Below are 56658 nucleotides of genomic sequence, written 5' to 3' on the forward strand. Positions count from 1 at the left end.
GGAGGGGTAAGGGGGGAGCATGGCCCTCAAAGACCAACCCCACCCCCCCCCCCCCCCCCCCCGGGACCCCCCCCACCGCACCCAACAGCCCCGCGCAGCGGACCCAGCCCGCCGCAGGCGAAACGGCGAGAAACCCCCACGGCGGGAAAGCCAAAAACGTGGACCGGCCGCCCAGCGCAGCGCACTGGCAAACTGGGACCATGCCCATTCACGAAAACCTCCTCGGGGGCCCGCCCCCGACCCATCTGCCCGACGATCCCGAGCCCCGCGAGATGCTCGCCGCGGGCACGGCACCGTCCGATGTCGCCGCGAAGTACCCGACCTCGTCCCTGGCCTGGGCGCAGCTCGCGGACGACGCGTTCGAGGGAGGCCGAGTCGTCGAGTCGTACGCCTACGCCCGCACCGGCTACCACCGCGGCCTGGACTCGCTGCGCCGGGCCGGCTGGAAGGGCCACGGCCCGGTGCCCTTCGAGCACGAGCCCAACCGGGGCTTCCTCCGGGCGCTGCACGCCCTCGCCCGTGCCGCCCAGTCGATCGGCGAGCAGGACGAGTACGAGCGCTGCACGACCTTCCTGCGGGACTCCTCGCCGACCGCGGCCGACACCCTCTCCTGACGGGCGGCCGACGGGCCCCGCGCCGGGGCCGTCCGCGCTCCCGCCGGGGAGCGCCCAGGTCAACGGGCCGGCCGTGATCGCGGCCGGCCCTTGCGCGGTCGCTGCCCAGCACCGATGATTTCAGTGGGCCGGGCCATCCCGCGCCCGAGGGGACCGGGGCTCCCGAGCCGACAAGGAAGGGGCGGACCGCTACCCGGTAGTTCGCACCTGAGGAGTCCCTCATGTCGCAGCCGTCTCCCATCGAACCCCCGGACCGCGGACCGACCGCACCCGCCGGATGTCCCGTATCGGCCGGCACCGCCGAGTCGGACCCGCCATTCGCCCCGGATCTGGGCATCGGCAGCAGCAGCACGACCCCGTACGAGGACTATGTCCAGGCGGGCGTGCTCACCCATCTACAGCACCCGCTCTCCGAAGACCCCGGCGAGATGGTCTTCCTGGTCACCACCCAGGTCATGGAGCTGTGGTTCACGGTCATCGTCCATGAGTGGCGCACCGCCGCCGAGGCGCTGCGCCGCGATGATCTGCCGGTGGCGATGGCGGCGCTGCGCCGCTCCGCGTACGAGCTGGAGGCGCTGAACGCTGCCTGGAAGCCGCTGGCCCGGCTGACCCCGGCGCAGTTCAACGCCTACCGCAGCGCGCTCGGCGAGGGCTCCGGCTTCCAGTCGGCGATGTACCGGCGGATGGAGTTCCTGCTGGGCGAGAAGTCCGCGTCCATGCTGGTGCCGCACCGGGGCGCGCCGCGGGAGCACGCCGAGCTGGCGAAGGCCCTCCAGGAGCCGAGCCTGTGGGACGAGGTGCTGCGGATGCTCGCCCGGCGCGGCTGGGCGGTCCCCGAGGCCGTGCTGGAGCGGGACCCGGCGCTGCGGTACGAACCGGATCCGGCCGTCGAGGCCGTCTGGGCCGAGATCTACGCCGGTTCGCAGGAGTCCGAGCTGGTCCGGCTCGGTGAGGTGTTGACCGATGTCGGCGAGCTGGTCCTGCGCTGGCGCAACGACCACCTGATCGCGACGTGGCGGGCGATGGGAGCGAAGATGGGTACCGGCGGTTCCGCGGGGGTGGCCTGGCTGGAGAAGCGGGCCCGCAAGAACGTCTTCCCCGAGCTGTGGACGGCGCGAAGCCATGTCTGAGATCCCCGAATTCCCCGAGACGACCGACCGCACCGAGCCCTCCGGGGGCCGGGAACAGGCCGTGCGCGCCGCGGAGTTGGACGCCGCCGATCCGCTCGCCGCGGTCCGCGAGCGCTTCGTCCTGGACCCCGCGCCCGATCACGCGTCCGGCGACGCGGACGTCTACCTGGACGGCAACTCCCTCGGGGTGCTGCCCCGCGGGGTCTTTGACCGCATAGCCGATGTCATCACCCGGGAATGGGGGCAGCTGCGCATCCGGTCCTGGAACGAGTCCGGCTGGTGGACCGCGCCCGAGCGGATCGGCGACAAGATCGCCCCGCTGATCGGGGCGGGTCCGGGCCGGGTGGTGGTCGGCGACTCGACCAGCGTCAACATCTTCAAGGCCGTGATCGGCGGCGTCCGGATGGCCGGCAAGGGCTGCACGGAGATCCTCGTCGATGCCACCACGTTCCCGACCGACGGCTATATCGCCCGCTCCGCGGCCCGGATGACCGGTCTCGCGGTGCGCCCGGTCGAGCCCGCGCGGATCGCCGACGAGGTCACCGAGCGGACCGCGCTGGCGCTGGTCAACCACGTCGACTACCGCACCGGCCGGCTCAACGACCTGCCCGGCATCACGCATGCGCTGCACTCCGCGGGCGCGCTCGCCGTCTGGGACCTGTGCCACAGCGCGGGTGCGCTGCCGGTCGGCCTTGATGCGCACCATGTCGATCTCGCCGTCGGCTGTACGTACAAGTACCTCAACGGCGGCCCGGGTGCGCCCGCGTACCTCTACATCCGCGAGAGCCTCCAGGAGCGGTTCGAATCGCCGCTGCCGGGCTGGAACTCGCATGCCGAGCCGTTCGCCATGGACCCCTCCTACGAACCGGCCGACGGCATTCTGCGCGGCCGGGTCGGCACCCCCGACATCCTCTCGCTGCTCGCCCTGGAGGCGGCGCTGGAGGTCTGGGACGGGGTGGCCATCGAGGAGGTGCGCACCAAGAGCCTCGCGCTGACCGACTTCTTCCTGGAGTGTGTGGCGGCCTATGTGCCGCCGGGCCGGGTGCGTTCCCTCACCCCTTCCGACCCTCAGTGGCGCGGCAGCCAGGTGTCGCTGGCGTGCTCTCCCAAGCTCGCCGCGGACCGGCAGGGCGGCGCCCCGCTCGCCGGTGAGGTGATGGACGAGCTGATCCGGCGCGGGGTGGTCGGCGACTTCCGCCACCCCGATGTGCTGCGCTTCGGCTTCACCCCGCTCTACACCTCCTTCGCGGACGCGGAGCGGGCGGCCCGGGTGCTCGGTGAGGTGCTGGGGGCGCTGCCGGATGTGGAGTCCGGGGCCGCCGGGTGAGGGTGGCGGACGAGGAAGCGGCGCTGCTGGGGCTCGCCCCGGTGGCGCCGGACCGGACGGTGGCCTACGGGCCGCATCCGGACCAGATCGTCGACCTCTACGAGCCGCGGGCGGGCGACGGCGGGCGGGCGGCCCGCGGCCCGCTGGTCGTCCTGCTGCACGGCGGTTTCTGGCGCGCGGCCTACGACCGCCGGCATCTCTCGCCGCTCGCCGCCGAGCTGGCCGGCCAGGGGCTGCCGGTCGCGCTGGCCGAGTACCGCAGGGTCGGCGCGGGCGGCGGGGCGCCGCAGACGTTCGAGGACGTCACGGCGGCCGTCGGGGCCGCCCACACGGCCCTGGCGAAGACCGCGGCGGGCCCCGGCGTGGTCCTGGCCGGGCACTCCGCGGGCGGCCATCTCGCGCTGCTCGCGGCCGCCCGGCCCGGCACCCCGGTGACCCGGGTCCTGGCGGTCGCACCGGTCGCCGATCTGGCCCGCGCCCATGAGCTGGGGCTGAGCGACGGCGCGGTCGCCGAGCTGCTGGGCGACGCCCCCGGCCTTGCGGAACGCCTCGCCGCGGCCGACCCGCTGTGCCATCCGCCGTCGGGCATCCCGGTGACGCTCCTGCACGGCACCGACGACCCGGAGGTCCCGGTGGAGCTCTCCCGCCGCTACGCCGCGCGGCATCCCGGCAGCACGGACCTGCACGAGCTGCCCGGCGTCGGCCACTACGCCCCCGTCACCCCCGGCAGTCCCAGCTGTCACACACTCATCCGTCGCGTGCACCGTCTGCACCGGCCACGTAGTACTTGAGGCGGACGCCGGCAGATCCCCACTGGTGAGGACGCCGCGGAGGTCCGCCGTTGCTTACCGTTGTCAGCGTGAACGAGAAGACCCAGAAGCAGGACTCCTTGCATACGGAGGCACGGATAGCCCATGGCGTGCTGCACCGGCTGCGCCAGGACCTGTTCGTCGACGCCTTCGCCTTCCGCCCGCTGCCGCCGCTGGAAGATGCCAAGATCTCCCGGTGGGTGCCGTGGCTGCCCGAGCGGCTGCGGCACTGGGCGCGCTGGCTGCCGCACGTCACCGTCGGCTTCTTCTCGGCTTTCGTCTTCCTGGCGGACCTGGCCAGCTCCGGCCCCGGAGCGCTGCACGGCATGGTGGCCGCCGGCTTCTCCCTGCTGCTCGCCGCGCCGCCGATGCTCACGCTCTTCCGCCCGGTCGGCGCCTACTGGCTGTCGTTGGCCGCGTTCGCCGTCGGGGCGTTCGCCGAGACGGACAACCTGTACGCGCCCAACATCTTCTCGAACGGCGCGTTCGCCACCCACGTCATGGTGATGGTCCTCGTGGTGCTGCGCACCCGGCCCCGGCTGGCCATGGAGATGTGGCTGGTCACCTTTGCCGTGGCGGCGGTCCTGACGGCGCTCGTCGGCGCGGACCCGGGCGATCTGCCGCCGGCGGCGGTCTTCTGCGGAGTGATTCTGATCTCCGCCGCCGCGGTCCGTGCCTGGCGCGAGGAGCGCCAACAGGTCGTCAGGACGCGGACCGTCACCGAGGAGGAGCGCACCCGGCGCACGCTGCTGGAGGAGCGGGCCCTGATCGCCCGCGAGCTGCACGACGTGGTCGCCCACCACATGTCCGTCATCGCCATCCAGGCCGAGGCGGCGCCCTACCGCGTCAAGGACACCCCGCCCGAGCTCGCCACGTCCTTCGCCACGATCCGGGAGAACGCCGTCGCCGCGCTGGCCGAACTGCGCCGCATCCTCGGCGTGGTGCGCTCCGCCGACCCGGACGCCTTCGCCGAGAGCGACCCGGAGGCCCCGCAGCCGACGCTCGCCAGCCTCGACTCGCTGCTGGACAGCGTCCGCGGCGCCGGGCTGGTCGTCGAGGCCGTGGTCACCGGTTCGCCCCGGGCGCTGCCCCAGGGCGTCGAGCTGTCCGCGTACCGGATCGTGCAGGAGGGGCTGAGCAACGCGCTGCGGCACTCACCGGGCGCCGAGGCCCGGGTGGAGGTCTCGTATGTGCTCGGCGGGCTGGGCGTACGGATCGTCAACGGTGCGCCGAGCCGGCTGGCCAAGCCGTCCCCGGGGGCGGGGCACGGCGTGCTGGGAATGCGCGAGCGGGTACAAATGCTGGGCGGCGAGATCACGGCCGACCACACCGAGGACGGCGGCTTCGAGGTCGCGGCGTTCATCCCGGTGGCGAACACAACGGGCGAGAACAAGGCTGGGGGAGCGCGGGCATGATCCGGGTATTGATCGTCGACGACCAGGTGATGGTCCGGGAGGGCTTCTCGGTCCTGCTGAACGCCATGCCGGACATCGAGGTCATCGGGGAGGCGGTCGACGGCCGGGAGGCGGTGCGCAAGGTCGCCGTCCTCAAGCCCGATGTCGTCCTGATGGACATCCGGATGCCGGAGATGAACGGCCTGGAGGCGACCCGCGAGATCGTGGCCGCCGACGAGGGCGCCAAGGTGCTCGTGCTGACCACCTTCGACCTGGACGAATACGTCTACCAGGCGCTGCGTTCCGGGGCCAGCGGCTTCCTCCTCAAGGACGCCTCGGCCGGCCAGCTCGCCGAGGGCGTCCGTATCGTCGCCTCCGGCGAGGCGCTGCTCGCCCCGACCGTCACCAAGCGACTGATCTCCGAGTTCTCCCGCCTCGGCACTCCCCGCGCCCCGGCCCAGGAGCGGATCGCCGACCTCACCGAGCGGGAGACCGAGGTCCTGGTGCTGGTGGCCCAGGGCCTGTCGAACGGGGAGATCGCCGAGCATCTGGTGGTCGCCGAGTCGACGGTGAAGACGCATGTCAGCCGCATCCTGGTGAAGCTGGGGCTGCGCGACCGCACCCAGGCCGCGGTGTTCGCGTACGAGGCGCGGCTGGTGACGCCGGGGGGCTGAGCCCCGGGCAGGACGCGCGCGGGCCGCCGGCGGGGGAGCCCCGGCCGGCGGCCCGCGTACGCCGCCTTACGGCTGGGGGATCTCTCGCACCAGCTTCGAGCTCCAGGGGCACCAGACCAGTCCGGGCAGGAACGGGCCGCCGGCCTCGTCCAGATGCTCCTCGACATAGGGCGTGGTGGCGTCACAGACCTCGATGGCGAAGTCGAAGAAGTCGATGGTCTCCGGGCGGAGATGGAAGCTCCAGCGCCAGTTGTACGGGGCGGTGCGCTTGTCGATCCGGCCGATGACATGGGGCTCGGAGCTGGTCGCACCGCTCAGCAGATCCCGGGCGTGCTGGATCTTGCGCGGGTCGGTGATCTTGATGACGAATTCCGCGCGGGTGACATCGGTCATCACGAAGTAGGCCGCCGCTTCGGCGCCGGTGCGCCCGGCGTCGCTGGTCTGCTTCCCCTGGGCCGGTCCGGCCACCGTGACGGCGAGCAGTGCCGCTGCCGCGAGAATGCCGAGCTTGGTGGTGATACGTCGCATGAACCCCTCCGGTGCCGCGGGTCGTGGTCACGACCGTGCGCACGGAAAGTAACGGGTCGGTCACCAAGTGCTCTAGGGTTACTGCGAGTTAACACACCGCCAGGTGAAATGGCGAACAGTGACTGGCGGTGGGTCGCGGCATGTGCTGCATCCACAGGCTGTGGACAGTGTGGGCCCGCTCACCACCGCACCCGGCAGTGCGCCGCCGGAGTCCGCTACAGCTCCGACGGCGCACGTCTTGTGGGGCGGCCGGCCCTCGCGCGCCCGGCCGCCGGGGATCAGCCGATGTCCCGCCGCCGCACGCCCACCAGGCCCACGGCGGCGAAGAGGACGGCCAGCGCCGGCAGCCAGAGGAACGGGGCGGCGGTGACATCCGCGCCGGGCAGCTTGGGGAGATGGCTGTACGGCGAGAGATTCATCGCCCACGCGGGGAACTTGAGCGAGGGGCCGAGCCAGCCGAGGGCCAGGCAGCCGCCGACGAGTGCCCAGACGGCGGGGGCGGCCTTCGGGAACAGGCCGAAGACGAGGACCGCCAGACCGGTGAGCGTCCAGACCGCCGGGACCTGGGCGAGCGCCGCGGCCAGCACCGGGCCCAGCCGGCCGACGGGGTCGTCGACCGAGAGGCCGTAGGTCAGGCCCAGGGCCAGTCCGCCGGAGGCCAGGATGACGACGCTGCCCCCGTACGCGAGCGCCAGATGGCTGCCGGCCCAGCGGAGCCGGCTCACCGCGCCCGCCAGCACCGGCTCCGCGCGCTCCCCGGTCTCCTCACCGCGCAGCCGGAGCACCGCACCGGCCGCGTAGAGCGCCGCGACCATGCCGAGCAGCCCGGTCATGGTGGCCAGGAATGCCTCGGCCAGGCCCTGTTGGCCGCCCATCCGCTCGACGATCTCGCGGGTCTGCTGATTGTCGCCGACCAGGTCGGCGGCGCCCTTGGCGATCCCGCCGAACAGCGCGCCGACGCCCAGGAAACCGGCCGTCCAGCCCAGCAGGGTGGTCCGCTGGAGGCGCCAGGCCAGGCCGAAGGGGCCGCTCAGGGACCGCGGTGCGACGGCCGGCCCGGGGCGGGCGGGCAGGAAGCTCATACCGAGGTCGCGGCGGGCGGTCAGGGCGTAGGCGGCGGAGGCGGTCAGGGCGGTCGCCGCGAGGAAGAGCAGGAGGACCCACCAGCGTTCGCCGGCGTACGGGCGGAGGTTCTCCGCCCAGCCGACCGGGGAGGCCCAGGTGAGCGGGGAGCCGGCCCCGGTCGTCGCGGCGTCGCCCGCGGCGCGCACCGCGAAGGCGAGGCCCAGGACCGCGCCGGTCAGCCCCTTGGCCAGCCGTGCGCTCTCGGTGAGTTGGGCGGCGACGGCGGCCAGGGCGGCGAAGAGCGTGCCGGTGCCGCCGAGGGCCAGGCCGAGCGCGAGCGAACCGGCGGCCGGCCGGCCGGACAGCGCCGAGCCGCCCGCGATCAGCGCCGCCAGCAGGGCGTTGGCGAGCAGGGCGGTCAGCAGGGCCGCGGTCAGCGGGGCCCGGCGGCCCACCATGGCGGCGGAGAGCAGTTCCTGACGTCCCGTCTCCTCCTCTTCGCGGGTGTGCCGGACCACGATCAGCAGGCTCATCACCGCGGCGAGGACGGCACCGAAGCCGGCCATCCGCCAGGCGACCAGGCCGCCGACGGAGTCGCTGAAGACCGGCCCGTACAGCGCGCGCATCGAGCCGTTGTGGTTCATCGAGGCGGCCAGTCCGGCGCGCTGGGCGGCGGAGTCGTACACCGCCTCGAAGGACGCGCCCATGCCGGCGACGGACAGGCCCAGGGCCAGTACCCAGGCCGGGATCATCATCCGGTCGCGGCGCAGCGCGAGGCGCAACAGGGCTCCGGTGCCCGCCAGATGGCGGGGGCGGACGGCGCGGGCGGGCGGGGCCGCGGTCACGGCGGTCATCGCGCGACCGCCCCGGCGGTGCGGGCGTCGTCCTGGTAGTGCCGCAGAAAGAGCTCTTCCAGGGTGGGCGGGGTGCTGGTGAGGCTGCGGACGCCGGAGCTGCCGAGCGAGCGGAGTACGGCGTCGAGCTTGTCGGTGTCGACCTGGAGGCGGACGCGGTGGCCCTGATTCCCCGGGAGCGGCCTGCTGGACAGGCCGTGCACGCCCGGGAGCGCGGCCAGCCCGTTGGGCGGGCCGGTGAGTTCGGCGGTGACCGAGGTGCGGGTCAGATGCCGCAGCTCCCCCAGAGAGCCGGATTCGACGGTCCGTCCCTTGCGGATGATGCTCACGCGGTCGCAGAGCGCCTCGACCTCGGACAGCACATGGCTGGAGAGCAGGACCGTACGGCCGCGGTCGCGCTCCTCGGCGACACAGCTCTGGAAGACCTCCTCCATCAGCGGGTCGAGCCCGGAGGTCGGCTCGTCGAGGATGAGCAGGTCGACGTCGGAGGCGAAGGCGGCGACCAGCGCGACCTTCTGACGGTTGCCCTTGGAGTACGTCCGCCCCTTCTTGGTGGGGTCGAGTTCGAACCGCTCCAGGAGCTCGGCCCGGCGCCGCACGTCCAGCCCGCCCGCCCGTCGCCCGCCACCGCCCCAACCGAGGCGCTTCGCGCCGCTGCCCTGATGCAGCCGGCCGTAGAGGTCGATGACCTCACCGCCGGACAGATTGCGCCACAGCGTCACATCGCCCGGCACATACGCGATCCGGCGGTGCAGCTCGACGGCGTCCTGCCAGGGGTCCTTGCCCAGCAGCCGGGCCGTGCCGCCGTCGGCGCGCAGCAGGCCGAGCAGTACGCGGATGGTCGTGGACTTGCCGGCGCCGTTGGGGCCGAGGAAGCCGTGCACCTCACCGGCCGACACCTGGAGATCGAGGCCGTCCAGCGCATGGGTGCGGCCGAAGGACTTGTGGAGACCGTCGACCCGGATCGCGGCGGCGGGAGTCATTGCCTTGGTCATGCTTTGGAAGCTACGCTAGATTCACAAATTTGTGAAGTTAAGAAACCGTATAAAGTTGGGGTGGGTGGCTCTGAACAGGGGAGATGATGCGGATATGAGTGAGCAGCCACAGCAGAGTGCGGACCGGACCGACGACGCCCGCCAGGATGGCGGCGAGGACACCCGCGACGACGGAGCGGTCTCGCAGTTCGTCGAGCGGTTCGCCTCCCAGCTCGTCGACGCCGGGATGCAGCGGATGTCCGCCCGGGTCTTCGCCTGTCTGCTGGCCTCCGACTCCGGTGTGCTGACCTCGGCCGAACTCGGCGAGCGCCTCCAGGTCAGCCCGGCCGCCGTCTCCGGCGCGATCCGCTACCTCTCCCAGGTCGACATGGTCAGCCGGGAACGCGAGCCCGGCTCCCGCCGCGACCGCTACCGCGTGCACAGTGATCAGTGGTACGAGGCGCTGGCCCGCCGGGACAACGCCCTCACCCGCTGGGAGGGCACCCTGCGCGAGGGCGTCGACAGCCTCGGTGAGGACTCCCCGGCCGGCCGCCGGATCGCCGAGACGCTGATCTTCTTCGAGTTCCTCCAGAAGGAGCTCGCCGGGCTGCTCCAGCGCTGGCGCGAGCACCGCGACCAGCTGCGGAGCGACCTGGAAAGCGCCGGCCGCTGAGCCGCGGGCCGGAGCTCAGCCCCGCGGCAGCTGAAGCCGCCAGGCGGCCGGCTGCACGGTCCACGTACGGGTCCTGACCGGCCCGGCGACCAGCGCGTCCGCCCGGTAGTGGAAGTCCGCGCCGGACACCGTCACCGCCCGCGCCCGGGCCCGCACCGGCCGGCCGCCGCCCGGCCAGTGCACCACGACCTCGGCCAGCTCACGGCCGTCCGCGGTCCCCGTCCGCGGTGCCTCCGCCCCGGTCCGTCCGCCGGGCACCACCGACACCCCGCGCACCGGCCGGTCCAGATCCGCCAGCAGCACCCCGTCCGCCTCGATCCGCAGCCGCTGCCCCGGCACCCGGGCCCGCCGGGCGCCCAGCCCCGCCGCCGGCGCGGCCAGCATCGCCAGCGCCGTACGGGCCGTCTTGGCGGCCGGCTTCCACCACGGCCGGGGCCCGTCCGGACCGTCCGCCGGACCGCCCCGGCCGCCCAGGGCCCCGGCCGGGTCCACCGGGGCCGGCGGCGGCGCCGGGGCCGGCACATACGCCCCGTGCCCCAGCCGGGTCGCCGCGCTGCCGCAGGGGATGCGCAGGCCGCCCAGCACGATGCCGTCGCTGTCGTCCGTGAGCAGATCCATCGGCCGCTCCCCGCCGTCCAGGACAGCCCGCGCGGCGGCCACCGTGTCCGTGGGGACGCCCAGCGCGCGGCTCAGCGCGACCGCGGCCGGCGCCCCCACCGGGACCATCGACAGCGGCACCGCTGCCAGCTCGCGTTCCTTGTGCAGCAGGCCCACCACCCGCAGCAGCGTCCGGTCGTCACCGATCACCACCGGCCGCCGGTGGCCGCGCCGGGCGAGCATCCGCCCGAATTCCTCCGGCCCCTCCGGCAGGCAGATTTTCGCGCCCGCGCCCGCACACAGGACATCCTTCGCGATCCGCACGGACTCGCCGTCCGTACTGCGGGCGACCGGGTCGATGACCACGAGCAGGGGGTACCCCCGAACGGAGTCCACGGGAGAGTGCCCAGAAGGCTGCGCCGACACCTCGGTCCTTCCTCAGGTAGCATCTCGGTGCAAGAGCCCCTTGCGCTATTGCGCCAGGGGCTTCGTCTATTCCGGGGCACCGGTCCGACGGCTTCAGTGATGACGTACGCGTGAACAGGCACGCCGACGCCATCCACGCACGTTGGACATGCCCCGCCCGGAAGGGGTGTACGCCTGTGCCCGCACTTGTGCTGCTCGGTGCTCAGTGGGGTGATGAGGGCAAGGGAAAGGCCACCGACCTGCTCGGTGGATCCGTGGACTATGTGGTGCGCTACCAGGGCGGCAACAACGCCGGCCACACGGTCGTCGTCGGCGACCAGAAGTACGCACTGCACCTTCTCCCTTCCGGAATCCTCTCGCCGGGGTGCACCCCGGTCATCGGCAACGGCGTCGTCGTGGACCCGGCGGTCCTGCTCTCCGAGCTGAGCGGACTCAACGAGCGCGGCGTCGACACGTCCAAGCTGCTGCTCAGCGGTAACGCGCATCTGATCACGCCGTACAACATCACCGTCGACAAGGTGACGGAACGGTTCCTCGGCAAGCGGAAGATCGGCACCACCGGCCGCGGTATCGGCCCGACCTACGCCGACAAGATCAACCGCGTCGGCATCCGCGTCCAGGACCTCTACGACGAGTCGATCCTGGAGCAGAAGGTCGAGGCGGCGCTCGACGTCAAGAACCAGCTGCTCACCAAGCTCTACAACCGCCGCGCCATCGAGGCCGGCCAGGTCGTCGAGGAGCTGCTGGGCTACGCCGACCAGATCAAGGGGTATGTCGCCGACACCACCCTGATCCTCAACAAGGCGCTCGACGACGACAAGGTCGTGCTCTTCGAGGGCGGCCAGGGCACGCTGCTGGACATCGACCACGGCACGTACCCCTTCGTCACGTCCTCGAACCCGACCGCGGGCGGCGCCTGCACGGGTGCGGGTGTCGGTCCCACGAAGATCAGCCGCGTCATCGGCATCCTCAAGGCCTATACGACGCGCGTCGGCGCCGGCCCGTTCCCGACCGAGCTCTTCGACGAGGACGGCGAGGCGCTGCGCCGCATCGGCGGCGAGCGCGGCGTCACCACCGGCCGGGACCGCCGCTGCGGCTGGTTCGACGCGGTCATCGCCCGCTACGCCACCCGCGTCAACGGTCTGACGGACTTCTTCCTCACCAAGCTCGACGTGCTCACCGGCTGGGAGCAGATCCCGGTCTGTGTCGCGTACGAGATCGACGGCAAGCGCGTCGAGGAGCTGCCGTACTCGCAGAGCGACTTCCACCACGCGAAGCCGGTCTACGAGATGCTGCCGGGCTGGTCCGAGGACATCACCAAGGCCAAGACCTTCTCCGACCTGCCGAAGAACGCCCAGGCGTACGTCAAGGCGCTGGAGGAGATGTCCGGCGCCCCGATCTCCGCCATCGGCGTCGGCCCCGGCCGCGACGAGACGATCGAGATCAACTCGTTCCTGTCGTAGGACACCGGCCGGGGGCCCGCAGCGGCCCCCGGCACCTCGCAGCCGCGCGGCTACTTCACCCTGGAGTAGCCGCGCGGCTGTTTGTCGTCGCCCAGGAACTCGCGGTGCAGGGTGCCGTCGCCGCCCAGGCTGAGCACGGAGGTGCTGCTCGGTGAGCAGCCGGGGGCTGCCCGGTCGACGACCGACGGGCCGACGGTCAGCTTGCCGCCCTCGGACGCGTAGAGGTCGGCGTGTGCGGTGCAGCGCCCGCCGCGGCCCGTGACGACGCTGGTGAGGACCCTGCTGCCGGCCGGGGCCGGCTGGACGGTCAGCTGCTGGCTGCCGTAGCCGTCGTCGTTCGGCCGCCGCCAGGTGCCGAGGAAGCCCTCCGGGACGGTGCCGTCGGACGGGGCGACGCGGTGCAGGGTCGCGGTGCGCCCGGCCGCGGCCCAGGTCAGGGTGCCGGCGGCGCCCTCCTCCAGGGTGTGTTCGCCCAGCGCGGCGCAGCGGCCGGCCGGCACGGACCGGACGACCGTGGTGTCCAGCCGCAGCGCCGGGTGCCCGTCCTGCCGGGTCACGGACACCAGCTTGCCGTCGCTGCGGCATTCGTAGGTCGCGCCGAGGCTGGTGCTGTTCGCGACCACCTCGCCGACCTTGCCACGGGTGATCACGAACCGCCGCTGCTGCCCGGTGGGTTCCCCGTCCCGCAGCACCGGCCCCGACCAGGTGCCGATATAGCCGGCCGGGATGTCGGACGCGCTGTCCTCGGCGCCCGCGCCCTCGCTCAGCAGCGGCACCGCGGCGGCGGCCGTGGCGGCCGCGAACACGGCGGTGGCGATGACGGGCAGCCACCGACGGCGGCGGCGCCGCTCGGTCGCGGTGGGCGGCAGGAGCACTGCCGGACCGGGCGCGGCCCTGGTGGTCACCACCGTCGGCGACTGGCCTCCGGGCGGGGTGTCGGTGTCCAGGAGGAGGACGGCGTGCTGCCCCAGGCGCGCGATCAGCTCGGCCGGCAGCCAGGGCGCGGCCGACCGGCCGCCGGGCACCGGCCCGAGGCGCTCGGCGAGCTCCCCGGGGGTGGGCCGCGCCGCCGGGTCCTTGGCCAGGCAGTCCAGGATCAGCCCGCGGATCCCGTCCGGCACCGCGGCCAGGTCGGGCTCCTCCTGCGCGATCTTGAACATCACCGCGTGCACGCCCGAAGCGGGATTGCCGAACGGCTGCCGCCCGGTGGCCGCGTACGCCAGCACCGAGCCCACACAGAACACATCGCTGGCCGGGGCGACACGCTGCCCCGTGACCTGCTCGGGCGACATGAAGCTGGGTGAGCCGAGCACCGTGCCGGCCCGCGTCTGGGTCTGCTCCCCGACCGCGTCCAGCGCCCGCGCGATCCCGAAGTCGATGACCCGCGGCCCGTCGATGGTGAGCAGGACGTTGGACGGCTTGAGGTCGCGGTGCACCAGCCCGGCGCTGTGGATGTCGCGCAGTGCGCAGGCCAGCCCGTACGCCAGCCGCCGCAGCGAATCCTCCGGGAGCGGGCCGTAGTCGCCCTGGCGGACGTACGACCCGACGACCTGGCTCAGGGTGGGGCCCGCGATATAGCCGGTGGCGACCCACGGGACCGCGGCCTCGGTGTCGGCGTCCAGCACCGGCGCGGTCCAGCGCCCGCCGACCCGCCGCGCGGCCGCGACCTCGGCGCGGAAGCGGTCCCGGAACTCCTCCTCCGCGGCGAGTTCGGCCTTCACCAGCTTCACGGCGACGGTCCTGCCGCCCTCGGAACGGGCGAGGTAGACCCGCCCCATCCCGCCACTGCCGAGTCGGCTGAGCAGCCGGTAGTCCCCGATCCATGACGGATCGTCGGCGGTCAGCCCGCGCAGGCCGTCCATCCGGGCACCCTCCCCCTTTTCGTTCCGTGCCGGAGACACGTTCCGGCGACAGGCGTCCTCTGAGCCTAGGCGGAGCGGGATCGCGCCACGGCCGATGGGGCGTTACGACGGGAGAACGATCGGGGGGTGACGGGGGAGCGACGGGCGGGTGACCAGGGGGGATGGCGGAGCTCCCGGCGCCGGGGAGCCGCCGGACCCCGCGTCATCTCGTCCCGGCGGTCGCCGCCCTGCCCAACACCGCCTGCAAGAGCGGCCGTTGACCGGCCGGGCGGCCGTCGCCCCGCCCGGGCGGCCTCACCCCGTCTTGGCGGCCGGTACCCCGGTCCTGCGGTACGTCAGCGCCTTCCCGTCGTCGGAGGTGCGGCGCAGGGTGCCGCCCACCATCTCCAGGGTGCTCGGCTCGCCGGGAACGCAGCTGTCGGTCGGTCCGGACACCACCGTGGACGGGCCGAGGCGGACCGGGGGACCCGCACTGGTCAGGGTGGCCGCGAAGGTGCAGCGGTAGTTCGCCCCGGTCGCCGTCATGGTCAGCACGGTGTCACCGGTCGTGCCCTGGGTGAGCGTGAGGCGCCGGCCATTGAGGGCGGAGTCGCCGACCGTCGTCTCCCAGGTGCCCAAGTAGTCCGCGGGAAGGCTCCCGTGCGCGGCGGACTGCGAGGCCCCGCCGGCTTCGCCCTCCGTCCGTACGCCGTCACCGCCGTTGTTGAGCACGGCATACGCGGTGACCGCACCGGCCCCGGCCAGCGCCAGCGCGACCCCGGTGACCAGGGCGGCCCGGGCACCCCGGCGGCGGCGCGACGGCGCGGCGGGGGCCGCGGCCGCATGGCCGTGCTGCCCGGGGGAGCCCGGCGGCGCGTACGAAGCCGGGCCCGGCGCCACGGGACTTGGCGGCGGCGGGGTGCGGTCCGCCGCGTCGGTACGCGAGACGGCGGTGGGCAGCGCATGCGTCCCGGGGGCTTCGGAGACGGGCGACGTGGCCGCGGCGCCGGCCCGGTCACCGCCCTCCGCCGTGAACTCCTGCGGGTCCTCCGCCTCCAGCAGCTCCACGGCATGCCGTCCCAGCCGGGCGATCAGCGCTCCCGGCAGCCAGGGCTCGCCGTCCGTGCCCGGCCCGTCCCCGGCCTCCGCCAGCGCCACCAACTCCGCGGGCGTGGGCCGCTGTTCCGGGTCCTTGGCCAGGCATCCGGAGACCAGCTCGCGCAGCTCGTCGGGCAGCGCGGAGAGATCGGGCTCCTCCTGGGCGATGCGGTACATCACCGCGGGCGCGATGCTGTCGGCCGTGCCGAACGGCTGCCGCCCGGTCGCCGCGAAGGCCAGGACGGACCCGAGGCAGAAGACATCGCAGGCCGGGGTCAGCGGCGCACCGCGCACCTGCTCCGGCGACATGAAGCCCGGCGAGCCGACCGAGGCGCCGGTACGCGTCACCCCGCTGCCGGTGACCGCCTCCAGCGCCCGCGCGATACCGAAGTCGATGACCCGCGGCCCGTCGATGGTCAGCAGCACATTGGACGGTTTGAGGTCGCGGTGGATGATCCCGGCCTCATGGATCGCGCCCAGCGCGCGGGCCAGCCCGGCGGCCAGGATCCGCACACTCCGCTCGGGCAGCGGACTGCCGCTGCCGCCGACGACCTGTTGGAGCGAGGGGCCCGCGATGTACCCCGTGGCGACCCAGGGGGTCTCGGCCTCGGTGTCCGCGTCCAGGACGGGCGCCGTCCACTCACCGCCGACCTGCTGCGCGGCCCGTACCTCCTGCCGGAAGCGGGCCCGGAACTCCTCCTGACCGGCCAGTTCCGCACGCACCAGCTTGACCGCGACCGTACGCCCACGGTCCGAACGGGCCAGGAACACCCGGCCCATACCGCCCTCGCCGAGCCGCCCCAGCAGCCGGTAGTCCCCGATCCGCTGCGGATCCTGCGCCCTCAGCGGCCGCAGCCCCCCGGGCCGCCCGGCCCACCCCTGCTGCTTCCCCGTCCGTATCAGCCGTTCCATGATCCCGTCGCCCTTTCCCCCGAAGCCGCCCCGCGAGCCATGGACGCCGGCGCCTCCGCACCCGGTGCTGCCCGCGGCCCGCTCCCCCGCGGTGGAGGATACCCAGCGCCCGCCGCGCCCCCATAGGCCGTCGGCCCTTATACCCCGGCGTCCGGCGGGGACTGGGGCGCGGCGGACAACGCGTCCAGCGCCGCCGACAGCTCCTCCAGCGCCGCCGTGACCCGCCCGAACCCGTCCGCCCCGCCGAGCTGTTCGTCCAGCCGGGCGGCGAACTCCCCGTGGCCGGGGGTGATCCGGGCGACGGCGGCCCGCCCCTCCTCGGTCGGGGTGAGGAGTTTGGCGCGGCGGTGCGCCGGGTTCGGCCGGTACGCGGCCAGGCCACGGGCTACCAGGAGGTCGGCGATGCGCTGCACGCTCTGGCGGGTGATGCCCATGACGCGGGCGATACCGGCGACGGGCAGCGGCTCGGGCAGCACGGCGCCCAGGACCTGCCACCAGGCCGCGGTCAGCCCGGCCGGCCGGGCCAGGCCGTCCGCGACGGAGAGGAACTGGCCGTTGAGCCGGAAGACGGCAAGGGCGGTACGGCTGAGGAGTTCCGCGGCCTCGGGCGCCGGGGACGCATCGGCCGCCCGGGACGCATCGGGCCGGGCCCCGCTCATACGGAGCCGTCCTCGGAGCCGTCCGTTCCCGCCGTCATCAAAACGGGGAAGGCAGCGGCGTCGGAGCGGGCGAACAGCCGGTACCAGGCGTCGAGGATCCGCGGCTCCATCACGTCGAGTTCGGCGAAGATCTCCCGGGCGAAGGCCACCGGCTCGGTCGGCCCCGCGGTGATCAGACCGCCGGCGCGCACCGCGTCGGCCTCGCGGTAGTGGTCGCCGCCCCGGTAGCCGGGCTGGGCGGCGAGGTACGGGGCGGCGCCGCTGGTGTGCGGACGGTCGTCCAGCAGTCCTTCCCGGGCCAGCCCCGCGGTCGCGCCGCAGATCGCCGCGACCGGCACCCCGGCGGCCAGGAACTCCCGGGCCTTGGCGGCGAACGGCAGCAACTCCTCGCCGGAATCCCACAGGTGGGCGCCCGGAAGGATCAGCAGCGCACTGTCCTCGGGGCGCAGGGCGTCGAGCGCGAGACCGGGCACGATCCGCTGCCCGCCCATGGTCGTCACCGGCCCGTCGGTGGTGGCCGCGACGGTGACCACCTCGTACGGGCCCCGCGCCGGACGGAAGTAACTGCCGCTGCGGAGATGGCCGATGGCGTGGCCGCACTCCCAGTCCGCGAGCGTGTCGTAGGCGGCGAGATGCACGGTGCGCGGATTCATGAGAGCTCCCTCGGCCGACGGCGGACCCCGGCCCACCGTTCCCTGTTGCCTCTACGACAGCATCCTGTCCTTACGACAGCATGCTGTCAACAAGCATCTGCCGCACACCGCCCCGACTTTGGCCGGGATGCATCGCCAACGGATGTCTCTTTCCACGGACCGGAACTTCCCGGCGGCGCAGCACGTAGAACGCCTACCGAGCCACCCCCGCACGCTCCCCCTCCCCTCCCCTCCCCTCCCCCTCCCTCCCGCCGTCCCCAAGGAGCCCGTGTGATCCCCGCCGTACGCGCCCTCGCCCGCGCCGCCATGGCCGCGCGCCCCGTGCCGCTCGCCGAGGTCCAGGCCCGCGCCGAACTCCGCACCCGCTTCGACCGCAGCTATCTCGTCCCGGTCGAGGTCTTCGCCGCCTTCGCGGCCGAACTCACCGGCCGCCGCGGGCCGGGCGGCCCGTTCGCGGCGCTGTGCGTCAACGGGCGCCGCTGGTTCCGCTACCACTCCGTCCACTACGACACCCCCGATCTGCGGTCCTTCCACGACGCCCGGCAGGGCCGCGGCCGCCGCTACCGGATCCGTGAGCGGCGCTACGCGGACACCGGGGAGCGGCAGTTCGAGGTCAAGCTGACGGGGCGGCGCGGCGAGACGGTCACCCACCGGCAGCCGCTGCTGCCGGACGCCGCGGCCCTCGGCACGGCCCCGCGCGGCTTCCTCGCCGCCGTACTGGACCGCTCCTACGGCCTCCCGGCCCCCGCCCACCTGCTCCGCACCGTCGAGACCGAATACCTCCGGACCACCTTCGTCGCGGACGGCCAGCGCATCACCTGCGATGCGGCGCTGCTCTGCCGGGACCCGGCGACCGGCCGGACGTTACGGGCCGACGGCGGGCTGCTCCTCGTCGGGACCCGGAGCGCCGGCCGGCCGACCGAGGCGGACCGGCTGCTGGCCGGCTTCGGCATCCGGGCCGCCGGATTCACCAAGTACTGCGGGGGACTGTCGGCGCTGCGCCCGCACCTGGTCGACGGTCACTGGCCGGACGCGGTACGGACGGCGTTCCCCGCCGCGGCCCGGCGGCTGCCGCCCGGAGCGCCCCCTGGAGTTTCCTCCAGGCCGTAGACACTCTGTCCGTGCGCGTGGTGAGCGCCATACACACTGTCGGTACCGGGCGCCGGGGCCTGATCCCTAGGCTGAGGAACGTTCGCCGCGACCGTCCCGCGGCGGCCCCGAGCGACCCGATCCGAGGTACTGACCGTGACCACGACGCCCTCCGCTTCCGCCGCCGACCCCGCTGCCGGGGCCGCTGTGAAGGCCGCCGACCGCGCGCACGTCTTCCACTCCTGGTCCGCGCAGGGCCTGATCGACCCGCTGCCGATCGCCGGCGCCGAGGGGTCGTACTTCTGGGACTACGACGGCAACCGCTACCTCGACTTCTCCTCGCAGCTGGTCAACACCAACATCGGCCACCAGCACCCCAAGGTCGTCGCGGCGATCCAGGAGCAGGCCGCGAAGCTGTGCACCATCGCGCCCGGATTCGCGGTGGACGTGCGCTCCGAGGCCGCCCGGCTGGTCGCCGAGCGCACCCCCGGCGACCTCGACAAGATCTTCTTCACCAACGGCGGCGCGGAGGCCGTCGAGAACGCCGTCCGGATGGCCCGCCTGCACACCGGCCGCGCCAAGGTCCTGTCGACCTACCGCTCGTACCACGGCGCCACCGCCGCCGCGATCAACCTGACCGGCGACCCGCGCCGCTGGCCCTCGGACACCGCCTCGGCGGGCGTGATCCACTTCTGGGGCCCGTTCCTCTACCGCTCCGCCTTCCACGCCGAGAACGAGCAGCAGGAGTGCGAGCGCGCCCTCGCGCACCTGGAACAGACCCTCGCCTTCGAGGGCCCGCAGTCGATCGCGGCGATCATCCTGGAGACCGTCCCGGGCACCGCCGGGATCATGGTCCCGCCGGCCGGCTACCTCGCCGGGGTCCGCGAGATCTGCGACCGCCACGGCATCGTCTTCATCCTCGACGAGGTCATGGCGGGCTTCGGCCGCACCGGCCACTGGTTCGCCGCCGACCACTTCGGCGTCACCCCCGACCTGCTGACCTTCGCCAAGGGCGTCAACTCCGGCTATGTCCCGCTGGGCGGCGTCGCGATCAGCGCCGAGATCGCCGCCACCTTCGACCAGCGCCCCTACCCGGGCGGTCTGACCTACTCCGGCCACCCGCTGGCCTGCGCCTCCGCCGTCGCCACCATGAACGCGATGGCCGAGGAGCGGATCGTGGAGAACGCCGCCGACATCGGCGAGCGGGTCATCGGCCCCGCGCTGCGCGAGATCGCCGACCGCCACCCGTCCGTCGGCGAGGTCCGCGGTCTGGGTGTCTTCTGGGCCCTGGACCTGGTCAAGAACAAGGAGACCCGCGAGCCGCTGGTGCCGTACAACGCGTCCGGCGCCGCCAACGCTCCGATGGCCGAATTCGCGGCGGCCTGCAAGCGCGGCGGTCTGTGGCCGTTCGTGAACATGAACCGGACGCATGTCGTCCCGGCCTGCACGGTCACCGAGGCCGAGGCCAAGGAGGGCCTGGCCGCCCTCGACGAGGCCCTGTCGGCGGCCGACGCCCACACCGTCTGAGGCCGGCGCCGGGCCCGCCCGGCGACCGGAACCGCAGGTCACAGGCGTGCCGAACGGCATGCTCACGGCAACCTCGGGCAGCGGACCAGCGCGGCCCTCGCCTATCGTGGGCGGGGGCCGCTCCCACTTGCGCGGTCATGGACGTCTAAGGAGACGCACACGATGCCCGCCGGCGGAGACAGCTCAGTCATACGACGCAGCACCCTGCGCCAGCAGATCGCCGACGCCCTGCGCGACGAGGTCCTGGCCGGCCGGCTGCCGTCCGGCCACCCCTTCACCGTCAAGGAGATCGCCGAGCAGTACGGCGTGTCCGCCACACCGGTCCGCGAGGCGCTGCTGGACCTGTGCGCCCAGGGCCTGCTCGACGTCGAACAGCACCGCGGCTTCAAGGTGCACGCCTTCACCGCCGACGACTTCCGCGCCATGGTCGAGGCCCGCACCCTGATCATCGAGGGCATCTTCCGCAGCGGCGCCGACCAGGCCCTGCGCGCCACCGCCGCCGGGGTGCTGATCTCCATCCGGCGCCGCGCCGACGAGGCCGAACGGGCCGCGCGGGCCGGCGACCTGGACGTGCTGATCGGCTACGACCTGCGCTTCTGGCGCGAGCTGAGCGGCATCGTGAACAACGCCTACATCAGCGACTTCCTCGACCGGATCCGCGTACAGACCTGGATGTTCGCGGTCCCGCTGCTGCGCCGCGAAGCCGACCTCAAGGGGCTGCTGTGGCACGACCACAGCGCGCTGGCCGACGCCCTGATCCAGCACGACCTGGCCACCGCCCAGCGGCTGATCACCGAGTACAACGAGCACTCCCTCGCTCTCGTCGGAACGCGCGGCTAGCACTACGCTGTCCCGACCATCGGCCGTAATGGGCCGTACCCGTAGCTGTACGTGCGCCGGTGTCCCCGTCCCCGACCGGAAGCGAGCCCACACTCGTGGCATGTGACCTGTGGCTGGTACCCCTCGTCGATGTGCTGTGCCACAGCCCCGACAACCCGTTCTCCGAAGAGATCGCCGCCTACGACAAGGCCCTGACGGAAGCGGGCCTGCCACCGGTCCCGGTCTTCAGCTATATGCCCGGCCTCTCCGGTGACGTCGCCCCCGTCGCCGGCTTCGACTACGACGCCCTGCACTTCCTGCGCCGCGCCTACCTGCTGCGGCTGTGCGGCCTGGAGGTCACTCCGGTCGACGAACTGGGCGGCGACTACGAGCAGTTGCTGGAGATGTTCGAGGCCACCGCCCAGCAGTCCCACCTGGTGTGGCACTACGACCACGCGGGCGCGTACGTCCCCGTCGACTTCCCGCACCCCCTGGCCAACGACGAGCTCCTGGAGGGCGGCGGCCCGCTCGGCTCCTCACACGGCCTGCTGCGCGACCTCGAACTGGTCGCGCCATCCCTGGGCATCGATCCGGCCAATCCCCCCGCCGCCCCCGCCCCACCGGCCGGCCCCACCTCCCTGGAGGAACGGGCCACCGCCACCCCCCTGGACGACAGCCCCTTCGCCCGAGAACGCCACGTCTGGCTGGGCCTCCACGCCGCCGCCACCCGAAGCCTCGGCCAAGGCTCCATGATCGTCTTCAGCTAACACCCGGCTCATTCCTCAACCGATCACCCGCACCGACCCACAAACACTCACCCCCACCGGCTTTTCCCCACCCACCCACGGGAGGGGACGGGCCGGAGGGGCAGGGGTGTGGGGCTTTGCTTCCGAAGGCTCCAAGAAAGAGCAAAGGCGGAGCGCAGCGGAGCGTAAAGCGAAGCAGTCCCACACCCCTGCCCCGGAGGCCCGTCACCGCACCCGACAGCCCCGCGCAGCGGCAACGCCCGCCGCAGGCGAAACGGCGGGGGCACCGCGCAGCGGGCAATAGACGGCGAGCAACAACCACGGCGGGAAAGCCGAAAACGTGGGAAGCATTCACTCTGGCGGCCGCTGCCGAGGCATATTCGGCCGCGGCCCCCGCACCGCGAACCGCCCCGCCACAGGCGCCCCCTCCGGCCGAGGAGAAACGGTGGCGGAGCCGCCTCCGCCCCCGCCCGCGGCAAACCGCAGCGCATCGGCCCGGAATTCCGCCATCCAGTCGGCCGTTTCGGCCCGCACCAGCTCGCCGAGGTCCTCGTTGAAGCGCCGCAGTACGCCCAGACAGCGCTCCGCCGCCTCGCCCGCGGTGCCCTCGGCCGGCCCGAGCACCTCCCGTACGCTCTCCGTCGCCCAGTCGAACTGGAGCGCCTCCAGCCGCCGGTGAATCGCCTGCGCGGTCGCCAGGTCCCGCATCCACCCGGCGGTCACCCCGAAATACCGGTCGCCGCCCACGCACACGGCGGCCAGCAGCAGCGACAGACAGCCCCAGCACGCGCCGCCCTCCCAGACCCCGGCGAGATCCAGCAGCGGCAGCGCCCCGCCGGCCGTCACCGCGGCCGCGGCGCCCAGCCGCAGTACCCGTGCGCCGCGGCGCTTGGCCACCCGGTCGTGCAGGTACCAGTCGGCGGCGCGCAGCGCGCCTTCCTCGGTCCAGAGATAGAGCGCGTCCAGACGGTCGGCCGGTTCGCCCCAGTCGCCGAGCGGGAAGACCCGTCCGGCGAGATCCCGGCGGACGGGCCCCCGGCCGCCGCTCTCCCGCCGGGGGCGGCGGCTCTCCCGAGGGGGCCCCTCGGGCTGCATCTCCGGCTGACTCACCCGTGCACTCCCTCTCTACGCTCTCTACAGATACGTGCGGTGCACGCGTGACATCCGGGACGGCCGTTGCGCGCAGTCCCCCTTCCTACCGCCGAACGGCTGGCGTCGGCCCCACGATCACGCTCTTTCCGCCCGGAAGTGGTGCGGGATCGGGTATAAGGCCGCCGGGCGTCTCACCCGAAAGAGTGGCCAACGCGGTGACGCACAGTTTCCAGCCGTCTCGGCGCCGCCCGCCCCCGGGCCCGGCCGACGTCGGGGCGGCCGGGGCTCTCGTCTAGGCTGCCACCGTGAAGGTCCTCGTCATCGGCGGCGGCGCCCGCGAACACGCCCTGTGCCGCTCTCTGTCCCTCGACCCCGACGTCACCGCGCTGCACTGCGCTCCCGGCAACGCCGGCATCGCCGAGGTGGCCGAATTGCACGGGGTCAACGCCCTCGACGGCCAGGCCGTCGCCGAACTCGCCGCCGGCCTGGAGGCCGATCTGGTCGTGGTCGGTCCCGAGGCCCCCCTGGTGGCGGGCGTCGCGGACGCCGTACGCGACCGCGGCATCCCGGTCTTCGGCCCCTCGGCCCAGGCCGCCCAGCTGGAGGGCTCCAAGGCCTTCGCCAAGGACGTGATGGCCGCCGCGGCCGTCCCCACGGCTCGCAGCTATGTCTGCACCACCCCGGAAGAGATCGACGCGGCGCTGGACGCCTTCGGTGCGCCGTACGTCGTCAAGGACGACGGTCTGGCGGCCGGCAAGGGCGTGGTCGTCACCGAGGACGTCGAGGCCGCCCGCGCCCACGCGCTGGCCTGCGACCGGGTCGTCATCGAGGAGTTCCTCGACGGTCCCGAGGTCTCCCTCTTCGCGGTCACCGACGGCGAGACCGTCGTCCCGCTCCAGCCCGCCCAGGACTTCAAGCGGGCCTACGACGGCGACGAGGGCCCCAACACCGGCGGCATGGGCGCGTACAGCCCGCTGCCCTGGGCCGACCCCAAGCTGGTCGACGAGGTCATGGCCACCGTGCTCCAGCCCACCGTCGACGAGCTGCGCCGCCGCGGCACCCCGTTCTCCGGGCTGCTCTACGCGGGCCTGGCGATCACCTCGCGCGGGGTGCGGGTGATCGAGTTCAACGCGCGCTTCGGCGACCCGGAGACCCAGGTCGTCCTCGCCCGCCTCAAGACCCCGCTCGCCGGCCTGCTGCACGCCGCGGCCACCGGCACCCTCGCCACCTTCCCGTCGCTGCGCTGGAGCGACGGCGCGGCGGTCACCGTCGTCATCGCCTCGCACAACTACCCGGACACCCCGCGCACCGGCGACCCGATCGACGGCCTCTCCGACGTCGTGGCGCAGGACGCCCCCAAGGCGTACGTCCTGCATGCCGGCACCAAGCGCGACGACTCCGGCGCGGTGCTCAGCGCGGGCGGCCGGGTGCTGTCCGTCACCGCCACCGGCTCGGACCTCACCACCGCCCGGCAGCGCGCCTACCGCGCCGTCGGCCGGATCTCCCTGGACGGCTCCCAGCACCGTACGGACATCGCCGCCAAGGTCGCGGACGAGGCCGCGGGCTCCTAGCGCGCACGGCTGCGACGGCGCGAGGGGCGCCCGGACGTGCCCCTCGCGCCCGTCGCGGCCGGTGACATCTCCCCTGGGACACATGGCACATACCGTGGCATATGCCTCAGGTCTGTGGGCGCAGACCGGGCCGCGCGTCGCCCATGGTCGGTGAGTGCAAACCGGGCCGAATCGCCCGCGGCCCATACCCTTCCGACACCGGTTCCCGGCTTTGCCCAAAGCCATTCCATCGAGTGACCGCACCAAGTAACCGGCTGACGAGACGAAAAGCCCCAACTAGGGTGCCGCGCAAGCGTCCTGTGGCGGCCGTGTCGGATTCCGGCACGCTGATCACGGCGGCGTCCGGCAAGTGGCTCACCGGCATTGCGATGTCAGTGGCCGGTGCCACAGTGGGTGGGGAGTGAGCTCGCTCCGCACAACGCGCAATTCTCGTACGTCCGTCCCGTGTTCTCTCCGTCCGGCTCCGTCAGGACAGCAGGGGGTGTACAGGCTCGTGGCAAGTCCGGAAACAGGCGTCCTGGCGGCGCGTGCCCGCGCCCTCGCCGTGCTGCGGATCCGCAGCACCGCGCTGGCCGTGGCGCTGCTGCCCGCGGCGGTGGCCGTGGTGCTGCTCGCCGGCCGGGCGACCGGCCATCTCGGCGCGGGCCCGGGCTGGGACCTCGCCCGCTGGATCGCCGGCGGCCTCGCGGTGCTCAGCCTGCTGCTGACCGCGCTGGTCGCCGTGGTCGTCGCGCGCGCCCGGCCCGCCCTCAGCCCGTCCGTCCCGATCTCCGAGAAGTCGGCCCCCGACCTCTACCGCCTGGTGCGCGACCTCGCCGACCGCTTGGAGGTCCCCGCGCCCTCCGCCATAGCGCTCACCCCGGACTGCGACAGCTGGCTGGAGGACCGTACGCACCGCGCCCACGGCCCGCCCCGCCGGGCCAAAGGACGGGCCGACGGGGAACGCCGGGTGCCCGAGGCGCCGGTCCTGGTCATCGGCTCGCCGTTCCTGTGGTGGATGCGGGTCGCCGAGCTGCGCGCCCTGCTGGCCCCCGTCGTGGCCGGCACCGGCCCGTCCGCGCACCCGGACATAGCGGCCGCCCGCCGCTTCATCCGTGGTCTGGACGCCGCGGTCGCGGTGTCCGCCCGCGCCCGGCGGCCGGTGCGGGGCCTCCCGCTCCGCTTCGTCGGCCGGGTGGCGCGGCTGCTGCTGCGAGCCGGCCGCGAACACGCCACGATCATGGAGCGGGCCGTCGCGGCCGCCGCCTCCGAGCGCGCCCAGACCGTGGACTACGGCCTGCGGATCGTCGCCCAGGAGCAGGTCGGCCTCGCGTACGCGGGCTGGGACCGGCTGCTGACCCGGGTCGCGCTGCCCGCCTGGCGGATGGGCCGCTGGCCCTCCCGGCTGGACGCCGGGGTGGTCTCCGCGCTCACCGAGCTCTCCCGCCGGGACCGCCTCGCCGACGGCTTCGCCTCCCGTCTCGGCGAGCGCCCCGCCTGCGACCTCCTGGAGGAGCCGGGCGCCATCGACCGCGCCGCCTCGCTGCTGGCCGCCCGTCTCTTCCACGGCGGCCCGTCCGAGCCGGGGCCCGACTGGTCACCGGTCGGCTGGAACCAGTACCCGGAAGAGGTCGTGGACCGGAAGTGGCGCCTGGAGGCCGCCCGCCTCCACCGCGTACTCGACAACCTCCCGGCGACCGCGCTCCCGGTGGCCCCGCCCGCACCGGCGGCCCCGGCCCAGGACCCGGCCCCCGCCGCCCCGCCCCTCTCGTACGCCCGCACCGCCGCCCGTACGCCCGGCCACCACCCGCCGGAGCGCCCGCCCGCTGACGAGCCCGCCATGGGGCCGCCCGCCGACGAGCCCGCCATGGGACCGCCCGCTGACGAGCCCGCCATGGGCCGCCGCGACGAGCAGCCGCCCGCCCCGGCCCCCGGCCCGACCCTGGCCCGCGTCATCGACCGGCTCGCCCATGACGCGTGCGCGGGCGATCTCGTCGCCGCCCGGCTGGGCGCGGAGGTCGAGCGCGAGGAGCGGGAGGAGGCGGCCCGCCAGGCCGCCCGCGGCACCTCGCAGCAGGACGCCGCCATCGGTGTGGCCTGGGGCGACGGCATGGCCGAGGGCGGCCTCCCGCTGTTCCCGCTCCAGCCGCCCCGTACGGGCCGCGAGCTGCTCGCCGACCATGTCACCGCCATGGTCTGCTGCGCCGCCGTCGACACCGCCGGTGCCACCCCGGGCCTGGACTGGCTCGACGGCCCGGCGCTGCTGGTCGACGGCGCCCGCCGCTCCGACCTCGGCCGCCCGGTGCTCAGCCTGGTCGACGACGGCGATGCGGAGCCGCTGCGCGGCTGGCTGACGACGATCGGCGTACGTCCGGAAAAGCCGGTCCGACTGGTATGACACCCGTCCGCGGCGGCCGGCGGAGCGCCGGGGCGTCCCGGGCCGCTCGCTCCATCGGCTGAATGTTCCCTTCCAGTTCGCATTTCGGGGGCGGTTGCATCTAAATTCACGACGAAGGGTGACGGAGTGGGTGCGTAATGTGATGTGCTGGGGGACGGCCGGCCGGGTTGGTCCCGCCGGCGCAGCACCGGCCCGAGGGGCCGCGGCCGATGGGGGACGCGGGAGGGGAGTGGAAGGTGGCGACGGATCAGATCAGGCGCTGGGAGTCGGGCGCCCTCGCCCACGCGGTCACGGACCCGTTCGGGCAGGGCCCGCTGCCCTGGCTGCGCGGCAGCGAGAACTACTTCGACTCCGGCCGCATCATCCCCTGGTACGTCGACCCCGCCGTCGCCCAGGGCGATATGGGCGTGCCCGCACCCCACAAGCACAACGGCCCGCGCACCGCCGATGACGTCCACCGCCAGATCAAGGGCTTCGCCGGCCCCGGCGCGGTGGCCCCCGGCGAGGCCATCGACTTCCGGGTCTCGGTCGACCCGCCCCAGCCGTTCAGCATCGACATCTACCGCATCGGCCACTACGGCGGCACCGGCGCCGCCAAGATCACCACCAGCCCGCGGCTGGCCGGCATCGTCCAGCCGCCCCCGCTGGCCGCCGAGCGCACGGTCTCCTGCCATCACTGGTGGCTGTCCTGGCGCCTCCAGGTCCCCACGTTCTGGAACCTCGGCGCCTATGTCGCCGTGCTCACCACCGCCGACGGCCGCTACCGCTCCCACATCCCCTTCACCGTCCGCGACCACGAGCCCGCCGATCTCCTCCTGCTGCTGCCCGACATCACCTGGCAGGCGTACAACCTCTACCCGGAGGACGGCCGCACCGGCGCCAGCCTCTACCACGCCTGGGACGAGAAGGGCGCGCTGCTCGGTGAGCGGGACGCCGCCACCACCGTCTCCTTCGACCGCCCCTACGCCGGCGCCGGCCTGCCCCTGCATGTCGGCCACGCCTACGACTTCATCCGCTGGGCCGAGCGCTACGGCTACGACCTCGCCTACGCCGATGCCCGCGATCTGCACGCCGGCCGGGTCGACCCGTCCCGCTACCGCGGCCTGGTCTTCCCCGGCCACGACGAATACTGGTCGGTGCCCATGCGCCGCACGGTCGAGGCCGCCCGGGACACCGGCACCTCCCTGGTCTTCCTCTCCGCCAACACCATGTACTGGCAGGTCGACCTCTCCCCGTCGCCCTCGGGCCCGGACTCCCTGCTCCACTGCCGCAAACGCCAAGGTCCCGGCCGCCCCGTGCTCTGGCGGGAGAACGGTGACCCCGAACAGCGGCTGATGGGTATCCAGTACGCCGGCCGGGTCCCCGAACCGGCCCCCCTGGTCGTCCGCAACGGCAGCCACTGGCTGTGGGAGGCCACCGGCGCCCACGAAGGCGATGAGCTCCCGGGCCTGGTTGCCGGTGAGGCCGACCGCTACTTCCCGCGCACCAGCCTCCCCAAGCACACCGAACGCATCCTGCTCGCCCACTCCCCGTACCGCGACAGCGAGGGCACCCGCCGCCATCAGGAGACCTCCCTCTACCGCGCCCCCAGCGGCGCCTGGGTCTTCGCCTCCGGCACCTTCGCCTGGTCACCCGCCCTCGACCGCCCCGGCCACGTCGACCAGCGCGTCCAGCGCGCCACCGCCAACCTCCTCGACCGCATCTGCAAACGCGACTGAGCCCACCGCCGTACCGCCAGGGATGGCAGGAGCGCCCTCAGCGTGCGGCGGCCGGTCCCCACTCCCGTGCCAGCGCCACGGTCAGCGCCCGGAAGATCCGCACCTCCGGATCGGGGTCCTTCTCCCGGGTCGCCAGCACACTCTGCGCCCACGGCGCGTCCAGCACCGGTATGTACACCGTGCCCGGCCATGGGTAGTAGCGCGCGAACGACTTCAGCGCCGAACCCGCACCCCGCCCCGCCGCCACGCTCGTCAGACAGTCGTGCGGCGTCAACGCCCAGTCGGGGCTGCGCCGTTCACCCTCGTCGAAGTACAGGTAGTCGGTGAAGGGCCGCGGGGTGTGCGGCGGCAGCCGCAGATACGGCAGGTCGATGATGTCCGCCCGCCGCACCCCCTCGTCCGCGGCGTCCGCGAGCGAGGACGCCGCGGACACCACCACGATCCGCTGCTCGGTCGTCAGCACATCGACGGTGATCCCCTCGCAGTGGAAGGCGGGACGGACGAACGCCACATCCACCCGGTCCTCGCGCAGCGCACTGCAGTGCTCGGTGAACGTCAACTGCACCAGCGACAAGGGGACGTCAGGGCGCGCCCGGCGGAAGGCGCTGACCGCGGCCGGGGTCACCTCGGCCGACCCGTGGCCCATGACGCCGACCCGCAGCGGCCGCCGCGGCGCCGCCCCCTGGGCCACGTCCGCCACATCGTCCATGGCGGCGTTGGCGGCGGCGAGCAGCGTACGGGCGTGGCTGACCAGCCGTAGCCCGGCCGGGGTCGGTGCCACGGGGCTCCGCTCCAGCAGCGGGGTGCCGAACTCCCGCTCCAGTTGCTGAATATGGCCGGTCACCGCCGCGGGCGACAGGAACAGCCGGGTCGCCGCCCGCCCGAAGTGCCCCTCCTCGACCACGGCGAGGAACGAGGAGAGCCGCCGCAGATCCATACGCCCCACGATAATTCCGGCCCGCGCCTGCGCCCGGGGCCGTTCACACTTCCTGAACGGGGGAGGCGCCGCGGCCCGCGCGGCCCGTAGAAAGCCCGGCATGACGACCACGGCAACCTCCGGCGCGGGTCTCCGCTCCGGCCCTCCCGCGCTTCCGCCCCGCCACTGGCTGCGCACCGGTTGGGTGATGACCGCGTCGGGCTGGAGCGCCAACCAGTTCTCCGCCCTGCTCGGCGCCTACCACTCCGGCCCCGGGCTGACCGAGGCCACCACCACCGCACTCTTCGGCGTCTACGTCCTCGGCCTGATCCCCGGACTGTTCCTGGGCGGCCCGCTCGCCGACCGCCGGGGCCGCCGCCCCGTGGTGTTCGGCGCGCTGGCGGTCTCCGCGCTGGCGACCGCGCTGCTGATGGCGGGTGCGACGGTCACCGGTCTGCTGTGGCCCGGCCGCTTTCTGACCGGCATCGGCGCCGGTGCCCTGCTCGGTGCCGGCAGCGCCTGGATCAAGGAGCTGTCCTCGCCGCCGTACGACACGGTCTCCGCGGCCGGTGCCGCGGCCCGCCGCTCGGGACTCTTCCTCTCCGCGGGCTTCGCCACCGGCGGACCGGCGGCGGCACTGATCGCCCAGTGGGCCCCGGCACCCCTGATCACGGCCTACCTCCCGCACCTCGTCCTCTCCGCGGCGGCCGCCCTCGCCGCGGCCCGCACACCGGAAACCGCCCGAGCGGGCGGGCCGTTGGCGGGCACGGCGGGCACGGCGGGCACGGCGGGTACGGCGGGTACGGCGGGCACGGCGGGCACGGCGGGCACGGCGACGGCCACGGCGGCGGGGCGCGGGGCGGGGGCCAGGCAGGCCGGATCCGCTACGGGCGAGCGCGCGGCGCCGGTGGGCACCAACGCATCCGCGACAGCACGAGCCACCCCCGCCCCCGACCCCGGCACCGCCTTCCGCCGCCTGGTCGCCCCGGTCGCCCCCTGGGTGTTCGTCGCCCCCAGCATCGCCCTCGCCACCCTCCCCGGGCTCGTCGACGCCGGGCTCACCGGCTGGCAGACCGTGTACGCCGGCCTCGTCACCGCCGTCACCCCCGGCACCGGACTGCTCGTCGCCCCGCTCGCCCGCCGCCTCGCCGCCCGGCACCGGACTGCTCGTCGCCCCGCTCGCCCGCCGCCTCGCCGCCCGGCACCGCGTCGCCACCGCCGTCGCCGGGCTCGCCGCCGTCATCCTCGGCCTGCTCCTCGCCGCCTCCGCCGTCGCCGGCATACGCCCCGACCTCGCCCTGCTCGCCGCCGCCGTCCTCGGCGCCGGATACGGCCTCTGCGTGGCGTACGGCCTGACCGAGGTCGCCGCCCTGGCGCCCCCGGGCGGGCTGGCGCGCCTCACCGCACGCTTCTGGGCCCTGTGCTACCTGGGCTTCTGCACCCCTTACGCGATCACCCTGCTCACCGGCTGGTTCTCCCCGGCCACGATCCTGCTCGCCGCGGTCGTCCCGGCGGCGGCCACCCTCGCGCTGATCGCCCGCCGGGGCACCCGCCGCACCGGCTGACACCGGACTCCGGGGGCGCACCCGGCCCCCGTCCGTCACCTCCGGCGTGCGTGAGGGAGAATCGGTAGGACTCCTGGATCAACCTACGCGGAGGAAGCGTGCCCGGTTTTGTAGAAAAGCCTGAGCCGGTGGAGGTCCCCGGGCTCACCCACCTCCACACCGGCAAGGTGCGCGACCTCTACCGCAATGCCGCCGGTGACCTGGTCATGGTCGCCAGCGACCGGACCTCGGTCTATGACTGGGTGCTGCCCACCGAGATCCCGGAGAAGGGCCGCGTCCTCACCCAGCTGTCCCTGTGGTGGTTCGATCAGCTCTCCGACCTGGTCCCGCACCACGTCCTCGGCACCGACGTCCCGGCCGGCGCCCCCGCCGACTGGGCGGGCCGCACCCTGGTCTGCAAGTCGCTGGACATGGTCCCCGTGGAGTGCGTGGCCCGCGGCTACCTCACCGGCTCCGGCCTGGCCGAGTACCGGCAGACCCGTACGGTCTGTGGGCTGGCCCTCCCCGAGGGTCTCGTCGACGGCTCCGAGCTCCCCGCGCCGATCTTCACCCCGGCCACCAAGGCCGCCGTCGGCGACCACGACGAGAACGTCTCCTACGAGGAGGTCGCCCACCAGGTCGGCACCGAGGTCGCCGCCGAGCTGCGGCAGACCACCCTCGCCGTCTACGGCCGGGCCCGCGACATCGCCCGCGAGCGCGGCATCATCCTGGCGGACACCAAGTTCGAGTTCGGCTTCGCCGAGGGGCAGCTGACCCTGGCCGACGAGGTCCTGACGCCCGACTCCTCGCGCTTCTGGCCGGCCGACCTGTGGCAGCCGGGCCGCGCCCAGCCGTCCTTCGACAAGCAGTTCGTGCGCGACTGGCTGACCTCTCCCGCCGCGGCCTGGGACCGTACGGGCGAGGAGCCGCCGCCCGCCCTCCCGCACGAGATCGTGGAGAGCACCCGCGCCAAGTACATCGAGGCATACCAGCGCCTCACCGGCCTCAGCTGGGCATAACGGAAAGGACCCCGGTCAGCGACCGGGGTCCTTTCTTCCTTGAGCGGACGACGAGGCTCGAACTCGCGACCTCAACCTTGGCAAGGTTGCGCTCTACCAACTGAGCTACGTCCGCAGGCTCCGCGCAAAGCTCCTGGAATCAGGCGCCGCCGCGCGGTGCGGGGTCCACTATAGCCAACCCCGCTCGCGGGCGAGGCGCGCCGCCGCATGGCGGTTCTCCGCACCCAGCTTCGCGGTCGCCGACGAGAGATAGTTCCGCACCGTCCCCGGCGACAGCGATGCCCGTGCCGCGATCTCCGTGACCGGCGCCCCGGCCTCGGCGCATTCCAGTACCTCCGCCTCCCGGACCGTCAACGGCGACTCCCCGGCGCTTATCGCGTCCGCCGCCAACTCCGGGTCCACATAACGGTTTCCGGCATGCACCGTGCGGATGATCTCCGCCAGCCGCTGCGCCGACACGGTCTTCGGTACGAACCCCCGCACTCCGGCCTCCAGCGCCCGCTTCAGATGCCCCGGCCGCCCATGACTCGTCACGATCATCGACCGGCACCCCGGCACCTCGCCCCGCAACGATGTGGCCACCGCCACACCGTCCGTCCCCGGCATCTGGAGATCCAGCACCGCCACATCCGGCTCATGCGCCCGCGCCATCGCCCGTGCCTCCGGCCCCGTCGCCGCCTCGGCCACCACCAGCAGATCGTCCTCCAGCGACAACAGCGCCGCCAGCGCCCCACGGATCAGATGCTCGTCATCCGCCAGCAGCACCCGGATCGCCCGCTCACTCACTCCGCCACCCCGCCTCTCCCTCCACCCTGGCCCCCGGCACGCTCCCCACCCGGCCTCTCCCCACCACGGACCGCTCCCCGCAGGCTCCCCGCCCCGCCTCTCTCCACCACGGACCGCTCCCCGCAGGCTCCCGCCCAGCCTGCGCTATCCACTCGCCGCCCCCATCGGGAGTTCGACCGTCAGCCGGAAGCCGCCGTTCGGGACCCGGCCCGACGTAAGGCTCCCGCCCAAGGGGCGGAGGCGTTCCCGGAGCCCCTTGAGGCCGCTGCCGGGGGCCGATCCGGTGACCGTCTCGTCCGGCGGGTGGGTGACCCCGTCGTTCTCCATGGTCATCACGAGCACCGAGCGCTGCGGATCGATCCGGGTCCGCACCGCACAGCTCCGCACCTCCACCGCATGCCGCAGGACGTTCGTGGTGCCCTCACGGACGACCCAGCCGAGCGCCGACTCCACCTCCGGCGACAGCCGCGCCCCCTCCTCGCCCTCGATACGGCAGTCCACCCCGGCCGCCCGCAGTATGGAACGGGCCCCCGCCAACTCCGCCTGGAGATCGGCCTTCCGATAGCCGCGCACCACCTCCCGGACCTCCCGCTGGGCCTCCTGGGCGATCCGCTGCACCTCCACCATCTGCTCCACGGCCTCCGGCCGCTCCCGTCGCGCCAGCTGGACCGCCAGCTCGCCCTTGAGGGCGATCACCGCCAGATTCCGGCCCATCACATCGTGCAGATCCCGGCTGAACCTCAGCCGCTCCTCGGCGACCGCGAGCCGTGTCTCGGTGCCGCGGGCCGCATCCAGCTTCCAGATCACGCCGAGCAGCCAGCCCGTGGGCCGCGCCAGCCCGAAGCTCCAGATACCGGCGAAGAGCAACAGGACCGCCATGCCCACCGCGCTCAGCCAGGAATGCGTGAGCAGGAAGAGCAGCGCCATGGCCGCGACGGCGCTGCCGGCCAGCGCGGCCAGGAACTTCCGCTTGGACACCACCAGGCTGTGGGCCATGAAGAACGGTGTGAGGGTCGCGCCGATCGCCAGCCCTATCGAACCCACACCGTCCTTGTCGGCCGGACCGTGGACGGTGACCAGCGCGAACAGCGCGACCTCGGCGACGAGGGTCAGCACCCCCGAGACCAGCAACAGGGTGCGCGGCGTCGCCCCCCGATCCAGATAGCGGTTCACCGCCCGGTTCAACAGCGGTACCGCGAGCCCGGCCTGAGCCACATTCAGCCCCATGGCCACACCGGCCAAGGTGACCGGCAGTGGGCTGCCGCCCGCCCTGCCCATGACGGGCGCCATCCCGCTGAGCACGGGAAGCCAGGGGAGGAGGTACAGACTGCCCCGGAAATAGGCGTCGATCATGGCCATCTGGCCCCGCCGCCGCCACATCGCCCGTAGCTTGCCGATCATCCGCTGCCGCCCCCGTCGTCCCGATCGCCTAGCGCCTCGGCTCCCAGCGGAACCACCGCTGGACAGCAAACAACGCGAGCCCCGTCCAGACCAAGCCGGTGATCAGCTGCCCCACCGTCTCCTTGAGGCCCGCGCCCCCGGTCCAGCCGGCCCGTATCAGCTCCATCGCCGGTGACAGCGGGAGCAGTTCGAGCACGGAGGCCACCCGCTCCGGAAGGATGTCCAGCGGGACGACCATCCCGGACCCCGCCAGCGACACCATCATGAAGGGGAGCACGGCGAGCTGAGCGGCCTCGGCCGACTTGGCGAGAACGGAGGACGCCGCGGCGAACCCCACGGTCGCGGCCATGCCGAGCACCACACCGGCGATCAGGAGATGCGGCGCGGTGGGCATTCCGGCGTCCAGGAGCACGCCGCCCAGGACCACCAGCAGGACACACTGCACCAGCCCCAGCAGTACCGCCGGCAGCGCGGTGCCCGCCAGTATTTCCAGATCCCGCAGCTCACCGGTACGCAGCCGCTTCAGGACCAGTTCTTCACGCCGCGCGGTGTACGAGCCGGTGAGGCTGGAGTAGACGGCGAAGACCAGGACGTATCCGAGGGTCGCGGGCAACAGCGCCGAGCCGATCGACAGCCCGGTGCCGGCCACCATGTTCTCGACCGCCCCCTTCATGGCGAACGCCAGGGCGACCGGGATGATCAGCGAGGTCGTCAGCGCGGTCTTGTTGCGGCCGAGAAGGGTCAACTCGGCCCGCCCCAGGGCGAGGAGACGCCCCGCGGCGCCGGTCTCCCCGGGTGATCCGGCGCGCTCGATACCGCCGGCTTCCCGCACGCTTGCCCTCATGAGTTCTCCAGCCCCTTTGCGATGTGCAGAAATGCCTCTTCCAGAGACGCGGACCTGACATCCAGATTGGCCAGCGCTATCCCCTTGTCCCGCGCCCAGACCAGGACGCCGGTCGCGGCCCGCTGCAGCTCGTCCGTCCGCAGCCGGACCGTGCGCCCGTCCGTCTCATGGCCGAGGACGCCCAGTTCGCCCAGCGGCGGGAGATCACCGAGATGGAATCCGGTGGGCAGCTCGAAGGAGATGTGCGAAGGGTGTGCGGCGACCACGTCCGCGACATGACCCGCCGCCGCGATCCGCCCCTCGTGCAAGATCGCCAGCCGGTCCGCCAGCTCCTCGGCCTCTTCGAGATAGTGCGTGGTCAGCACGATCGTGGTCCCGGAGTCCCGCAGCTCACGGACCAATTCCCACGTGGCATGGCGCGCTTCGGTGTCCAGCCCGGTCGTCGGCTCGTCCAGGAACAGCACCTCGGGCCTCCCCAGCAGCGCCAGAGCGAGATCCAGCCGCCGGCGCTCGCCACCGGACAGCTGCTTGACCCGCACATCCCTGCGCCGCTCCAGCCCCACGGAGCCGAGCGCTTCGTCGACCGGGCGCGCCCCGCTGGTGCACCCCGCCCACATCCGCACGGTCTCCGCGGGCGTCAGCTCGGCGGGGAAGCCGCCCTCCTGGAGCATGACGCCCACCCGGGGCCGCACCTTGCGCCGCTCCCGGAACGGGTCATGGCCAAGGATCCGGACCCGCCCGGCCGTGGGCAGGGCCAGGCCCTCCAGCAGTTCGAGCGTGGAGGTCTTGCCCGCCCCGTTGGTCCCCAGAAGCGCGAACAGCTCCCCGCGCTCGACGGAGAAGTCGATACCGCGCACGGCCTCGAAGCTCCGCTGCCCGCTCCGCGCCTTCTCCTCGCCACGGTCCCGCGGACCGCTCGTGCGCCGGCCGCCGGCGCCGTAGCTCCTGCGCAGGCCGGTGACTTCGATCACATCGACCCCGGAACCGGCGCTTCGCGCGCCGCCGCGGCCGACACCCCCGATGGTTTTCTCCCCGATGTTCATGAGACCAGCGTTCCGCCGGATCAAGGTTCCGGGCAGTGCGGGCTGTCATCGCAGCTGATGACAAATGTCAGTTGCCTCCGCGCGGAAGCAGGGAAGGGGGAGAGGTGATGACACAGAAAGAAGGCCCCGGTCGCAATGACCGGGGCCTTCTTTATCTGAGCGGACGACGAGGCTCGAACTCGCGACCTCAACCTTGGCAAGGTTGCGCTCTACCAACTGAGCTACGTCCGCAGGCATCCACTCGGCTTTCACCGAGCGGCGCGACAGCTACTCTACCTGATCCTTTAGGAAGGTCGAGCAGTCAGAGCGGGTGACAGGGATTGCACACTGCGCCTCCCCCTTGGAAAGGGGGCGCTCTACTACTGAGCTACACCCGCGTGACTCCGTGAGGTCCGGCCTTTCGGCCTCGCCCCTCGGCGTGCTCCAGACTCTAGCTGATCAGTAGGGGTGCTGTGCAAGTCGGCTGCGCGCGGGCCGAGTGATGCCGGCAACTCCGTCAGTGATTGGCGGCGTTGAAGGCCTCGTAGACCTTCTTCGGGATCCGGCCGCGCGGCGGGACGTCCATCTGGTTGGAGCGGGCCCAGGCGCGGACGGCCGCGGGGTCGGGGTTCACCGCGGTCCGGTGGTAGGCCTTGCCGGACTTGGCCCGCTTGCGGCCGGCCTCGACGAACGGGGCGAGGGCACCGCGCAGTTTCTTCGCATTGGCGGGATTGAGGTCGATCTCGTACGACTTCCCGTCCAATCCGAAGGTGACCGTCTCTGCGGCTTCTCCTCCGTCGATGTCATCGGAGAGCGTTACTACTACGCGCTGCGCCACGGATATCGGTCCTTTCGGGGAGCAACCCCTTGTTGACATGGGGTGATGCTCCGGATCCGGCTGATTGGGATCAATGCTTTTTCATTTGTACAGCGATGGGCATTGCATTGTGAAGCCCAGTTAATTTTGTCAGCGTGTCTTCCCGCAATCCGGACCCCGGATCTTTTCGAGGATTTTTCCTGCGGTGCACTCCTGCCGATACCTGACCGTGATCCGGCGCACTGTATATCTATGCGCGTAGATTTTCGAACACGGTACTGTGAGGACACCGCCTTACGCACCACACCACCGGGAGTGCCAGTGGCACGCGTCGTAGTCGACGTCATGCTCAAGCCGGAGATCCTCGACCCGCAGGGGCAGGCGGTGCAGCGCGCACTGCCACGCCTGGGCTTCGAGGGGATCGCCGACGTCCGTCAGGGCAAGCGTTTCGAACTTGAGGTGGAGGGTCCGGTCGACGAAGCCGCCCTCGCTCGCATCCATGAGATGGCCGAGACCTTCCTCGCCAACACCGTCATCGAAGACTTCACCGTGCGGGTCGACTCATGACCTCGCGGATCGGAGTCATTACCTTCCCCGGCACGCTCGACGACCGCGACACCCAGCGCGCGGTCCGGCTGGCCGGCGCCGAAGCGGTGCCGCTGTGGCACCGCGACAAGGACCTCAAGCAGGTCGACGCCGTGGTGCTGCCCGGTGGCTTCTCGTACGGCGACTATCTGCGGGCCGGGGCCATCTCCCGTTTCTCGCCGGTGATGGAGTCCGTTATCGAGCAGGCCAAGGCCGGTATGCCGGTCCTGGGTATCTGCAATGGCTTCCAGGTGCTCACCGAGAGCCACCTGCTGCCCGGCGCCATGCTGCGCAACAACCATCTGCACTTCATCTGCCGCGACCAGAAGCTGCGGGTGGAGAACGCGGAGACTTCCTGGACCGTGGACTACACCTCCGGCCAAGAGATCAGCGTTCCGCTGAAGAACATCGACGGCCGGTACGTCGCCGACGAGCGCACGCTCGACATGCTGGAGGCCGAGGGCCGGGTCGCCTTCCGCTACCTGGACGGCAACCCCAACGGTTCGCTCCGCGATATCGCCGGCATCACCAATGAGGCGGGCAATGTCGTCGGCCTCATGCCGCACCCCGAGCACGCCGTGGAGCCGCTGATCGGTACGGGCCGTACCGACGGCCTCGGATTCTTCACCTCGATCCTGAAGAAGCTGGTCAACGCATGACTCTCGACACCGTCAAGCACGCAGCCGAGACGCCGGACACCGACCAGCCGTGGGCCGAACTCGGCCTGAAGCAGGACGAGTACCAGCGCATCCGGGAGATTCTCGGCCGCCGTCCCACCGGCGCCGAACTCGCCATGTATTCGGTCATGTGGTCCGAGCACTGCTCCTACAAGAGCAGCAAGGTCCATCTGAAGCAGTTCGGTGAGAAGGCCCCCGAGAACGACGCACTGCTCGTCGGCATCGGTGAGAACGCCGGTGTCGTCGACGTCGGCCAGGGCTACGCCGTCACCTTCAAGGTGGAGTCCCACAACCACCCCTCGTACATCGAGCCCTACCAGGGCGCGGCCACCGGCGTCGGCGGGATCGTCCGCGACATCCTGGCCATGGGTGCCCGCCCGGTCGCCGTCGTCGACCCGCTGCGGTTCGGCGCCGCCGACCACCCCGACACCAAGCGCGTCCTGCCGGGCGTGGTGGCCGGCATCGGCGGCTACGGCAACTGCCTGGGTCTGCCCAACATCGGCGGCGAGGTCGTCTTCGACTCCTGCTACCAGGGCAACCCGCTGGTCAACGCCGGCTGCATCGGCGTCATGAAGCACGAGGACATCCACCTCGCCAAGGCGTCCGGCGCGGGCAACAAGGTCATCCTCTACGGCGCCCGCACCGGCGGCGACGGCATCGGCGGCGTCTCCGTGCTGGCCTCGGAGACCTTCGACGACTCCAAGCCCGCCAAGCGCCCCGCCGTCCAGGTCGGTGACCCCTTCCAGGAGAAGCTGCTCATCGAGTGCACCCTGGAGATCTTCAAGGAAGACCTGGTCGACGGCATCCAGGACCTCGGCGGCGCCGGGCTGTCCTGCGCCACCAGCGAGCTCGCCTCGGCCGGCTCCGGCGGTATGCGCGTCGAGCTGGACACCGTGCCGCTGCGCGACTCCTCTCTCTCGCCCGAGGAAATCCTCATGAGCGAGTCCCAGGAGCGCATGTGCGCGATCGTCGAGCCCGGGAAGGTCGACCGCTTCCTGGAGATCTGCGAGAAGTGGGATGTCATCGCGACCGTCATCGGTGAGGTGACGGACGGCTCCCAGCTGGAGATCTTCTGGCACGGCGAGCAGATCGTGGACGTGCCACCGCGCACCGTCGCCCACGAGGGCCCGGTCTACGAGCGCCCGTACGCCCGCCCCGACTGGCAGGACGCCCTCCAGGCCGACGACGCCGCCAAGCTGGCCCGCCCGGCGAACGCGGAGGAACTGCGGGCGCAGGTCCTGCGGCTGGTGGCCTCGCCCAACCAGGCATCCAAGGCGTGGATCACCGACCAGTACGACCGGTTCGTGCAGGGCAACACCGTCCTCGCGCAGCCGGAGGACGCCGGTATGGTCCGCATCGACCCGGACAGCAACCTCGGTGTCGCCCTCGCCACCGACGGCAACGGGCGCTACGCCAAGCTCGACCCTTACACGGGCGCGCAGCTGGCGCTGGCCGAGGCGTACCGCAATGTCGCCGCGTCCGGTGCCAAGCCGCTGGCGGTCTCCGACTGTCTGAACTTCGGTTCGCCCGAGGACCCGGCCGTGATGTGGCAGTTCGCCGAGGCCACCCGTGGTCTCGCCGACGCCTGCCAGACCCTGGGCACGCCCGTCACCGGCGGCAATGTCTCGCTCTACAACCAGACCGGCGAGGTGGCGATCCACCCGACCCCGGTCGTCGCGGTGCTCGGTGTCATCGACGATGTGAACCGCCGTACGCCGATCGCCTTCGCGGAAGAGGGCCAGCTGGTCTACCTCCTGGGTGACACCCGCGAGGAGCTCGGCGGCTCGGCGTGGTCGCAGGTCGTGCACGACCACCTCGGCGGTCTGCCGCCGAAGGTGGACCTGGAGCGTGAGCGGCTGCTGGCGGAGGTGCTGATCTCGGCCTCCCGTGACGGCATGATCGACGCCGCGCACGACCTCTCCGACGGCGGTCTGATCCAGGCGCTGGTGGAGTCCTGCCTGCGCGGCGGCAAGGGCGCCCGCCTCGTCGTTCCCGACGGGCTGGACCCCTTCGTCCTGCTGTTCTCGGAGTCGGCGGGCCGTGCGGTCGTCGCCGTCCCCCGCAGCGAGGAGCTCCGCTTCACGGACATGTGCGGTGCCCGGGGGCTGCCGGCCACCCGCATCGGTGTGATCGACGGCGCGGAGATCGACGTCCAGGGGCAGTTCAGCATCCCGCTGAGCGAGCTGAAGGAGTCGCACGAGGCGACGATCCCGGGCCTGATCGCCTGAGGCCGGGCGGGCGGTGCACTCCGCCCCGTATGACGGTCCGACGGCCCGTCCCCACCAGGGGGCGGGCCGTCGCCGCTTTCCGTGGTGGGGCGCGCCATTGCCAGAGATTACGTAATTACGTAATCTCTCACCATGGATCTGGAGCAGCGGGTGGCCGAGCTGGAGCGACGGCTGGCCGTCCTGGAGGCCGGCCGGCCGGCACCTCCGCCCGAGCGCGAGCCCGATGACGAGCTGTGGGCCCTGCGGGGCCTGAAGTCGCAGCTCGCCGAACTGGGGGCCGACAACGGCGGAGTGCTCTTCACCGGTGCCGTACGGATTCCGGCGGGGCAGCGCTACGAGTGGCAGTACGGCCTGGTCACCGACACCGTGCTGGAGCGCGACTGGGCCGCGGCCGCCGAGTCGTTCGCGGCCCTCGGCCAGCCCGTACGGCTGCGGCTGCTGCGCGAGATCCTCGGCGGCCGCTGCACCGCCGCCGAACTCACCGAGCTCGACGGCACCGGGACCACCGGCCAGATCTACCACCACCTGCGGCAACTGACCGCCGCCGGCTGGCTGCACACGGCCGCCCGCGGCCGCTACGAGGTACCCGCCGACCGCGTCGTACCGCTGCTGGTGATGCTGACCGCCGCCGGGCGCTGACGCCCGGCCACACGACCTCACGGGGGAGACGGAATGAAGTCCACCACTGAACGCAAGCTCGCCAGGAACGCCGCACGCGCCTGCCTGCTGAGCTTCCTCGTGATCTTCGTCGCGAGCTTCTTCGTCGACATTCCGTATGGGTGGGGCTGGGTCCCGCTGATCCTCTGGATACTGATCGGATTCGGGGTGAACCGCCGGGCGGCCCGCGCGGAGGGGGGCGGCGCCACGGGCCCGGTCCGCGAGCCGGTGGCGGTCACCGCTCCGGTCACCGGCCGCTGGAAGGCTCTCAACAGCCCCGCCGACAAGGTCCCCAGCCATGGCACCCGGGCCTACGGGCAGGCGTACGCGATCGACATCGTGGCGGAACCGGAGCAGGACTCCCGGCCCGGCTTCGGCTGGTGGCCCCTGGTCCGCCGCAACGAGGAGTTCCCGGCCTTCGGCGCGCCCCTGCTCGCCGTCGCCGACGCCACCGTCGTCCGTGCCGAGGACGCCAGTCGCGACCATCTCAGCCGCACGTCCTGGCCCGCGGCCGTCTACCTGCTCGCCCTGGAGGGCCCGGCCCGCACGCTCGGCGGCGCCCGCCGGCTGCTCGGCAACCATGTGATCCTCGACCTGGGCGACGGCGTGTACGCGCTCTACGCCCATCTCCGCCGCGGTTCGCTCACCGTCCGTACGGGCGACCGGGTGCGGGCCGGAGAAACCCTCGGCCAGTGCGGCGACTCCGGCAACAGCAGCGAGCCGCACGTCCACTTCCAGCTCATGGACGGCGCCGACCCGGTCACCGCCCAGGGTGTCCCGTTCACCTGGCAGGGCGTCGGCGTCCCGCGCAACGGCGAGACCTTCGAGCCCGGGGTACCGCGGACGGCACCGGTGAGCTGAGCGCCGGGCGCCCCGCCGCCCGCCTCGCGCATCCGGCAGCCCCTGTCGGTGCCGCCTCGTAGGCTGACGGATATGCATCCTGCCGCCCGGAAGCCGCGCCCCCGCCGGTACGACCCGAAGAAGACCCGTGGCGCCGTCACGGCCCAGCTCGCCCACGTCCAGCAGGCCGTACGCGCCCTGGCCCCCGGCCAGTTGGCGCTGCCGACCCGGCTCGGTGACTGGACGGTGCGCGAGCTGGTGGCGCATCTGTCCATGGCCGTGGGGAGCGTGGCGCGCGGTCTTGAGGGGCCGGTGCCGGTGCGGGCGGAGGCCACCCTGCTGGAGTGGCCGGCGGCGGCAGCCCCGCGCGCCTCCGACGTCGACGCGCGCACCCGCGCCCTGGCCGACGCACACGACCCCGTGGAACTGCTGGAGCGCACCGCCGCGCAGTTCGCCGAGGCCGTCGCGCCGGAGCCGGACGACCGGCTGCTGCCGGTCCTGCCCGGCGCGATGCCGCTGGCCGACTTCCTCGTCACCCGCTGTCTCGAACTCGTCGTGCACACCGACGACCTCGCGGCGGCGACCGGCCTGGAGATCCCCTTCGACCGCCAGGCCCTGGCCACCACCACCCGCCTGCTGGCCGACGTCCTGGCGGACCGGGCCCCCGGCGGTTCGGTGGAGCTGCGGATTCCGCCGTTCGCCGTGGTGCAGTGCGTGGCGGGCCCCAAGCACACCCGCGGTACCCCGCCGAACGTGGTCGAGACCGACCCGCTGACCTGGATCCGGCTCGCCACCGGCCGTACGTCCTGGGCCGAGGCGCTGGACGCGGCGGCGGTCAGCGCCAGTGGCGAGCGGGCGGATATCGGCGGATATCTGCCCGTGCTGAGCTGACGGCGGCGGGTCCGGCACCGGCACCCGAAGCGGGCGGCAGCCTCGGGACCTCCCCCCGACGGCGTCCGCGGTGGCGTCGCGCATCTCACACGGGGCGGGACGCGCCCCCGCGCCGCAAGATCCACGCGGTTCGCGTGGCGGGCTCCACACCCGGCGGCACACCAGGTGAGCCAAGGGATCCGAGGCGCGCGCGGGTGGTGAGCCGCCCGCCGCGGGGCGTGGGCACGTCAGGCCGCGCGCCCCCTCGTTCATGCACTCATCCAGTTCAGCGGCCATCCCCGGTTCGGATGAATGCGCGACCTGCCCTAGACTCGGTGCCGTGCCACGTGGTGACGGACGACTCAACCACGACCTGCTCCCCGGCGAGAAGGGCCCCCAGGACGCTTGCGGCGTCTTCGGTGTCTGGGCTCCGGGTGAAGAGGTCGCCAAACTCACCTATTTCGGGCTGTATGCGCTGCAGCACCGTGGACAGGAGTCCGCGGGCATCGCGGTGAGCAACGGCTCCCAGATCCTCGTCTTCAAGGACATGGGCCTGGTTTCCCAGGTCTTCGACGAGACTTCGCTCGGCTCCCTCCAGGGCCATATCGCCGTGGGCCATGCCCGCTACTCCACCACCGGTGCCTCGGTGTGGGAGAACGCCCAGCCGACGTTCCGTGCGACCGCGCACGGCTCGATCGCGCTCGGCCACAACGGCAACCTGGTCAACACCGCCGAGCTGGCGGATCTGGTTGCCGCGCTGCCCCGCGAGGGCGGCCGCGCGACCCAGGTCGCGGCCACCAACGACACCGACCTGGTGACGGCGCTGCTGGCCGGCCAGGTCGACGAGGAGGGCAAGCCGCTGACCGTCGAGGAGGCCGCCCCGCGCGTCCTGCCGAAGGTCAAGGGCGCCTTCTCGCTCTGCTTCATGGACGAGCACACGCTCTATGCCGCCCGCGACCCGCAGGGCATCCGCCCGCTGGTCCTCGGCCGCCTGGAGCGCGGCTGGGTGGTGGCCTCCGAGTCCGCCGCCCTCGACATCTGCGGCGCCAGCTTCATCCGGGAGATCGAGCCCGGCGAGATGGTCGCCATCGACGAGGACGGCCTGCGCAGCACCCGCTTCGCCGAGGCCCGCCCCAAGGGCTGTGTCTTCGAGTACGTCTACCTGGCCCGCCCGGACACCGACATCGCCGGCCGCAATGTGTACCTCTCCCGCGTGGAGATGGGCCGCAAGCTGGCCGCCGAGGCGCCGGCCGACGCGGACCTGGTGATAGCGACCCCGGAGTCCGGCACCCCCGCCGCGGTCGGCTACGCCGAGGCCAGCGGCATCCCCTACGGCTCCGGCCTGGTCAAGAACTCCTACGTCGGCCGGACCTTCATCCAGCCCTCGCAGACCATCCGCCAGCTCGGTATCCGCCTCAAGCTCAACCCGCTCAAGGAAGTCATCCGCGGCAAGCGCCTGGTGGTCGTCGACGACTCGATCGTCCGCGGCAACACCCAGCGCGCCCTCGTCCGGATGCTGCGCGAGGCCGGCGCCGCCGAGGTCCACATCCGGATCTCGTCCCCGCCGATCAAGTGGCCGTGCTTCTTCGGCATCGACTTCGCCACCCGCGCGGAGCTGATCGCCAACGGGCTGAGCGTGGCGGAGATCGGCAAGTCGCTGGGCGCCGATTCCCTCGCCTACATCTCCATCGACGGCATGATCGAGGCGACCACGATCGACAAGCCGAACCTGTGCCGCGCCTGCTTCGACGGCGAGTACCCGATGGAGCTGCCCGACCCGGAGCTGCTGGGCAAGCACCTCCTGGAGTCGGAGACCAAGGCACCGGCGAAGTCCGACGTGGACGGCGTCCAGACGCTCACGGCCGGGGTCGGCGGCGCCGACGCGCTGCGTCGCCCGTAGAGCTCGTACACACACGACACGAAGGTTCTCAGCATGTCCGCTGAATCATCTGAGCGTGCTCCGCACGCGGGCACTGGTGCCAGCTACGCGAGCGCGGGCGTCGACATCGAAGCCGGCGACCGCGCCGTGGACCTGATGAAGGAGTGGGTGAAGAAGGCCACCCGCCCCGAGGTCGTCGGCGGGCTCGGCGGCTTCGCCGGCCTCTTCGACGCCTCGGCGCTGAAGCGGTACGAGCGCCCGCTGCTGGCCTCCGCCACCGACGGCGTCGGCACGAAGGTCGACATCGCCCGCAAGATGGGCGTCTACGACAGCATCGGCCACGACCTCGTCGGCATGGTCGTCGACGACCTGGTCGTCTGCGGCGCCGAACCGCTGTTCATGACCGACTACATCTGCGTGGGCAAGGTCTACCCGGAGCGGGTCGCCGCGATCGTCAAGGGCATCGCCGAGGGCTGTGTGCTGGCCGGCTGCGCGCTGGTCGGCGGCGAGACCGCGGAGCACCCGGGGCTGCTGGGCGCGGACGAGTTCGATGTCGCCGGTGCCGGTACGGGCGTCGTCGAGGCGGACCGGGTCCTGGGCGCGGATCGCATCCGTACGGGGGACGCGGTGATCGCCATGGCGTCCTCCGGCCTTCACTCGAACGGGTACTCGCTGGTCCGTCATGTGCTGTTCGACCGCGCGGGCATGGCCCTGGACCGGGAGGTCCCGGAATTCGGCCGCACCCTGGGCGAGGAGCTCCTGGAGCCCACCAAGATCTACTCGCTGGACTGCCTGGCGCTGACCCGTACGACCGAGGTGCACGCCTTCTCGCACATCACCGGCGGCGGTCTGGCCAACAACCTCGCCCGGGTGATCCCGGACGGTCTGCACGCCACGGTCGACCGTGCCACCTGGACCCCGGGCCCGGTCTTCGACCTGGTCGGCTCGGCCGGCTCGGTCGAGCGCGGGGAGCTGGAGAAGACCCTGAACATGGGCGTCGGCATGATCGCCGTGGTCCCGCAGGGTTCGGTGGAGGCCGCCCTGACCACCCTCGCCGACCGCGGTGTGGACGCCTGGGTCAGCGGTGAGATCGTTGAGCGCGGTGACCACGCCGAGGCAGTGACCCTGACCGGTGACTACGCGAGCTGACGGACCGAGCCGTCCCCCTGGTCCGCGACCGGGCCAGGGGAGGTGCCGCCCGCACGGACAGCGGTCCGTGCGGCGGGCCCGCCCACGGTCATCCGGACAGGCATCCGGGCAGCACAGAACCCGGTCCGGGTATGCCCGGGACCGGGTCCGTGATGCTGTTATGGGTGCCGCGAGCGCAGAGACTCAAGCGCGACGACGCTGGTCCGACGAGTCGCCCTCGTCCTCTTCGTCGTCGTTGTACAGCTCTGCGTACCGTGCGTACGGGTCGTCGTCCTCGTCATCCTCGAACGGCTCTCCGTTCGGAGGCTGCTGGTTCGACTGCGTTGCACCCAGCTCGTCGGCCAGTCGTGAGAGATCCGTCCCACCGCTGCTGTACTTCAGCTGGCGGGCGACCTTTGTCTGCTTGGCCTTGGCCCGGCCGCGCCCCATGGGTCGACCCCCTCAATGACGGGGCTCGGTGGCCCCAGAGTCTTGACACGCGTTCATGGATCAGAGCGGGCTCTCGACAGAGAGACCGGCCCGTAGGGCTTTAACGGTACCTGCTTCCGCGGCCATGCGGTACGTCGCCCGCATCACCCGCCGCTCGGCACGACCGGCAAGGTGCCCCGTCCCCGCTGGTCAACTGCGATTTTAACCTGTCCTGTACGGCGACCCGCCGACGGGTGGTGAGGGATGTCTCCCTGATCACCCGTGACGGGCCGCGCAAGGCACGCTTTCCGGCCGGCAAGGCCCATTTCCGGCCGCGTCAGGCGCGCCGGGCCTCCGCCATCCGCTGTTCGGCCAGGCGATCGGCGGCCGCGGCGGGCGGAATGCCGTCGGCCTTCGCACGAGCGAATATCGCCAGCGTGGTGTCGAAGATCTTCGCCGCCTTGATCTTGCAGCGGTCGAAGTCGAAGCCGTGCAGCTCGTCGGCCACCTGGATGACCCCGCCCGCGTTCACGACGTAATCGGGGGCGTAGAGGATGCCGCGGTCGGACAGATCCTTCTCGACGCCGGGGTGGGCGAGCTGGTTGTTGGCCGCGCCGCAGACCACCTTCGCGGTCAGTACCGGCAGCGACTCATCGCTCAGCGCACCGCCCAGCGCACACGGCGCATAGACGTCCAGGCCCTCGGTGCGGATCAGCGCCTCGGTGTCCGCGACCGCGGTGACCTGCGGGTACTTGGCGCGGACCCGGTCCACCGACTCGGCCCTGACGTCCGTGATCACGACCTCGGCACCGTCCTGGAGGAGGTGCTCGACGAGGAGGTGGCCGACCTTGCCGACGCCCGCGATGCCCACCTTGCGGCCGCGCAGCGTCGGGTCGCCCCAGGCGTGCTGGGCCGAGGCGCGCATGCCCTGGAAGACGCCGTAGGCGGTCAGGACGGAGGAGTCGCCGGCGCCGCCGTTGGCGGGGGAGCGGCCGGTGGTCCACTTGTTCGTACGGGCGACGACGTCCATGTCGGCGACGTACGTGCCGACGTCGCACGCGGTGACATAGCGGCCCCCGAGGGAGGCCACGAACCGGCCGTAGGCGAGCAGGAGTTCCTCGCTCTTGATCAGGTCGGGGTCACCGATGATCACGGCTTTACCGCCGCCGTGGTCCAGCCCGGCCAGGGCGTTCTTGTAGGACATGCCGCGCGCCAGGTTCAGGGCGTCCAGCACGGCCTCCTCTTCGGAGGCGTAGGCATGGAAGCGGGTACCACCGAGGGCGGGGCCCAGGGCGGTGCTGTGGATGGCGATCACGGCCTTGAGGCCGCTGGCACGGTCCTGGCAGAGAACGACCTGCTCATGGCCCCCCTGCTCCGACCGGAACAGGGTGTGCAGAACGCCGCCGTCGGTGCCGGCGGAGGCCGGACGTACGTCAGTCACTGTGGTGACTCCCATAAGTCGCGAAGGACGCCCTCCTTCGGGTGGGGAGGGCCGGTTGAAAAGAGCGTAAGACCTGCGCGGCCGGTTGATCGGTCGGGTGCCGAGGATCACCCTCTCCCGGGGGACGGGCATGGGACGATCTGGTCGTATCGCAGGCCGGCGGGGCCCTCGGGACCTCCCGGTGGTGGACTTCCCCTTTGAAGGAGCGGGCGTGGCCCTGGCGTCGTCGGTGAAGGTCCCGTACATGGCATATCTACGGGTCTACGAGCCGCTGGCTGCGTTCCCCGAGCCGGAGCGCTCCCACTGGGCCCGCTATGCCAAGCGGGCGAAGACCCCTACCGCCCAGGACGAGCAGCGGCGGGCCCTGGCGGATCTGCTGCCCACCCCGCCGGTGCCGGTGCCGGTCCACGAGAGCGCGGACGCCTTCATCGCCGTGGTGAACGAGGTGACCTGCGTCTGCCCCTGGCGCACCCGGCTGCGCGGCTGGCAGGCCCTGGAGTCGCTGGACGAGCTGCTGCCGGCCTCGGTGCTGGACGCGGCGCTGCCCCCGGTGGTGCGCCGGCAGGCGGCCACCGACTACGAGCAGTGGCGGGAGCGCAACCCGGATGCCCGGCCCTGGATCCGCGGGGCCGCCTGGCACGTCCCGGTCCGCTGGTTCGTGCTGTTCTCCGACGGCGAGCGGGAGTACACCAAGGGTGAGCGGGAGCCGGTGCTGCGTTACCGGACGCCGATGGTGCAGGCGCGGCGGCGGGTCGCCCGGGGCCTGCGGACGCTGCGGGACGCCCTGGAAGAGGGGCCCTTGATCGACGGCCTGGTAGATGTGGGGCGCTGGCTCGAGGAATTCCATCCGCGTTCGCTCGTGGAGCTGGACTACGGCGGGCTGGTGCACGCGGTGCCCGAAGCGCAGCTCGCCGAGGACCGTTCCGCCGCCGAGGTGGCGGAGGGGCTGGCGGCGCTGCGTGAGGGGGACGGCGAGCGGGCCGGGGTCGCGTACGAGAAGCTTTCCCAGCGGTGGCGTGCGGTGCGGGAACGCCAGTTCTCCAGCTGAGGCGCCGGTGCGGCGGCGAAGTTCGTGGCGTGGCAGCGCTGTGTTCGCTTTTCGGTGGTTGGACGGTAAAGGACGTAGGTCCTGATCCGGGCGATTGCCTCAAGCGTGACCTAAAGCACTGACATCGGGTCTTGCTCCCAAGCCATACCCTCGTGCCAAAATAGGACAAGGAGCCCGACCTGGGCTCCTTCCGTCCAACTAAGGGCGGATAGATCGGTATTGCGTTCCTTGAGGGGTCTCGTGGCGGCTGATCACGCTGTGACTGATCGTCACGGTTGAGTGACTGTCCGCTATGGCACGGTCCATCGGCATCCGCCGAGGTTGAACACCTGAGAGGGCAATTCCATCGGTTTGGCCGACGTGGCTGGACAGATGGTGTAGTTGTAGTGCCGAGGACAAGCCGTTCGTCCTATAACCGACTCGGCCCGCGTCCGCCATTTCGGGCAACGTGGGTCAAGGTGCAGAATTTAGAGGAAAGAACCGTGATGGTTCGGTTCTCCCGAGGAGGCCGCTCATGACCGCTCGCACCCCTGACGCCGAGCCGCTGCTTACCCCTGCTGAGGTCGCCACGATGTTCCGCGTGGACCCGAAGACGGTGACCCGCTGGGCCAAGGCAGGCAAGCTCACGTCCATCCGCACGCTCGGAGGACACCGGCGTTACCGCGAGGCTGAGGTCCGCGCACTGCTCGCGGGCATTCCGCAGCAGCGCAGCGAGGCCTGAACAACCGCATAACCAGGACGTTTTCGGGGCCCCCAACCCGAAAGCGCCCGCTTTGTGCCACATAGCTCGACTGCTTCACCACGCTTCACACAGCTTCATACGGCGCGGCGCCTGCCCCACAGGCCCCACACCCGCTCCACTTGGGTACGTCGTCGATCGCGCTGGACTCCGCCGGGTCCAGCGCGATTTTTTTGTGTGCGCCCGCTTCAGGGCCCGTTGAGGCGGTCGGGTCGGCCTGGCGCCCACGTCGCCCCGGACGGCGGTCAGCGGGTCTCCACGGGCCCTGTGAGGGGCTTTCCGCAGGGACCCCGAGTCCCCTCTCGGAAGCCTCCTCAGGGGAGGTGCAATTGCACATATTAAATTGACCGGTTGTAGGGCGGGTGTAAGTTCCTCATCGCGCCAAACTTGTTCGGTGACACCCGTCACACGACGTGGCGCTTGAAGACGATACGGCCGCTGCGATAGAGAACCGCGCCCGCCACACCCAACAGCCTGTCACCGCACCGCGGGTGACGCGGGCGTCGGTGGTCACCGGCTCGCGGGACCTTGGTCCTCGTCCGCCGGCGGCTCACAGACGGCCCCGGACGGGTCGGCGGCGGACGCGGGCGCTCCGGGCCCGGAACGGGCCGTGTGCGGCTCCATGACGAGCCGTTGCAGCTGATGGCAGATGGGGCAGTGCCGCGTCAGATGGCGATAGCCCGTGGCGGCTGACAGATGGGCCCGCAACAGCGCCCTGGTCTCGTGCCGTACCGCAGTCGTCATGCGCATACCTCCCCGGCCCCCACGCGTTCCTCAGTGAGTACCCGCGGTACGTGCCGCCGTCAATACAGCGGGCAGTAATCCGGCTACGGTCCGCATTCGCCGGGAGGGGGCCTGGCCGGCGCTGCGGCCAGGCCCGGTGGGGTGCGGGCGGAGCCGGAAGGTGATCGGCGCCATGGCCCCCTCTGGGGCACGGCCCCCTCTGCGTGCGGCAGCGGCGGGGAGTGGGACCTGACGGGGTGTGGGGTGCCGGTGGCGGCTTCGGGCGGGCCCGGGTCCGGACAGCAGAACGGCCCGCATTCGAGGGGATGCGGGCCGTTCTCTATGCGGTCCTGACGGGATTTGAACCCGCGGCCTCCACCTTGACAGGGTGGCGAGCACTCCAAACTGCTCCACAGGACCTTGCGTTTCGCTTTCCGCTTGCGGCGGGCTGCGAAGCAAGACTGTACAGCAGGTCAGGGGGTGCGGTCGAACTCGATACCGGCAGGCCGGGTTCCTACGGCGCGGCGGCGTCCACCGCCTTCACGATGCGCTTGTCGGAGACCGGGTACGCGGTCCCCAGCGCGTGGGCGAAGTAGCTCACCCGGAGCTCCTCGATCATCCAGCGGATCTCCAGGGCCGCGGCCGGCACCGGGCGGCCCGGCGGGAACTGCTCCAGCAGCCAGGCGTATTCGTCCTGCATCTCCTTCACCTTCGCCATCCGGGTGCGGTCCCGCTCGGCGTTGGTGGGCAGCTGCTGGAGACGGCGGTCGGCGGCCACCAGATAGCGCATCAGGTCCGGCAGCCGCTTGGCGCCGTGTGCCGTCACGAAGCCCGGCTTGATCAGCGCCGCCAGCTGCTCCCTGATGTCCGTGAGGGAGGGCAGCAGCGAGGGGAACGCGGTCTCCTTCAGCCGGCGCTCGCACGCCTGCCAGGCGGCCAGCGCCTCCTGGACCTGCTGGATGGTCTTCAGCGTGACGTCCACCAGATCCGCGCGGACCTGGTCGAAGAGCTTCCGGAAGGACTCCTCGTCCCACGCCGGACCACCCCGGGCCGCGATCAGCCGGTCCGCTGCGGCGGTGACGCAGTCCTCGAAGAGCGCGGCGATGGAGCCGTGCGGATTACGGGAGAGCGCGAGCTTCTGCTGATTGCTCAGCTTGTCCTGGGCGAACTTGGCCGGATTGGAGGGGATGTTCAGCAGGATGAGCCGCCGGGTGCCCGCCCACATCGCCGTGAGCTGCTCGGCCTCGGTGTCGAAGAGGCGTACGGCGACGCTGCTGCCCTCGTCGACCAGCGCCGGGTAGGCCTTCAGCGGCTGGCCCGCACGCCGGGTCTCGAAGGTGCGCGGCAGCGTGCCGATCGTCCAGGACGTCAGCCCGGTCCGCTGCTCGGGGCCGGCCGGCGCCGGTCCGCCGTCCGCGCCGCCCTTACGGTCCCTGGCCGGCCGCTCGGCGGCCTGCTCGAACGCCTTGGAGATGGCCGCCCGGGTCTTCGGCTTGAGCTTCAGCCGCAGCGCCTCCAGGTCCTTGGCCTCGGCGAGCTTGCGGCGCCGCTCGTCGACCACCCGGAAGGTGATCTTGAGGTGGTCCGGGACCTTGGCCGGCTCGAAGTCCGCGGCCTCCACGGGCACGCCCACCATCCGCTGGAGCCCCGCGGCCAGAGAGGTCGTCAGGGCGCCCTGAAGGGGGACCGTGGAGTCCAGGAAGCGGGCCGCGAAGTTCGGTGCCGGGACGTAGTTGCGCCGGATCGGCTTGGGCAGGGACCGGATCAGCTCCGTCACCAGCTGCTCGCGCAGGCCCGGGATCTGCCAGTCGAAGCCCTCGGAGGAGACCTGGTTGAGGACCTGGAGGGGGATGTGGACGGTCACACCGTCCGCGTCCGCGCCCGGCTCGAACTGGTAGGTGACCTTGAACTTCAGCTTTCCCTGCCGCCAGGAATCCGGGTAGTCGTCCTTCGTGACGGCCTCGGCGGACTCGTTGATGAGCATCGAGTGCTCGAAGTTCAGCAGCTCCGGCTCGTCGCGGTGCTTCTTCTTCCACCAGGCGTCGAAATGCGCGCCGGAGACCACGTCCGCCGGAATGCGCTGGTCGTAGAAGTCGAAGAGCGTCTCGTCGTCGACGAGGATGTCGCGGCGCCGGGCGCGGTGCTCCAACTCCTCGACCTCGCCCAGGAGTTTGCGGTTGTCATGGAAGAACTGGTGATGGGTGCGCCAGTCGCCCTCGACCAGGGCGTTGCGGATGAACAGATCGCGCGAGGTCTCCGGATCGATCCGGCCGTAGGTGATCTTGCGCTGGGCGACGATCGGGACGCCGTAGAGCGTCACCCGCTCGTACGCCATCACCGCGGCCATCTTCTGTTCCCAGTGCGGCTCGCTGTAGGTGCGTTTGACCAGGTGCTGGGCGAGCGGCTCGATCCACTCCGGCTCGATCTTCGCATTCACCCGCGCCCACAGCCGGGACGTCTCGACCAGCTCGGCGGACATCACCCAGCGCGGGGGCTTCTTGAAGAGCGCGGAGCCGGGGAAGACCGCGAACTTGGCGCTGCGGGCGCCCAGATACTCGTTCTTGGCGTCGGTGTCCTTGAGGCCGATATGCGAAAGCAAACCGGAAAGCAGGGAGGTGTGGATGTGATCCGGCGCCGCGTCCTCCTCGCTGAGGTGGATGCCCATGGTCTTGGCGACCGAACGCAGCTGGGAGTAGATGTCCTGCCACTCGCGTATCCGGAGGTAGTTCAGGAACTCACTGCGGCACATCCGGCGGAAGGCCGAGGAGGACAGCTCCTTCTGCTGCTCGCGGACATAGCGCCAGAGGTTGAGGAAGGCGAGGAAGTCGGAGGTCTCGTCCTTGAAGCGGGCGTGCTGCTGATCGGCCTGCTGCTGCTTGTCCGCGGGCCGCTCGCGCGGGTCCTGGATGGACAGCGCCGCCGCGATGACCATGACCTCGCGGACACAGCCGTTGCGGTCCGCCTCCAGCACCATCCGCGCCAGCCGCGGGTCGACCGGCAGCTGGGAGAGCTTGCGGCCGAGCGGGGTCAGCCGCTTCTTGGGGTCCTTCTGCTTGGTGTCGAGCGCGCCGAGCTCACTCAGCAGATCGACGCCGTCCTTGATGTTGCGGCGGTCCGGCGGGTCGATGAACGGGAACTTCTCGATGTCGCCGAGGCCGGCCGCGGTCATCTGGAGGATGACGGAGGCGAGGTTCGTCCGGAGGATCTCCGCGTCGGTGAACTCGGGGCGGGAGAGGAAGTCGTCCTCGGAGTAGAGACGGATGCAGATGCCGTCGCTGGTACGGCCGCAGCGGCCCTTGCGCTGATTGGCGCTGGCCTGCGAGACCGGCTCGATGGGCAGCCGCTGGACCTTGGTGCGGTAGCTGTAGCGGGAGATCCGGGCCATGCCCGGGTCGATGACGTACTTGATGCCCGGGACGGTCAGCGAGGTCTCGGCGACGTTCGTGGCCAGCACGATCCGCCGGCCCGTATGCCGCTGGAAGACACGGTGCTGCTCGGCGTGCGACAGCCGCGCGTACAGGGGGAGGACCTCGGTGAACGGGAGGGCCTTCTTGTTGAGCGCGTCCGCGGTGTCGCGGATCTCCCGTTCGCCGGAGAGGAAGACCAGGATGTCGCCCGGCCCGGCGGACTGGAGCTCGTCCACGGCGTCGCAGATCGCGGTGATCTGGTCGCGGTCCGCGTCATGGCCGCCCTCCTCCAGCAGCGGGCGGTAGCGCACCTCCACCGGATACGTCCGGCCGGAGACCTCGACGATCGGCGCGCTCGGCTTCGTCTCCTCGTCGCTCCCGGCCGAGGAAGCGGCACGGTCCGGCGCCGCCCCTACGGACGCGAAGCTGCCGAAGTGCCGGGCGAACCGCTCCGGGTCGATGGTCGCCGAGGTGATGACGACCTTGAGGTCCGGGCGCCGGGGCAGCAGCTGGGCGAGATAGCCGAGGATGAAGTCGATGTTGAGGCTGCGCTCGTGCGCCTCGTCGATGATGATCGTGTCGTACTGGCGCAGCTCCCGGTCCGTCTGGATCTCGGCGAGCAGGATGCCGTCCGTCATCAGCTTGACGAGGGTGTCCCCGCCGACCTGGTCCGTGAAGCGGACCTTCCAGCCGACCGCCTCGCCCAGCGGGGTCTTCAGCTCCTCGGCCACCCGCTCGGCGACCGTACGGGCCGCGATCCGGCGCGGCTGGGTGTGCCCGATCAGGCCCCGGATGCCCCGGCCGAGCTCCAGGCAGATCTTGGGGATCTGCGTCGTCTTGCCGGAGCCGGTCTCGCCGGCGACGATCACGACCTGATGGTCGCGGATCGCGGCGAGGATCTCGTCCTTCTTCTGGCTGACCGGCAGCTCTTCCGGATACGTGATCTCGGGCACCGCGGCGCGCCGCTGCTCGACCCGCAGCTCCGCCTCGTCGATGCCGCCGGAGATCTCGGAGAGCACGGCCGCCCGGGCTTCCGGCTTACGGATACGGCGCGCGCCGTCCAGCCGGCGCCCCAGCCGCTGCTGATCGCGCAGCATCAGCTCGGGCAGACGTTCCAGCAGGTCGGAGAGGCCGGGAGCGGCGGTGCCGGGCAGCGCGGGAGCAGAGCCGTCGGGCAGGGCGGAGGCAGGCTGACTGGACATACGTCCCCCAGGATCTCACCTCGGATAAACGACTGGCGAACCATTTGCCCGCGCGGACGGCGCCCCGCGTTCCCCGGCGCCCGGCCGGGAACCTCCTTCGCGCCCCGGCCGGTGCACGCGGCCGCCCGTTTCCGATGCGGCGGCACCGCCGTCCGGGTGGCCGCGGGCAGCGCGGGCGGGGGCCGGAAACAGGATTACGACATGATCGCCGGTCGGCGAGAATGCCCGTATGGACAAGGGAATACGACGGATTGCGGGCATCGTCATGATGGTCGCCGGTATCGCGCTCGGCGCCTGGCTGGTCTTCGGCGCGCCGCACGACTGGGAAGGCAATGTGCGGCTGGTGAAGATGGCGATGGGCCTGGCGGCGACGGGGATGATCACCGGCGGCGCCCGGCTGATCTTCTGGCAGCCGGAGGGCGAGCCCGCCGGGGAAGCCGGCGTCGGATAGCGACGAAAAAGGCCCCGATTCGAGGAATCGGGGCCTTCTCCCAATGGGTGTGGCTGGGGCCGGGGTCGAACCGGCGACCTATCGCTTTTCAGGCGATCGCTCGTACCAACTGAGCTACCCAGCCGCAGCGGTCCTGACGGGATTTGAACCCGCGGCCTCCACCTTGACAGGGTGGCGAGCACTCCAAACTGCTCCACAGGACCTTGCATTGTGCGAAAGCGGCGTGAGCCAGTCTCGCACACGGTGATGCGTGCCCCCAACGGGATTCGAACCCGTGCTACCGCCTTGAAAGGGCGGCGTCCTGGGCCACTAGACGATGAGGGCTGGTGGCCACCTTGGCGTCGTTACCGGCGCCGTCGGGGACGTGAGAAGCATATGGGATGGGAGGACCGTTCGCCAAAACGGTTTAGCGGGGGTGTGCGGACGGGCTCCTGGCCGGGCGCGTGGAAGGGCCGGACGGGGGCCCGGAGGACGGGCCCGCCGAGGGCGGTGAACCGGACGGCGCGGGCGTGGCGCCGGGTTGGTTCTCATGGGGGAGGTGACGGCTGACCTCGGCCCGGGACAGGCCCAGTCCGCCGAGGGTGATCTCGTCCCATGCCTGGAGCCGTTTCGTCCGCCGGTCCAGATAGAGCACCGAGGCCAGGACCGGCTCGGGCTTCTTGTTGTGCACCGCGCGCAGCCCGCCGCCGCCCGTCGAGCCCTCGACCATCAGCCGGGTGCCCTGGGGGAGCAGGGTGTTCTCCCGGTGGTGGACATGGCCGGCCAGCGCCAGCGGGGCCAGGCCGTCCGCCTCGCGCACCGCGGCGGGGTTGTGGGCCAGCGCGAGGTCGACGGGGGTGCCGGCCAGCCGCTGGGTGCGCAGCGCGTCGGCGAGGTGGCCGCCGGCGGTGCGCTCGGCGGGGTCGCCGGCCGCCACCACGGAGCGGTCCGGGGTGAACTGCGGGTCGCCGACGCCCGCGATACGTACGCCGGCGACCTGGGTGACCTTGCCGTGGTCGAGGACGGTGACATGGCGTCGGCCGGACAGGTACTTCTGCGTGCCCCGGGAGTCGTGGTTGCCGCGCACCCATACGTAGGGGGCGCCGAGGGTGGAGACCGGGTCCAGGAAGTGGTTCTCGGCGGCCGAGCCGTGGTCCATGGTGTCGCCGGTGTCGACGATCACGTTGATCCGGTACTGCTTCACCAGGGAGGCGATGATCCGCCAGGCGCCGGGGTTGAGGTGGATGTCGGAGACGTGCAGGACGCGGATGGTGGTCGGGTCCGGCTGGTAGACGGGCAGCGTCGAGGTGGCGTCGTAGAGCTTGGTGACATTGGTCACCAGGCGCGCCAACTCCTTCTGGTAGACGTTGAATTCGCTGACGATGCTGCGGGCGTT

General features: G+C 72.1%; 48 protein-coding genes and 7 tRNA genes (1 of these 55 cut by a window edge). 28 read left to right on the forward strand and 27 right to left on the reverse strand.

The window, feature by feature from the left end:
* Positions 1 to 200: 200 nt before the first annotated feature.
* From ACZ4XD_RS06180 to ACZ4XD_RS06205, 6 genes are all read left to right on the forward strand, one after another.
* Positions 201 to 614, forward strand: a complete 414-nt coding sequence (locus ACZ4XD_RS06180) for a DUF3151 domain-containing protein (protein WP_468038674.1) — start codon at positions 201 to 203, stop codon at positions 612 to 614.
* Between the two features lie 221 nt (positions 615 to 835).
* Entirely contained in the window at positions 836 to 1744 is a 909-nt protein-coding gene (locus tag ACZ4XD_RS06185) for a tryptophan 2,3-dioxygenase family protein (RefSeq protein WP_468038676.1), read from the forward strand.
* Positions 1737 to 3071, forward strand: coding sequence for a kynureninase (gene kynU, locus ACZ4XD_RS06190; RefSeq protein ID WP_468038678.1), 1335 nt, complete (start codon positions 1737 to 1739; stop codon positions 3069 to 3071). Before ACZ4XD_RS06185 ends, kynU begins: the two co-directional genes overlap by 8 nt.
* Positions 3068 to 3862 carry an alpha/beta hydrolase family protein gene (locus ACZ4XD_RS06195; protein WP_468038680.1) on the forward strand — a complete coding sequence of 265 codons (795 nt, stop codon included), beginning with the start codon at positions 3068 to 3070 and terminating at the stop codon, positions 3860 to 3862. The genes kynU and ACZ4XD_RS06195 overlap by 4 nt, the downstream gene beginning before the upstream one ends.
* 68 nt (positions 3863 to 3930) lie before the next feature.
* Positions 3931 to 5295, forward strand: coding sequence for a sensor histidine kinase (locus ACZ4XD_RS06200; protein WP_468038682.1), 1365 nt, complete (start codon positions 3931 to 3933; stop codon positions 5293 to 5295).
* Positions 5292 to 5948 (forward strand): response regulator, encoded by a 657-nt coding sequence (locus ACZ4XD_RS06205; RefSeq protein ID WP_042151480.1) that lies wholly within the window; start codon positions 5292 to 5294, stop codon positions 5946 to 5948. Before ACZ4XD_RS06200 ends, ACZ4XD_RS06205 begins: the two co-directional genes overlap by 4 nt.
* 66 nt (positions 5949 to 6014) lie before the next feature.
* Here the strand turns inward: ACZ4XD_RS06205 and ACZ4XD_RS06210 are convergent, their stop codons facing one another.
* The 3 genes from ACZ4XD_RS06210 to ACZ4XD_RS06220 form a co-directional block, all read right to left on the reverse strand.
* The gene (locus tag ACZ4XD_RS06210; protein ID WP_468038684.1) at positions 6015 to 6476 is read right to left on the reverse strand and encodes a BP74-related protein; all 462 of its coding nucleotides are present in this window, start codon (positions 6474 to 6476) and stop codon (positions 6015 to 6017) included.
* A 278-nt stretch (positions 6477 to 6754) separates the two neighbouring features.
* A complete protein-coding gene (locus tag ACZ4XD_RS06215; RefSeq protein ID WP_468038686.1) occupies positions 6755 to 8395 on the reverse strand; it encodes an ABC transporter permease in 1641 nt (546 codons plus the stop codon).
* Complete coding sequence (locus tag ACZ4XD_RS06220) at positions 8392 to 9390, reverse strand: ABC transporter ATP-binding protein (protein ID WP_468038688.1); 999 nt, start codon at positions 9388 to 9390, stop codon at positions 8392 to 8394. Before ACZ4XD_RS06220 ends, ACZ4XD_RS06215 begins: the two co-directional genes overlap by 4 nt.
* 94 nt (positions 9391 to 9484) lie before the next feature.
* Between ACZ4XD_RS06220 and ACZ4XD_RS06225 the strand changes: the two genes are divergently transcribed.
* Positions 9485 to 10042, forward strand: coding sequence for a GbsR/MarR family transcriptional regulator (locus ACZ4XD_RS06225; RefSeq protein WP_468038690.1), 558 nt, complete (start codon positions 9485 to 9487; stop codon positions 10040 to 10042).
* Positions 10043 to 10057: 15 nt separating this feature from the next.
* Here the strand turns inward: ACZ4XD_RS06225 and ACZ4XD_RS06230 are convergent, their stop codons facing one another.
* Positions 10058 to 11035 (reverse strand): diacylglycerol kinase catalytic domain-containing protein, encoded by a 978-nt coding sequence (locus tag ACZ4XD_RS06230; protein ID WP_468038692.1) that lies wholly within the window; start codon positions 11033 to 11035, stop codon positions 10058 to 10060.
* A 206-nt stretch (positions 11036 to 11241) separates the two neighbouring features.
* Here ACZ4XD_RS06230 and ACZ4XD_RS06235 point away from each other — a divergent pair, with 206 nt between their 5' ends.
* Complete coding sequence (locus ACZ4XD_RS06235; RefSeq protein WP_468038694.1) at positions 11242 to 12528, forward strand: adenylosuccinate synthase; 1287 nt, start codon at positions 11242 to 11244, stop codon at positions 12526 to 12528.
* A gap of 50 nt (positions 12529 to 12578) precedes the next feature.
* On the opposite strand, the gene ACZ4XD_RS06240 is transcribed toward ACZ4XD_RS06235, so the two are convergent.
* From ACZ4XD_RS06240 to ACZ4XD_RS06255, 4 genes are all read right to left on the reverse strand, one after another.
* The gene (locus ACZ4XD_RS06240) at positions 12579 to 14390 is read right to left on the reverse strand and encodes a serine/threonine-protein kinase (RefSeq protein ID WP_468038696.1); all 1812 of its coding nucleotides are present in this window, start codon (positions 14388 to 14390) and stop codon (positions 12579 to 12581) included.
* Between the two features lie 294 nt (positions 14391 to 14684).
* Positions 14685 to 16379 carry a serine/threonine-protein kinase gene (locus ACZ4XD_RS06245; protein ID WP_468038698.1) on the reverse strand — a complete coding sequence of 565 codons (1695 nt, stop codon included), beginning with the start codon at positions 16377 to 16379 and terminating at the stop codon, positions 14685 to 14687.
* Positions 16380 to 16516: 137 nt separating this feature from the next.
* Positions 16517 to 17038 carry a MarR family winged helix-turn-helix transcriptional regulator gene (locus tag ACZ4XD_RS06250; protein WP_468038700.1) on the reverse strand — a complete coding sequence of 174 codons (522 nt, stop codon included), beginning with the start codon at positions 17036 to 17038 and terminating at the stop codon, positions 16517 to 16519.
* A complete protein-coding gene (locus tag ACZ4XD_RS06255; RefSeq protein WP_468038702.1) occupies positions 17035 to 17691 on the reverse strand; it encodes a DJ-1/PfpI family protein in 657 nt (218 codons plus the stop codon). Before ACZ4XD_RS06255 ends, ACZ4XD_RS06250 begins: the two co-directional genes overlap by 4 nt.
* A 270-nt stretch (positions 17692 to 17961) precedes the next feature.
* On the opposite strand from ACZ4XD_RS06255, the gene ACZ4XD_RS06260 reads away from it, so the two are divergent.
* From ACZ4XD_RS06260 to ACZ4XD_RS06275, 4 genes are all read left to right on the forward strand, one after another.
* Entirely contained in the window at positions 17962 to 18801 is an 840-nt protein-coding gene (locus tag ACZ4XD_RS06260) for a VTC domain-containing protein (protein WP_468038704.1), read from the forward strand.
* Between the two features lie 135 nt (positions 18802 to 18936).
* A complete protein-coding gene (locus ACZ4XD_RS06265; RefSeq protein WP_468038706.1) occupies positions 18937 to 20307 on the forward strand; it encodes an aminotransferase class III-fold pyridoxal phosphate-dependent enzyme in 1371 nt (456 codons plus the stop codon).
* Between the two features lie 162 nt (positions 20308 to 20469).
* Positions 20470 to 21147: a GntR family transcriptional regulator gene (locus ACZ4XD_RS06270; RefSeq protein WP_468038708.1), complete on the forward strand. Its 678-nt coding sequence runs from the start codon at positions 20470 to 20472 to the stop codon at positions 21145 to 21147.
* A 95-nt stretch (positions 21148 to 21242) separates the two neighbouring features.
* The gene (locus ACZ4XD_RS06275; protein WP_042151518.1) at positions 21243 to 21893 is read left to right on the forward strand and encodes a hypothetical protein; all 651 of its coding nucleotides are present in this window, start codon (positions 21243 to 21245) and stop codon (positions 21891 to 21893) included.
* A gap of 330 nt (positions 21894 to 22223) precedes the next feature.
* Here the strand turns inward: ACZ4XD_RS06275 and ACZ4XD_RS06280 are convergent, their stop codons facing one another.
* Positions 22224 to 22982 carry an SLATT domain-containing protein gene (locus ACZ4XD_RS06280; RefSeq protein WP_468038710.1) on the reverse strand — a complete coding sequence of 253 codons (759 nt, stop codon included), beginning with the start codon at positions 22980 to 22982 and terminating at the stop codon, positions 22224 to 22226.
* Positions 22983 to 23269: 287 nt separating this feature from the next.
* On the opposite strand from ACZ4XD_RS06280, the gene purD reads away from it, so the two are divergent.
* From purD to ACZ4XD_RS06295, 3 genes are all read left to right on the forward strand, one after another.
* Positions 23270 to 24535, forward strand: coding sequence for a phosphoribosylamine--glycine ligase (purD, locus tag ACZ4XD_RS06285; RefSeq protein WP_468038712.1), 1266 nt, complete (start codon positions 23270 to 23272; stop codon positions 24533 to 24535).
* 493 nt (positions 24536 to 25028) lie between these two features.
* The gene (locus tag ACZ4XD_RS06290; RefSeq protein ID WP_468038714.1) at positions 25029 to 26912 is read left to right on the forward strand and encodes a hypothetical protein; all 1884 of its coding nucleotides are present in this window, start codon (positions 25029 to 25031) and stop codon (positions 26910 to 26912) included.
* A 236-nt stretch (positions 26913 to 27148) separates the two neighbouring features.
* Positions 27149 to 28630 carry a N,N-dimethylformamidase beta subunit family domain-containing protein gene (locus ACZ4XD_RS06295; protein ID WP_468038716.1) on the forward strand — a complete coding sequence of 494 codons (1482 nt, stop codon included), beginning with the start codon at positions 27149 to 27151 and terminating at the stop codon, positions 28628 to 28630.
* 37 nt (positions 28631 to 28667) lie between these two features.
* Here the strand turns inward: ACZ4XD_RS06295 and ACZ4XD_RS06300 are convergent, their stop codons facing one another.
* Positions 28668 to 29567: a LysR family transcriptional regulator gene (locus tag ACZ4XD_RS06300; protein WP_468038718.1), complete on the reverse strand. Its 900-nt coding sequence runs from the start codon at positions 29565 to 29567 to the stop codon at positions 28668 to 28670.
* A 100-nt stretch (positions 29568 to 29667) separates the two neighbouring features.
* On the opposite strand from ACZ4XD_RS06300, the gene ACZ4XD_RS06305 reads away from it, so the two are divergent.
* Positions 29668 to 31179 (forward strand): MFS transporter, encoded by a 1512-nt coding sequence (locus ACZ4XD_RS06305; protein WP_468038720.1) that lies wholly within the window; start codon positions 29668 to 29670, stop codon positions 31177 to 31179.
* A 30-nt stretch (positions 31180 to 31209) separates the two neighbouring features.
* Positions 31210 to 32109, forward strand: coding sequence for a phosphoribosylaminoimidazolesuccinocarboxamide synthase (locus tag ACZ4XD_RS06310; RefSeq protein WP_468038722.1), 900 nt, complete (start codon positions 31210 to 31212; stop codon positions 32107 to 32109).
* 42 nt (positions 32110 to 32151) lie between these two features.
* On the opposite strand, the gene ACZ4XD_RS06315 is transcribed toward ACZ4XD_RS06310, so the two are convergent.
* From ACZ4XD_RS06315 to ACZ4XD_RS06350, 8 genes are all read right to left on the reverse strand, one after another.
* Positions 32152 to 32224 (reverse strand) — tRNA-Gly (locus ACZ4XD_RS06315).
* Between the two features lie 53 nt (positions 32225 to 32277).
* Entirely contained in the window at positions 32278 to 32880 is a 603-nt protein-coding gene (locus tag ACZ4XD_RS06320) for a response regulator transcription factor (RefSeq protein ID WP_042151969.1), read from the reverse strand.
* Between the two features lie 159 nt (positions 32881 to 33039).
* Positions 33040 to 34296, reverse strand: a complete 1257-nt coding sequence (locus ACZ4XD_RS06325; RefSeq protein WP_468038724.1) for a sensor histidine kinase — start codon at positions 34294 to 34296, stop codon at positions 33040 to 33042.
* Between the two features lie 28 nt (positions 34297 to 34324).
* Positions 34325 to 35140 (reverse strand): ABC transporter permease, encoded by an 816-nt coding sequence (locus ACZ4XD_RS06330; protein ID WP_468038726.1) that lies wholly within the window; start codon positions 35138 to 35140, stop codon positions 34325 to 34327.
* Complete coding sequence (locus ACZ4XD_RS06335) at positions 35137 to 36183, reverse strand: ABC transporter ATP-binding protein (protein ID WP_468038728.1); 1047 nt, start codon at positions 36181 to 36183, stop codon at positions 35137 to 35139. Before ACZ4XD_RS06335 ends, ACZ4XD_RS06330 begins: the two co-directional genes overlap by 4 nt.
* Before the next feature lie 158 nt (positions 36184 to 36341).
* Positions 36342 to 36414 (reverse strand) — tRNA-Gly (locus ACZ4XD_RS06340).
* A gap of 74 nt (positions 36415 to 36488) precedes the next feature.
* Positions 36489 to 36560 (reverse strand) — tRNA-Gly (locus tag ACZ4XD_RS06345).
* Positions 36561 to 36679: 119 nt separating this feature from the next.
* Positions 36680 to 37000, reverse strand: coding sequence for a histone-like nucleoid-structuring protein Lsr2 (locus ACZ4XD_RS06350; RefSeq protein WP_030086195.1), 321 nt, complete (start codon positions 36998 to 37000; stop codon positions 36680 to 36682).
* Positions 37001 to 37300: 300 nt separating this feature from the next.
* Here ACZ4XD_RS06350 and purS point away from each other — a divergent pair, with 300 nt between their 5' ends.
* The 8 genes from purS (at position 37301) to purM (ending at position 45864) form a co-directional block, all read left to right on the forward strand.
* A complete protein-coding gene (gene purS / locus ACZ4XD_RS06355; protein ID WP_042151546.1) occupies positions 37301 to 37546 on the forward strand; it encodes a phosphoribosylformylglycinamidine synthase subunit PurS in 246 nt (81 codons plus the stop codon).
* Positions 37543 to 38223: a phosphoribosylformylglycinamidine synthase subunit PurQ gene (gene purQ, locus ACZ4XD_RS06360; RefSeq protein WP_468038731.1), complete on the forward strand. Its 681-nt coding sequence runs from the start codon at positions 37543 to 37545 to the stop codon at positions 38221 to 38223. The genes purS and purQ overlap by 4 nt, the downstream gene beginning before the upstream one ends.
* The gene (gene purL, locus ACZ4XD_RS06365) at positions 38220 to 40469 is read left to right on the forward strand and encodes a phosphoribosylformylglycinamidine synthase subunit PurL (protein WP_468038733.1); all 2250 of its coding nucleotides are present in this window, start codon (positions 38220 to 38222) and stop codon (positions 40467 to 40469) included. The genes purQ and purL overlap by 4 nt, the downstream gene beginning before the upstream one ends.
* A 132-nt stretch (positions 40470 to 40601) precedes the next feature.
* The gene (locus ACZ4XD_RS06370; RefSeq protein WP_468038735.1) at positions 40602 to 41108 is read left to right on the forward strand and encodes an ArsR/SmtB family transcription factor; all 507 of its coding nucleotides are present in this window, start codon (positions 40602 to 40604) and stop codon (positions 41106 to 41108) included.
* A 33-nt stretch (positions 41109 to 41141) separates the two neighbouring features.
* Positions 41142 to 41987 carry a murein hydrolase activator EnvC family protein gene (locus ACZ4XD_RS06375; RefSeq protein ID WP_468038737.1) on the forward strand — a complete coding sequence of 282 codons (846 nt, stop codon included), beginning with the start codon at positions 41142 to 41144 and terminating at the stop codon, positions 41985 to 41987.
* A 72-nt stretch (positions 41988 to 42059) separates the two neighbouring features.
* A complete protein-coding gene (locus tag ACZ4XD_RS06380; RefSeq protein WP_468038739.1) occupies positions 42060 to 42857 on the forward strand; it encodes a maleylpyruvate isomerase family mycothiol-dependent enzyme in 798 nt (265 codons plus the stop codon).
* A 319-nt stretch (positions 42858 to 43176) separates the two neighbouring features.
* Positions 43177 to 44736: an amidophosphoribosyltransferase gene (purF, locus tag ACZ4XD_RS06385; protein ID WP_042151568.1), complete on the forward strand. Its 1560-nt coding sequence runs from the start codon at positions 43177 to 43179 to the stop codon at positions 44734 to 44736.
* Positions 44737 to 44769: 33 nt separating this feature from the next.
* A complete protein-coding gene (purM, locus tag ACZ4XD_RS06390; RefSeq protein ID WP_251084598.1) occupies positions 44770 to 45864 on the forward strand; it encodes a phosphoribosylformylglycinamidine cyclo-ligase in 1095 nt (364 codons plus the stop codon).
* 183 nt (positions 45865 to 46047) lie between these two features.
* Here the strand turns inward: purM and ACZ4XD_RS06395 are convergent, their stop codons facing one another.
* Both ACZ4XD_RS06395 and ACZ4XD_RS06400 read right to left on the reverse strand, forming a co-directional pair.
* On the reverse strand, positions 46048 to 46293 hold the full coding sequence (locus tag ACZ4XD_RS06395) for a DUF3073 domain-containing protein (protein WP_042151574.1): 246 nt from the start codon (positions 46291 to 46293) through the stop codon (positions 46048 to 46050).
* A gap of 316 nt (positions 46294 to 46609) precedes the next feature.
* Positions 46610 to 47728, reverse strand: a complete 1119-nt coding sequence (locus tag ACZ4XD_RS06400; protein ID WP_468038741.1) for a Leu/Phe/Val dehydrogenase — start codon at positions 47726 to 47728, stop codon at positions 46610 to 46612.
* A gap of 196 nt (positions 47729 to 47924) precedes the next feature.
* Between ACZ4XD_RS06400 and ACZ4XD_RS06405 the strand changes: the two genes are divergently transcribed.
* Positions 47925 to 48761 (forward strand): DUF8083 family protein, encoded by an 837-nt coding sequence (locus tag ACZ4XD_RS06405; protein WP_468038743.1) that lies wholly within the window; start codon positions 47925 to 47927, stop codon positions 48759 to 48761.
* Positions 48762 to 49275: 514 nt separating this feature from the next.
* The gene (gene bldC / locus ACZ4XD_RS06410) at positions 49276 to 49482 is read left to right on the forward strand and encodes a developmental transcriptional regulator BldC (RefSeq protein WP_003949541.1); all 207 of its coding nucleotides are present in this window, start codon (positions 49276 to 49278) and stop codon (positions 49480 to 49482) included.
* Positions 49483 to 50010: 528 nt separating this feature from the next.
* Here the strand turns inward: bldC and ACZ4XD_RS06415 are convergent.
* The 3 genes from ACZ4XD_RS06415 to hrpA all read right to left on the reverse strand — a co-directional run bounded on the left by ACZ4XD_RS06415 (position 50011) and on the right by hrpA (position 54832).
* A complete protein-coding gene (locus ACZ4XD_RS06415) occupies positions 50011 to 50244 on the reverse strand; it encodes a DUF6274 family protein (protein WP_468038745.1) in 234 nt (77 codons plus the stop codon).
* A gap of 324 nt (positions 50245 to 50568) precedes the next feature.
* Positions 50569 to 50643, reverse strand: a tRNA-Asp gene (locus ACZ4XD_RS06420).
* Positions 50644 to 50737: 94 nt separating this feature from the next.
* Positions 50738 to 54832, reverse strand: a complete 4095-nt coding sequence (gene hrpA / locus ACZ4XD_RS06425) for an ATP-dependent RNA helicase HrpA (protein WP_468038747.1) — start codon at positions 54830 to 54832, stop codon at positions 50738 to 50740.
* A gap of 229 nt (positions 54833 to 55061) precedes the next feature.
* Between hrpA and ACZ4XD_RS06430 the strand changes: the two genes are divergently transcribed.
* Positions 55062 to 55283, forward strand: coding sequence for a hypothetical protein (locus tag ACZ4XD_RS06430; RefSeq protein WP_468038749.1), 222 nt, complete (start codon positions 55062 to 55064; stop codon positions 55281 to 55283).
* Positions 55284 to 55333: 50 nt separating this feature from the next.
* Here the strand turns inward: ACZ4XD_RS06430 and ACZ4XD_RS06435 are convergent.
* The 4 genes from ACZ4XD_RS06435 to ACZ4XD_RS06450 form a co-directional block, all read right to left on the reverse strand.
* Positions 55334 to 55407, reverse strand: a tRNA-Phe gene (locus tag ACZ4XD_RS06435).
* A gap of 4 nt (positions 55408 to 55411) precedes the next feature.
* A tRNA-Asp gene (locus ACZ4XD_RS06440) sits at positions 55412 to 55486 on the reverse strand.
* A 48-nt stretch (positions 55487 to 55534) separates the two neighbouring features.
* Positions 55535 to 55607 (reverse strand) — tRNA-Glu (locus ACZ4XD_RS06445).
* Between the two features lie 82 nt (positions 55608 to 55689).
* Positions 55690 to 56658, reverse strand: partial view of a metallophosphoesterase family protein gene (locus ACZ4XD_RS06450; protein WP_468038751.1) — the 3' portion only. It continues 711 nt past the right edge of the window; the window shows 969 of its 1680 coding nt (coding positions 712–1680); its start codon lies off the right edge, out of view — the gene reads right to left on this strand; it ends in the stop codon at positions 55690 to 55692.

The sequence above is a fragment of the Streptomyces sp. NPDC029466 genome (genome assembly GCF_055574515.1).

Bases quoted from the DNA above. Each gene is read 5' to 3' on its own strand.
- ACZ4XD_RS06180 (WP_468038674.1), top strand. From the start codon at position 201: ATGCCCATTCACGAAAACCTCCTCGGGGGCCCGCCCCCGACCCATCTG.
- ACZ4XD_RS06185 (WP_468038676.1), top strand. From the start codon at position 836: ATGTCGCAGCCGTCTCCCATCGAACCCCCGGACCGCGGACCGACCGCA.
- kynU (WP_468038678.1), top strand. From the start codon at position 1,737: ATGTCTGAGATCCCCGAATTCCCCGAGACGACCGACCGCACCGAGCCC.
- ACZ4XD_RS06205 (WP_042151480.1), top strand. From the start codon at position 5,292: ATGATCCGGGTATTGATCGTCGACGACCAGGTGATGGTCCGGGAGGGC.
- ACZ4XD_RS06210 (WP_468038684.1), bottom strand. From the start codon at position 6,476: ATGCGACGTATCACCACCAAGCTCGGCATTCTCGCGGCAGCGGCACTG.
- ACZ4XD_RS06215 (WP_468038686.1), bottom strand. From the start codon at position 8,395: ATGACCGCCGTGACCGCGGCCCCGCCCGCCCGCGCCGTCCGCCCCCGC.
- ACZ4XD_RS06220 (WP_468038688.1), bottom strand. From the start codon at position 9,390: ATGACCAAGGCAATGACTCCCGCCGCCGCGATCCGGGTCGACGGTCTC.
- ACZ4XD_RS06225 (WP_468038690.1), top strand. From the start codon at position 9,485: ATGAGTGAGCAGCCACAGCAGAGTGCGGACCGGACCGACGACGCCCGC.
- ACZ4XD_RS06240 (WP_468038696.1), bottom strand. From the start codon at position 14,390: ATGGACGGCCTGCGCGGGCTGACCGCCGACGATCCGTCATGGATCGGG.
- ACZ4XD_RS06245 (WP_468038698.1), bottom strand. From the start codon at position 16,379: ATGGAACGGCTGATACGGACGGGGAAGCAGCAGGGGTGGGCCGGGCGG.
- ACZ4XD_RS06250 (WP_468038700.1), bottom strand. From the start codon at position 17,038: ATGAGCGGGGCCCGGCCCGATGCGTCCCGGGCGGCCGATGCGTCCCCG.
- ACZ4XD_RS06255 (WP_468038702.1), bottom strand. From the start codon at position 17,691: ATGAATCCGCGCACCGTGCATCTCGCCGCCTACGACACGCTCGCGGAC.
- ACZ4XD_RS06270 (WP_468038708.1), top strand. From the start codon at position 20,470: ATGCCCGCCGGCGGAGACAGCTCAGTCATACGACGCAGCACCCTGCGC.
- ACZ4XD_RS06300 (WP_468038718.1), bottom strand. From the start codon at position 29,567: ATGGATCTGCGGCGGCTCTCCTCGTTCCTCGCCGTGGTCGAGGAGGGG.
- ACZ4XD_RS06305 (WP_468038720.1), top strand. From the start codon at position 29,668: ATGACGACCACGGCAACCTCCGGCGCGGGTCTCCGCTCCGGCCCTCCC.
- ACZ4XD_RS06325 (WP_468038724.1), bottom strand. From the start codon at position 34,296: ATGATCGGCAAGCTACGGGCGATGTGGCGGCGGCGGGGCCAGATGGCC.
- ACZ4XD_RS06330 (WP_468038726.1), bottom strand. From the start codon at position 35,140: ATGAGGGCAAGCGTGCGGGAAGCCGGCGGTATCGAGCGCGCCGGATCA.
- ACZ4XD_RS06335 (WP_468038728.1), bottom strand. From the start codon at position 36,183: ATGAACATCGGGGAGAAAACCATCGGGGGTGTCGGCCGCGGCGGCGCG.
- purQ (WP_468038731.1), top strand. From the start codon at position 37,543: ATGACCTCGCGGATCGGAGTCATTACCTTCCCCGGCACGCTCGACGAC.
- purL (WP_468038733.1), top strand. From the start codon at position 38,220: ATGACTCTCGACACCGTCAAGCACGCAGCCGAGACGCCGGACACCGAC.
- ACZ4XD_RS06370 (WP_468038735.1), top strand. From the start codon at position 40,602: ATGGATCTGGAGCAGCGGGTGGCCGAGCTGGAGCGACGGCTGGCCGTC.
- ACZ4XD_RS06375 (WP_468038737.1), top strand. From the start codon at position 41,142: ATGAAGTCCACCACTGAACGCAAGCTCGCCAGGAACGCCGCACGCGCC.
- ACZ4XD_RS06380 (WP_468038739.1), top strand. From the start codon at position 42,060: ATGCATCCTGCCGCCCGGAAGCCGCGCCCCCGCCGGTACGACCCGAAG.
- purM (WP_251084598.1), top strand. From the start codon at position 44,770: ATGTCCGCTGAATCATCTGAGCGTGCTCCGCACGCGGGCACTGGTGCC.
- ACZ4XD_RS06395 (WP_042151574.1), bottom strand. From the start codon at position 46,293: ATGGGGCGCGGCCGGGCCAAGGCCAAGCAGACAAAGGTCGCCCGCCAG.
- ACZ4XD_RS06400 (WP_468038741.1), bottom strand. From the start codon at position 47,728: ATGGGAGTCACCACAGTGACTGACGTACGTCCGGCCTCCGCCGGCACC.
- bldC (WP_003949541.1), top strand. From the start codon at position 49,276: ATGACCGCTCGCACCCCTGACGCCGAGCCGCTGCTTACCCCTGCTGAG.
- ACZ4XD_RS06415 (WP_468038745.1), bottom strand. From the start codon at position 50,244: ATGACGACTGCGGTACGGCACGAGACCAGGGCGCTGTTGCGGGCCCAT.
- hrpA (WP_468038747.1), bottom strand. From the start codon at position 54,832: ATGTCCAGTCAGCCTGCCTCCGCCCTGCCCGACGGCTCTGCTCCCGCG.
- ACZ4XD_RS06430 (WP_468038749.1), top strand. From the start codon at position 55,062: ATGGACAAGGGAATACGACGGATTGCGGGCATCGTCATGATGGTCGCC.